At 53.4% G+C, this 57,671-nt stretch carries 46 protein-coding genes (1 of these 46 running past the window's edge); 35 read left to right on the forward strand and 11 right to left on the reverse strand.

Annotation, left to right across the window (positions count from 1 at the left end):
- The 17 genes from NXT00_RS07765 to NXT00_RS07845 form a co-directional block, all read left to right on the forward strand.
- A partial coding sequence (locus NXT00_RS07765; protein ID WP_396124962.1) for a hypothetical protein occupies positions 1-875 on the forward strand: 875 nt, incomplete at its 5' end.
- A gap of 148 nt (positions 876-1,023) precedes the next feature.
- Positions 1,024-3,249, forward strand: a complete 2,226-nt coding sequence (locus NXT00_RS07770) for an Ig-like domain-containing protein (protein WP_259158645.1) — start codon at positions 1,024-1,026, stop codon at positions 3,247-3,249.
- A gap of 209 nt (positions 3,250-3,458) precedes the next feature.
- A complete protein-coding gene (gene obgE, locus NXT00_RS07775; protein WP_259158646.1) occupies positions 3,459-4,979 on the forward strand; it encodes a GTPase ObgE in 1,521 nt (506 codons plus the stop codon).
- 9 nt (positions 4,980-4,988) lie between these two features.
- Positions 4,989-6,116, forward strand: a complete 1,128-nt coding sequence (proB, locus tag NXT00_RS07780; protein ID WP_259158647.1) for a glutamate 5-kinase — start codon at positions 4,989-4,991, stop codon at positions 6,114-6,116.
- 93 nt (positions 6,117-6,209) lie between these two features.
- A complete protein-coding gene (locus tag NXT00_RS07785) occupies positions 6,210-7,484 on the forward strand; it encodes a glutamate-5-semialdehyde dehydrogenase (protein WP_259158648.1) in 1,275 nt (424 codons plus the stop codon).
- 9 nt (positions 7,485-7,493) lie between these two features.
- Positions 7,494-8,120, forward strand: a complete 627-nt coding sequence (gene nadD, locus NXT00_RS07790; RefSeq protein WP_259158649.1) for a nicotinate-nucleotide adenylyltransferase — start codon at positions 7,494-7,496, stop codon at positions 8,118-8,120.
- A gap of 85 nt (positions 8,121-8,205) precedes the next feature.
- On the forward strand, positions 8,206-8,673 hold the full coding sequence (gene rsfS / locus NXT00_RS07795) for a ribosome silencing factor (RefSeq protein ID WP_259158650.1): 468 nt from the start codon (positions 8,206-8,208) through the stop codon (positions 8,671-8,673).
- Positions 8,674-8,728: 55 nt separating this feature from the next.
- The gene (locus NXT00_RS07800) at positions 8,729-9,484 is read left to right on the forward strand and encodes a histidine phosphatase family protein (RefSeq protein WP_259158651.1); all 756 of its coding nucleotides are present in this window, start codon (positions 8,729-8,731) and stop codon (positions 9,482-9,484) included.
- 93 nt (positions 9,485-9,577) lie between these two features.
- Positions 9,578-10,375 (forward strand): DegV family protein, encoded by a 798-nt coding sequence (locus NXT00_RS07805; RefSeq protein ID WP_259079712.1) that lies wholly within the window; start codon positions 9,578-9,580, stop codon positions 10,373-10,375.
- Between the two features lie 929 nt (positions 10,376-11,304).
- A complete protein-coding gene (locus NXT00_RS07810) occupies positions 11,305-13,125 on the forward strand; it encodes an ABC transporter ATP-binding protein (RefSeq protein ID WP_259158652.1) in 1,821 nt (606 codons plus the stop codon).
- 6 nt (positions 13,126-13,131) lie between these two features.
- Entirely contained in the window at positions 13,132-14,883 is a 1,752-nt protein-coding gene (locus tag NXT00_RS07815) for an ABC transporter ATP-binding protein (protein WP_259158653.1), read from the forward strand.
- Between the two features lie 419 nt (positions 14,884-15,302).
- Entirely contained in the window at positions 15,303-16,424 is a 1,122-nt protein-coding gene (locus NXT00_RS07820) for a hypothetical protein (protein WP_259158654.1), read from the forward strand.
- Positions 16,425-16,557: 133 nt separating this feature from the next.
- Positions 16,558-17,316, forward strand: a complete 759-nt coding sequence (locus NXT00_RS07825; protein WP_259158655.1) for a ComEA family DNA-binding protein — start codon at positions 16,558-16,560, stop codon at positions 17,314-17,316.
- A complete protein-coding gene (locus NXT00_RS07830) occupies positions 17,313-18,980 on the forward strand; it encodes a ComEC/Rec2 family competence protein (RefSeq protein WP_259158656.1) in 1,668 nt (555 codons plus the stop codon). Before NXT00_RS07825 ends, NXT00_RS07830 begins: the two co-directional genes overlap by 4 nt.
- Complete coding sequence (holA, locus tag NXT00_RS07835) at positions 18,977-19,918, forward strand: DNA polymerase III subunit delta (protein WP_259158657.1); 942 nt, start codon at positions 18,977-18,979, stop codon at positions 19,916-19,918. The genes NXT00_RS07830 and holA overlap by 4 nt, the downstream gene beginning before the upstream one ends.
- 18 nt (positions 19,919-19,936) lie before the next feature.
- Positions 19,937-20,359 carry an ankyrin repeat domain-containing protein gene (locus NXT00_RS07840; protein WP_259158658.1) on the forward strand — a complete coding sequence of 141 codons (423 nt, stop codon included), beginning with the start codon at positions 19,937-19,939 and terminating at the stop codon, positions 20,357-20,359.
- Positions 20,346-20,981, forward strand: coding sequence for a LysE family translocator (locus NXT00_RS07845; protein WP_259158659.1), 636 nt, complete (start codon positions 20,346-20,348; stop codon positions 20,979-20,981). The genes NXT00_RS07840 and NXT00_RS07845 overlap by 14 nt, the downstream gene beginning before the upstream one ends.
- Positions 20,982-21,019: 38 nt before the next feature.
- Here the strand turns inward: NXT00_RS07845 and rpsT are convergent, their stop codons facing one another.
- Both rpsT and NXT00_RS07855 read right to left on the reverse strand, forming a co-directional pair.
- Positions 21,020-21,283, reverse strand: a complete 264-nt coding sequence (gene rpsT, locus NXT00_RS07850) for a 30S ribosomal protein S20 (RefSeq protein WP_259079752.1) — start codon at positions 21,281-21,283, stop codon at positions 21,020-21,022.
- Between the two features lie 175 nt (positions 21,284-21,458).
- Complete coding sequence (locus NXT00_RS07855; RefSeq protein ID WP_259079754.1) at positions 21,459-22,007, reverse strand: growth inhibitor PemK; 549 nt, start codon at positions 22,005-22,007, stop codon at positions 21,459-21,461.
- Between the two features lie 108 nt (positions 22,008-22,115).
- Between NXT00_RS07855 and lepA the strand changes: the two genes are divergently transcribed.
- The 11 genes from lepA (at position 22,116) to NXT00_RS07910 (ending at position 38,384) form a co-directional block, all read left to right on the forward strand.
- Entirely contained in the window at positions 22,116-23,963 is a 1,848-nt protein-coding gene (gene lepA, locus NXT00_RS07860; RefSeq protein ID WP_259079768.1) for a translation elongation factor 4, read from the forward strand.
- 184 nt (positions 23,964-24,147) lie between these two features.
- Positions 24,148-24,693 carry a CAP domain-containing protein gene (locus tag NXT00_RS07865; protein WP_259158660.1) on the forward strand — a complete coding sequence of 182 codons (546 nt, stop codon included), beginning with the start codon at positions 24,148-24,150 and terminating at the stop codon, positions 24,691-24,693.
- A gap of 712 nt (positions 24,694-25,405) precedes the next feature.
- On the forward strand, positions 25,406-27,250 hold the full coding sequence (locus NXT00_RS07870; protein ID WP_396124772.1) for a BCCT family transporter: 1,845 nt from the start codon (positions 25,406-25,408) through the stop codon (positions 27,248-27,250).
- Positions 27,251-27,529: 279 nt separating this feature from the next.
- Complete coding sequence (locus tag NXT00_RS07875) at positions 27,530-29,110, forward strand: SpaH/EbpB family LPXTG-anchored major pilin (RefSeq protein ID WP_259079775.1); 1,581 nt, start codon at positions 27,530-27,532, stop codon at positions 29,108-29,110.
- Positions 29,111-29,237: 127 nt separating this feature from the next.
- Positions 29,238-30,065 carry a class C sortase gene (locus NXT00_RS07880; RefSeq protein WP_259158662.1) on the forward strand — a complete coding sequence of 276 codons (828 nt, stop codon included), beginning with the start codon at positions 29,238-29,240 and terminating at the stop codon, positions 30,063-30,065.
- Positions 30,066-31,349 (forward strand): isopeptide-forming domain-containing fimbrial protein, encoded by a 1,284-nt coding sequence (locus tag NXT00_RS07885; protein WP_259158663.1) that lies wholly within the window; start codon positions 30,066-30,068, stop codon positions 31,347-31,349.
- A 104-nt stretch (positions 31,350-31,453) separates the two neighbouring features.
- Positions 31,454-35,374: a DUF5979 domain-containing protein gene (locus NXT00_RS07890; protein ID WP_259158664.1), complete on the forward strand. Its 3,921-nt coding sequence runs from the start codon at positions 31,454-31,456 to the stop codon at positions 35,372-35,374.
- An 18-nt stretch (positions 35,375-35,392) separates the two neighbouring features.
- The gene (locus NXT00_RS07895; RefSeq protein WP_259158665.1) at positions 35,393-36,292 is read left to right on the forward strand and encodes a class C sortase; all 900 of its coding nucleotides are present in this window, start codon (positions 35,393-35,395) and stop codon (positions 36,290-36,292) included.
- Positions 36,293-36,332: 40 nt separating this feature from the next.
- Positions 36,333-36,875: a class Ib ribonucleoside-diphosphate reductase assembly flavoprotein NrdI gene (nrdI, locus tag NXT00_RS07900; protein WP_259079796.1), complete on the forward strand. Its 543-nt coding sequence runs from the start codon at positions 36,333-36,335 to the stop codon at positions 36,873-36,875.
- 36 nt (positions 36,876-36,911) lie between these two features.
- Positions 36,912-37,565, forward strand: a complete 654-nt coding sequence (locus tag NXT00_RS07905) for a hypothetical protein (protein ID WP_259079804.1) — start codon at positions 36,912-36,914, stop codon at positions 37,563-37,565.
- A 549-nt stretch (positions 37,566-38,114) separates the two neighbouring features.
- Positions 38,115-38,384 carry a hypothetical protein gene (locus NXT00_RS07910; RefSeq protein ID WP_259158666.1) on the forward strand — a complete coding sequence of 90 codons (270 nt, stop codon included), beginning with the start codon at positions 38,115-38,117 and terminating at the stop codon, positions 38,382-38,384.
- A gap of 394 nt (positions 38,385-38,778) precedes the next feature.
- On the opposite strand, the gene NXT00_RS07915 is transcribed toward NXT00_RS07910, so the two are convergent.
- Complete coding sequence (locus NXT00_RS07915; RefSeq protein ID WP_259079808.1) at positions 38,779-39,051, reverse strand: hypothetical protein; 273 nt, start codon at positions 39,049-39,051, stop codon at positions 38,779-38,781.
- Positions 39,052-39,251: 200 nt separating this feature from the next.
- On the opposite strand from NXT00_RS07915, the gene NXT00_RS07920 reads away from it, so the two are divergent.
- Together NXT00_RS07920 and NXT00_RS07925 are read left to right on the forward strand one after the other, a co-directional pair.
- Positions 39,252-40,886: a GTPase domain-containing protein gene (locus tag NXT00_RS07920; RefSeq protein WP_259158667.1), complete on the forward strand. Its 1,635-nt coding sequence runs from the start codon at positions 39,252-39,254 to the stop codon at positions 40,884-40,886.
- Positions 40,879-42,447, forward strand: a complete 1,569-nt coding sequence (locus NXT00_RS07925; protein ID WP_259158668.1) for a GTPase — start codon at positions 40,879-40,881, stop codon at positions 42,445-42,447. Before NXT00_RS07920 ends, NXT00_RS07925 begins: the two co-directional genes overlap by 8 nt.
- Positions 42,448-42,573: 126 nt before the next feature.
- Here the strand turns inward: NXT00_RS07925 and NXT00_RS07930 are convergent, their stop codons facing one another.
- Together NXT00_RS07930 and NXT00_RS07935 are read right to left on the reverse strand one after the other, a co-directional pair.
- Positions 42,574-43,350, reverse strand: a complete 777-nt coding sequence (locus NXT00_RS07930) for a fumarylacetoacetate hydrolase family protein (protein ID WP_259079817.1) — start codon at positions 43,348-43,350, stop codon at positions 42,574-42,576.
- 214 nt (positions 43,351-43,564) lie between these two features.
- Entirely contained in the window at positions 43,565-45,505 is a 1,941-nt protein-coding gene (locus NXT00_RS07935; RefSeq protein WP_259079819.1) for a solute carrier family 23 protein, read from the reverse strand.
- A gap of 154 nt (positions 45,506-45,659) precedes the next feature.
- Here NXT00_RS07935 and NXT00_RS07940 point away from each other — a divergent pair, with 154 nt between their 5' ends.
- Together NXT00_RS07940 and NXT00_RS07945 are read left to right on the forward strand one after the other, a co-directional pair.
- Entirely contained in the window at positions 45,660-46,286 is a 627-nt protein-coding gene (locus NXT00_RS07940; protein WP_259079821.1) for a hypothetical protein, read from the forward strand.
- A gap of 270 nt (positions 46,287-46,556) precedes the next feature.
- Positions 46,557-47,141: a bifunctional 2-polyprenyl-6-hydroxyphenol methylase/3-demethylubiquinol 3-O-methyltransferase UbiG gene (locus NXT00_RS07945; RefSeq protein WP_259079822.1), complete on the forward strand. Its 585-nt coding sequence runs from the start codon at positions 46,557-46,559 to the stop codon at positions 47,139-47,141.
- Between the two features lie 44 nt (positions 47,142-47,185).
- Here NXT00_RS07945 and pflA read toward each other — a convergent pair whose 3' ends face one another.
- The 3 genes from pflA to NXT00_RS07960 all read right to left on the reverse strand — a co-directional run bounded on the left by pflA (position 47,186) and on the right by NXT00_RS07960 (position 50,604).
- Entirely contained in the window at positions 47,186-48,052 is an 867-nt protein-coding gene (gene pflA, locus NXT00_RS07950; RefSeq protein ID WP_259079828.1) for a pyruvate formate-lyase-activating protein, read from the reverse strand.
- 91 nt (positions 48,053-48,143) lie between these two features.
- Positions 48,144-48,395, reverse strand: coding sequence for an autonomous glycyl radical cofactor GrcA2 (gene grcA2, locus NXT00_RS07955; protein WP_259079829.1), 252 nt, complete (start codon positions 48,393-48,395; stop codon positions 48,144-48,146).
- Between the two features lie 127 nt (positions 48,396-48,522).
- Positions 48,523-50,604 (reverse strand): pyruvate formate lyase family protein, encoded by a 2,082-nt coding sequence (locus NXT00_RS07960; RefSeq protein WP_259079833.1) that lies wholly within the window; start codon positions 50,602-50,604, stop codon positions 48,523-48,525.
- A gap of 565 nt (positions 50,605-51,169) precedes the next feature.
- Between NXT00_RS07960 and NXT00_RS07965 the strand changes: the two genes are divergently transcribed.
- Positions 51,170-52,231 (forward strand): sialidase family protein, encoded by a 1,062-nt coding sequence (locus NXT00_RS07965; protein ID WP_259158669.1) that lies wholly within the window; start codon positions 51,170-51,172, stop codon positions 52,229-52,231.
- Here NXT00_RS07965 and NXT00_RS07970 read toward each other — a convergent pair.
- Entirely contained in the window at positions 52,228-53,391 is a 1,164-nt protein-coding gene (locus tag NXT00_RS07970; protein WP_259158671.1) for an alpha/beta hydrolase family protein, read from the reverse strand. The two genes, NXT00_RS07965 and NXT00_RS07970, sit on opposite strands and share 4 nt — an antisense overlap.
- A gap of 135 nt (positions 53,392-53,526) precedes the next feature.
- On the reverse strand, positions 53,527-54,267 hold the full coding sequence (locus NXT00_RS07975; RefSeq protein WP_259079838.1) for a YggS family pyridoxal phosphate-dependent enzyme: 741 nt from the start codon (positions 54,265-54,267) through the stop codon (positions 53,527-53,529).
- Positions 54,268-54,339: 72 nt separating this feature from the next.
- Between NXT00_RS07975 and NXT00_RS07980 the strand changes: the two genes are divergently transcribed.
- Positions 54,340-55,626 (forward strand): alpha/beta hydrolase, encoded by a 1,287-nt coding sequence (locus tag NXT00_RS07980; protein ID WP_259158672.1) that lies wholly within the window; start codon positions 54,340-54,342, stop codon positions 55,624-55,626.
- Between the two features lie 158 nt (positions 55,627-55,784).
- The gene (locus NXT00_RS07985) at positions 55,785-56,723 is read left to right on the forward strand and encodes a bile acid:sodium symporter family protein (RefSeq protein WP_259158673.1); all 939 of its coding nucleotides are present in this window, start codon (positions 55,785-55,787) and stop codon (positions 56,721-56,723) included.
- Positions 56,724-56,774: 51 nt separating this feature from the next.
- Here NXT00_RS07985 and NXT00_RS07990 read toward each other — a convergent pair whose 3' ends face one another.
- Positions 56,775-57,671 carry the 3' portion of an ABC transporter ATP-binding protein gene (locus NXT00_RS07990; RefSeq protein WP_259158674.1) on the reverse strand. 555 nt of this gene lie beyond the right edge of the window, so 897 of the gene's 1,452 nt are visible here — the last part of the coding sequence; its start codon lies off the right edge, out of view; it ends in the stop codon at positions 56,775-56,777.

The following is a 57,671-nucleotide window of genomic DNA, read 5'->3' on the forward strand; positions in this document are numbered from 1 at the left end:
TTGTGACTGTTGGTTCTGTGGAGTCTGTGGAGACGACGAGTGCTGATGGCGTAGTGAGTGTTACTGTGCCGCGTGGTCACGATGATGTTGTGGTGGTAGCTCGGGTCGGTTCGATTGAGTCGGCTCCTGTTGTTGTGAGTGCTGTGCCTGTTGTTCCTGCGAGTGTTGTGGGGTCTCAGGTGGAGTCTGCGGATTCGTCGGTTGTGACTTTTGTGGTGGCGGATAAAGATGGTGCGCCGCTTGCGGATCAAGAGGTTGTTGTGACTGTTGGTTCTGTGGAGTCTGTGGAGACGACGAGTGCTGATGGCGTAGTGAGTGTTACTGTGCCGCGTGGTCACGATGATGTTGTGGTGGTAGCTCGGGTCGGTTCGATTGAGTCGGCTCCCATGGTTGTTGCCGCACTGCCTGCACGTATCCCCGCATCGGTAACAGGAAAACAGGACGCGGCCGCTGATCCGGCGATCGTGACCTTCACCGTCACCGACGCCCAAAATCAACCCCTCGCAAATCAGGCAGTTACCATTACTGTTGGTGGGCTCAGCTTCACGGGACACACCAATAATGATGGCATCGTTACCGTTGCAGTGACGAAGACCGAGCAACCTCAGGCAGTTCTTGCCACCATCGGTGATCTGCGTTCGGAGGTCATCACGGTTGCTCCACAGGATGCTGAAGCTCCGAGCAGTTCCGAGCTAGCGCCACCACAAGCATGGGAAATCATTGTGGGGATCATCTCAGGTCTCGCGATTGTGGGACTGATCGCAATGGCTATCAACCATGTGAAACTCATGTTACTTCCTCCAACAACCCCTCCATCGCCGCAAAAAGGCATCGCAAAACCAGCGACGATCTCGCCTCGGCTTGCTAACCACTAACTGCGTGTAGCCGCACAAAATCCCCCATGGTCGTGCGGCTACTTTCTCAGAGTAGTTTTTATCTCCCCTCTTTAAGAAGGGGAGAACAGAATCGATAACAACTTTATTCAATTAGGCCACTCGCGCGATGTGGCTGAGAGGATTTGCAGTGAAGAATTTAATAAAACTGGTGTCTGCAGTTGCAGCGCCAACCCTTGCCCTGAGTGCCTTGTCAGTGCCGCTGGCACCGGCGGCAGGGGCTAAAACCCAAACGGTGGCGGTTCCCTTTAAGTGTGATTTGAATACGGTTGGGTTGCCAGGAATTGCCCAAAGTTCCGCGCACGCGATTTCATCGGGATACTCGTTCTCACTCAGTGTTGAGGCCCCCGAGGCTGTGCTCAAGGGAGACACGTTCTCCTACACAGTCAAACCAGGATTTGTCGGCGCTAAAATGAAATCACAGCAAAGCGGCGCCACCATCTCCATCAGGGCCATGGAACAAGGCAGGCTGGAGATTCTCAAGCCTCAGAATGCCAACGTAGTCAATGTATCACTCAGTGGGGGTGATGCTGGGTTAGAAAAGCATGAAAGCAACCAGAGTATTCGGATCGACAAGGGTGTTCACTCTGACTCGCTGCAAGCTGGGGACCAGCAAGCTCTGAAGAAAGCCGTTCAGCGCGCAGGCTGGCTCGGTTCTGAAAACGGCAACCAAATTGGTTTTAACGTTCCAGAGGTCAGCTACGAAGTGACTGCCACTGAACTCGGGGATATCGACTTTAAATTCCCGCGTCCCGCACAGGATAAGCACCCATACCCTGGGGATGGACCATTTTTTACCTTCCTCATGGAGGCTAATCTCTCCCACCCCTTCCTGGGATCGAATGATTTTGTCGGCCTCATGCGCTGCAATATTGACACTAATAATGCGTTGCCCACAGTAAAGGTGCTCGATCCAGCGGAAGTTGGGAAAAATGTCGAGTCTTTAGAAATCACCCCAACACCGGCGCAGGGCTTTGCAAAAGAAACCTCCGAAGTGGTCTTTTCTGCAAAGGATGCGTCGGGTAATGGCGTGGCCAATGAACTCATAACAACAGTGATCGACGGAGTTGAAGACACAGGGCTGACCGATAATACGGGTCGGTATTCGCGCAGCTTCACCCCGGAAGCTCCCGGAACCGTCACAATCTCCGCCTCCATCGGCACCCGCCACGAGAAAACGATCGAGTACCAGGTAGGTGAGGCCTCTGGCTCGGTGCTTTCAGAGATCTCTGGCACCCTTGAGTGCTCAACGACCTACAGCAGTGGCGATGCTAGTGGCCAGAGATATGTCACCCGAGGGCTCGACGGTACTCATGGTAGCGGAGCAGGGGTCAAAATCGAGCGCAACTTTGCGTTTACTGCAAATATTCAGCACCCAGAAGCTGTACGCCTCGGATCCCAGTTTGACTACCAGCTGCTCAATCCGACCCTGAAAGCTCCCGCTGAAACTAGTGGATCCAAGGCTCGTGAGAAGCTCACATCAAGCGCCTGGAATCGCGGGCGGTTCGCCGTGCAACTCCCTCGCAATGCAGAGGTCGGGGACCCAGTGAAAAAGGGAGACCTTCCCGGTGAGATTACTGTGAATAACAACGCAGTGACCATGGCTCTCGAAACAACCGATGACGTAGATACCAGCGATCTCGCGGCCATTTCGAGCAATAGCACGGGTGGGATCACGTCAATGACTGAGGGAGACGATCTCGTGCTTCGATTCCCTTCAGTATCTCTTCCTGTTACCGCTAATCAAGAAGGAAAAATTGCCTTTGCATTCCCCCAGGGGCCTGGTTTTGCCCCTGAAGATACATTGATCAGCTTTGCGGATGTCGGAGCTTTTCTCGCACCTGGCTTCTTTTTCGATTCCACGTATCCGGTAGCTGGTGTTGTCCGGTGCCATCCGACCACGTCCATGGAGCTGCCATCAGTATCCGTGCTCCCAGCCCTCGAGAGCTTAGATATCTCTGGGCCAGCACGTATAGAGGTCGGTTCCACAGCGGAGTTCGCCGTCACCGTTCGCGACTCTCAAGGGCCAGCGGTGGGCGAGCGCGTAGAAATCAACTATGGCGACACGACCATTGCGGGTCGTACCGACGACCAAGGCATCTATCGTTTCACCGTGGACACCGCCGAAATCGGCACCCTAACTGTGACAGCGACAGCAACGATGTTAACAAAGGCCACCACTCTGGAAGTTATCAGTGACCAACCAAATGAGGATCCTGAAGATTCAGAGCCCTCGAGCAGTACACCTACAGTAACGAAAGATAGCTGGATTTGGGTGTTAATTTCGATGTTCTCTACAATCCTCGCGGGATCCCTCGGGCTGCTCATTTTTAGTCACCTCCTCCCATTTGCCTAACAGACAAGATGGCCAAGCGCCGCCCTCATGTGCTCACAGTTCTATGAGAGCTTGACTATAGGGAAATAGCGGTGGGTAAGGAAGAGAACCTCCCTCTTCCTTACCCACTTTTTTCTTAGGGCTAAAGCGGTGAGATTTGCTAGAATCGAGGAGATCGAGGGCGCCGTTGAATACGCCCTCTCGCTTTTTTAAGGAAGGGTACGGCACTGATGGCTCGTTTCGTCGATCGGGTGGTTCTCCATCTCGCGGCTGGTGATGGGGGCAATGGCTGCGCCTCCATTCATCGGGAAAAATTCAAGCCTCTCGGGGGACCCGATGGCGGAAATGGTGGCCACGGTGGCGATATCATTTTGGAAGTCACTGCTCAGGTACACACTCTCCTAGATCTCCACTATCGTCCCCATATTAAAGCCCAACGTGGCGCTAACGGAGCCGGTGATCACCGCAATGGTGCCCGTGGAGAGGATCTTATTCTGGGAGTACCGGCGGGTACCGTTGTGCTCAATGATAAAGGTGAGACCCTTGCTGATCTGACTGCGGTGGGAATGCAATTCATCGCAGCCAAAGGTGGGGTCGGTGGCTTAGGTAATGCCGCGCTTGCCTCCCATGCACGCAAGGCCCCAGGGTTTGCCCTCAAGGGAGAGCCGGGCGAACAGCACGACGTCATACTAGAGCTAAAATCCATGGCGGATGTTGGTTTAGTTGGCTTTCCGTCGGCAGGTAAATCCTCGCTCATTTCCGTGATTTCTGCCGCCAAACCGAAGATTGGCGATTATCCTTTTACAACACTAGCTCCCAACCTCGGTGTTGTTGAGGTAGGCGATGAAACCATTACCATCGCAGACGTTCCAGGGCTGATTCCCGGCGCGTCGGCTGGCAAGGGCCTCGGCCTGGACTTCCTCCGACATATTGAGCGCACAGCAGTCCTCGCTCACGTTGTTGATACGGCAACTCTTGAGGCCGGTCGCGATCCCGCATCCGATATCGAGGCACTTGAAGCTGAATTAGCCGCCTACCAGTCGGCGCTTGATGAGGATATATCGCTGGGTGATCTTCGCGATCGCCCGCGTATCATTATCTTGAATAAGGCTGATATCCCCGAGGCCGAAGAGCTCGCTGAATTTGTTCGCGAAGACCTCGAGAAGCAGTTCGGGTGGCCCGTTTTTATTATCTCAGCCGTTGCCCGCAAGGGACTCGAGCCTCTTAAGTTCAAACTTCTCGAGATCGTCCAGCAGGCGCGCCGAGAGCGTCCGCGAGACGTTGAGCAACGAGTAGTTGTTCGTCCCCAGCCGCTCGAATCAAAGGGTCGAGGCCGCGGTAAAGTGAAGGAATTCCACGTTCACGAGGACCCCGACATCGAGGGCGGTTTTATTGTGACCGGTGAAAAACCTGAGCGTTGGATTGTTCAGACTGACTTTGAAAACGATGAAGCTGTGGGCTACCTTGCGGATCGACTGAACCGTATGGGCGTGGAAGATGCTCTCTATGAGGCTGGGGCTAAAGCCGGAGCCACAGTGTCTATCGGTCCCGTCTCCTTCGAGTGGGAACCCATGACCGCAGCCGGTGTGGACCCAACTCTTACCGGGCGCGGAACGGATATTCGGCTCGATCGTAATGAGCGTAAATCGGCAGCTGAACGTAAACGCGCCTCCCAGGTGCGTCGTGGTTTGATTGATGAATTCGACTACGGCGACGGTCAAGAAGCTGATCGTGACCGGTGGCAGGGGTAGCGCGTGGAGATGGCTGATACATCCGAAGCGATTCGCAAGCGCATCGCCCGAGCTAAACGCATTGTGGTAAAGATCGGTTCCTCATCACTCACAGGGCCCCACCACCGAGTTGATCCCTTGCGCATTGATGCCCTGGTAAACGCCATGCAGCAGCGCTTTGCACGGGGTACCGAAATTATTGTTGTTTCCTCTGGTGCAGTTGCCGCGGGTATGGGACCGCTGGGATTAGATACCCGACCCACAGATTTAGCCACCAAACAGGCAGTCGCTGCAGTCGGCCAAGTCCACCTCATGCATACCTGGGGCGCGTCATTTGCTCGCTTTGGGCAGACAATCGGGCAGGTCTTACTCACCGCTTCTGATGCGGGAAGCCGTGATCGCGCTCGTAATGCCCAGCAGACCATAGAGAAGCTATTGCGACTTGGAGTCGTTCCCATTGTCAATGAGAACGATACGGTGGCCACCACAGAAATGCGCTTCGGCGATAACGACCGACTCGCCGCCCTCGTTGCGCACCTTAGTCTTGCCGACGCCCTCTTCCTCCTCTCGGATGTTGATGGCCTCTATGATAAGAATCCAAGCGAAAACGGAGCCCGCTTTATTGACGCGGTGCGTGATGAACGCGACCTGAATGGTGTGATCGCAGGTGCTGGCGGTGCCGTGGGTACTGGTGGCATGGCTTCTAAGGTACAGGCGAGTCGCATAGCCACCAGAGGTGGGGTCCCGGTGCTTCTCACTTCGGCAGCTTATATCGGTGATGCGCTCGATGACGCGGGTGTGGGAACCGTTTTCCATCCGCAGACGCATACTCTCTCGGCTTGGAAATCGTGGGCGCTCTACGCGGCTGATTCGGGTGGAACAATCCACATTGATGCGGGGGCAGTTGCAGCATTGTCAACGGGTAAAAGCTCCCTGCTGCCTGTAGGTATTACCCAGGTGGAAGGTATTTTTCACGCCGGTGAGATTGTTGATATCTTAGGCCCCCAGGGACAGCTCGTAGGGCGCGGCGAGGTGGCCTATGAATCGAGCGTCATTGAGTCGATTATGGGATTGCAAACCTGTCAGCTGGAAGAACGACGGCCGGTGGTCCACGCCAATCACCTCTCGCTCGACGGCGCTATGATGGCCCAAGAGTAGTCGGCTGGAATATATCATCCTCAGCGCCTATCGATTCGCTAGGGGCTTTGAGGATCAACCGTTCTCGGCGGAGATCTACTACCATCGGTATTTATGAATTCCGATCACCCCGAAACCGAGCAGGTTGTTGCTCGTGCACGAGTCGCCCGGTCTTTGGCCCCTACCGTTGCTCGCCTCTCGACGGCGCGCAAGAATCACCTCCTTAACCAAGCAGCTCAGGCACTCGAGGATCATGCCGAGGATATTCTGCAAGCTAATGCTCGCGATATCACCGCCGGTCGCGAGCGTGGGATGTCTGATAACTTAATTGATCGACTCGCTCTTGATCGAAACCGCATAAAAGGCATGGCCGAGGGGCTGCGCCAAGTGGCCCGACTAAGAGACCCCGTCGGGGATATCGTTGCGGGTCGCGTGATGGAGAATGGAATGAAAATGCGCCAAGTGCGAGTCCCACTTGGCGTTATGGGAATGGTATACGAGGCGCGTCCAAATGTGACCGTTGACGCCTTTGGATTGGCGCTCAAATCTGGCAATGTGGCGCTGTTGCGCGGTTCGCGCTCCGCGGCATTCTCCAATCAGGCACTCGTGAACATTCTGCAGGATGCCGCCCGCGAACAGGGCCTACCGGCAGAGATCGTGCAGTTACTACCTTGTGATACCCATGACAGTGTCACAGCGCTTGTTACCGCTCGAGGCCTCGTGGACGTTGTTATTCCCCGCGGGGGTGCAGGGCTGATTAACGCCGTTGTCCACCAAGCTACAGTTCCTACCATCGAGACAGGAACCGGCAACTGTCATTTGTATATAGATTCCGAGTGTGATCTCGATCAGGCAATCGCGATTTTGATCAATGGAAAGACCCGCCGCACGAGTGTGTGTAATGCCACCGAAACAGTCCTTATCGATAAAGCCCTTAACGCCACCTCCACTCACCGCATTCTTTCAGCCCTTATTGAGGCGGGGGTAACGGTACACGGTGATACTGAGGAATTTCTTCCTCTTGGACTGAGCGAGATCATTCCGGCGACCCAGCAGGATTGGGAAGAGGAATACCTGTCGATGGATATCGCAGTGAAAATGGTTGCTGGTGTCAATGGTGCCATTGCCCATATACGGCAGTATTCCACTGGACATACCGAGGCAATCGCTACCACCAATATCATCACAGCTCAGCGCTTTGTTGACGAGGTTGATTCGGCCGCGGTTATGGTTAATGCTTCGACCGCTTTTACCGACGGCGAACAATACGGGATGGGTGCAGAAATCGGCATTTCCACTCAAAAACTGCACGCCAGAGGTCCCATGGCCTTGCCGGAACTGACCAGCACCAAATGGATCCTTGAGGGCAACGGACATATTAGGCCGTAGTGGAAGATCATGAAGAGCTACCAACACCAGCCTGAGAAAATCGGCATTATGGGGGGAACTTTTGACCCCATCCACCACGGACATTTAGTGGCAGCGAGTGAAGTTGCGGCGCGCTTTCATCTCGATCGCGTCATCTTTGTTCCGACCGGATGCCCGTGGCAAAAAACAGATCGAGTGGTTTCACCAGGCGAAGATCGCTATCTGATGACGGTGATCGCTACAGCTTCGAATCCTCGATTCGAGGTGAGTCGGGTTGATATTGACCGATCCGGACCGACCTACACCATCGACACCCTCAAGGATTTGCGCTCTCTCTATCCTAACGCTGAATTCTATTTCATTACGGGAACCGATGCGCTGGCTAAGATCCTCAGTTGGCGGGAATGGGAAATGATCTTCCATCTCGCCACTTTCGTAGGCGTAACCCGACCTGGCTATCTGCTCGACGATGATATCCTCCCTCCGCGTTACCGCAAAAGAGTGGAGTTGGTGGAAATTCCTGCAATGGCTATCTCATCAACGGATTGTCGACAACGAACGCAAACCTCCAAACCCCTGTGGTACCTCGTACCCGATGGGGTGGTGCAATATATCCACAAGCATGGCCTCTACCGTGCTACCTCAGAACTCAAATGATCGAGGAATTTTTCTCTTCATCGGCTGATTCATGACAGAATACTTGTGAAGCTCTACACCACTGAAAAGGAACAAAAGGATTATAGTGACCGCGACCCACGATACTACCGCACTCGCAGCTACCGCTGCGGTGGCCGCTAACGAAAAACTTGCAACAAATATCGCCGTCATCGACGTCAGCGATGTCATGGCAATTACCGAGATTTTTCTTCTTGCTTCTGCAGATAACGAACGCCAAGTGCGCGCGATCGTCGAGGAGATCGAAGATGTCCTTTCCAACCAGGGCCACGAACCCAAGCGGCGTGAAGGAAATCGGGAGAATCGCTGGGTTTTGCTCGACTACGGTTCCTTTGTTATTCACGTCCAACGCAATACCGAACGTGATTTCTATGGACTCGATAGGCTCTATCGTGATTGCCCACTTATCGAGGTAGATGGGATTGATACGATGGAGCGTCCAACAGAATGGAATGATGACATCGACCTTCGGACCGTGCAGTCCCTCGATGAGATTCCTTTGGTTGAAAACGACCCCGACGAGGAAGAATTGTAAATTCGAGCTGTAGAACCTAACCCCTGGTTGACTCTCTATATCGCGAGAATTTTATATGACACGTCGATTAATTCTGCTCCGGCACGGTGAAACATCGTATAACGCTTCTGGTCGCATGCAAGGCCACTTGGATACTGAGCTCTCGACTCGGGGCCGAGCGCAAGCTGCTCAGGTCGCCGCATTCTTGGAAACTGTCAAAATTTCTCGAATTATTTCCTCTGACCTTACTCGGGCGAGTGAAACCGCTCGGGCAGTCGGGGAGCGCCTCGGTGTTGAGGTCACCATAGATGATCGTTTGCGTGAGACCAATCTGGGTCAGTGGCAGGCCCGTTCTCATGCCGAGGTGGATCGGCAGTTCCCCGGATTACGTGCCTATTGGCGTCACGATCCAACCTGGGCTCCTCCTGGTGGTGAGTCACGGCTTGAGGTTGCACGTAGAGCACGACCGGTTGTTGATGAATTAATGCGCGAATTTGCTCTTTGGGATCAAGGCACCGTTTTATTGGTGGCTCACGGAGGTACCATTTCTGCTCTCACCTCACATCTTTTAGAGCTTGAAAGTCATCAGTACCCACTATTTTCAGGTCTAGGTAATACCTGTTGGGCTCAATTAACGGCTCGTCCTCGTTATAGCTCAGAAATTTCGGAGGATGATGCCGAGGATATTCGGCCAGAAGATCTCATCTTCACCCCAGATAACTGCCAGAATGCTCGATGGTACCTCGACGGGTGGAATATGGGAGTCTCTCTCGGGTATGAATCGATGGGAGCCGCCGGAAACGGAGAAGCTGGCCTTCTGGGAGGAGTTTAACCACCTCGGTAGCGCCCTATTGCTAGGCTCATAGGGGTTCCCACATTATTGGGTGCAACCGCTGGGTATAAATTTTGTGGAGAAAGGGAATCTATGCCAGTTCGTATCGTGACCGATTCTTCTGCGGGACTCCCACATCATGTTGTTGATGAACTCGATATCACTGTCATTGACCTCCATATTGTCAATAGCGACCACGACCAATCCACGTCGGGCCTTAGTGCTTTGGAGCTAACAGCTCAGTATGCGCGCCAACTTGAGCGCGGAGGCGATGAGGGGGTTCTTGCCCTGCACCTATCGAAAGAACTCTCCTCAACATGGTCAGCTGCAGTAACCGCAGCTTCTATTTTTAACCAGAATGTTGCCGTGGTAGATACTCAAAGTATTGGCATGTCGGTCGGGGCGGCTGCGATGGCGGCGGCGCGGATCGCACAAGATGGCGCGCCCCTTCCCGAATGTATCGAATTGGCGGAAGATACTCTAGCACGTTCAGCTACCTGGTTATTTCTGCCGCGCATCGAGCAGATGTGGAAATCCGGGCGCATTAGTGCCGCTACCGCAATGCTATCAACCACCTTGGCAATCAAACCCATTCTGCAGGTACGTTCGGGTCGGATTGAGTTAGCAGCGAAGACTCGAACCCAAGCTAAAGCTTTGACAAAGCTTACCGAGCTGATAGTCCAACGCGCAGCGAATTTACCAGTCTTTATAGCTATACAGCAGCATGAGGCTAAGGATGCGGCGCGCTTGTTGGAAAAGCAACTAAGGGACAATCTCCCCAAGGGTTCGGCCATCATGATCACTGATATGGATCCAATACTAGCCGTCCATTGCGGGGTCGGTGCCGTGGGAGTATCCACGGTTTTCTCTCAAGCGCCAGACGATAACTAGTCAGTTTTGGAAGGTTTTTAAACTGCTGTGCTAGGTTCTACCAGGTTCTACTAGGTTCTACCAGGTTCTACCAGGTTCTACCAGGCTCTACCGGTCACTATCAGGCTCTATCAGGCGCAACCGTGGCAAGGGAAGGTCTCATTGCTATTACAACACAATCGATATGAAGGCAGACCTGCTGCGATCTAAGTATGGGTTCAATCGCTCGCCAGCGGTTCCTAGAGGAAAAAGTGCGAGCTCACCTCTAGCTTCGAAGACACGTGTGGGCACAATGAGAGTGGCCCTAGAGAAGTTGTAGGCAGCTCACCTATGCTGAACGAGGCTGAGCGCTGACTGCGGCGCGCTTTTGTCATCTGTATATGCGTGGTAGCGAGGTGGCGCTGCGCAGGTAGTAGCCATATTTCGCCGTCTTTTGGTCCCTCCCATCATGATTCGAACCTTCGGCGGGGGCGGATGTCGCCCGGTGCCATACCAGCTGCCCCGCCCAAGTGTTTCCTACCTGGAAGTCCGACGTTATAGTGCCAGAGGAATTCCTGAACGCCGCTAGACCCTTCCTCGGGCCTCGAGTGCGCTGACAGGGATCCCAGCCCACCAGCCTTGGGTGACTCGATACCCGAACTGCCTAGATAGGAAGATAACCATTCTCTCAGGTATAGAAGGAAATCTTCATCTTATGGGAGCTGGTTGAGATAACTCGCAACGTATGACCGAATTTAAGGTGCCCGCCTCAGTCTCTTCCACACTTGAGACGGGGGAGCGAAGAGAGTGGTGTACCACTAATCCTTGCTTTATGGGGGAGTAGCGAGTTTACTGAAACTTACTCACAAGCTCAATTAGGTAAGCCTAAGAAAGCCAGGTAGTGGACATTGTCGTCAACCTCTTTCTAGATATTGCTACCCCCTTAGACTCCTCGCCGGAAGGGAATAATTATGGCGTCGACATCCACCATCAGCGCACCAGAGCGTGAAAAACTAAAGCGAGAGCGAGAAGAAGGAAAATCAGCCCTGAAAGAATTACTTCGGCCCATAGCTCTACGTCTAGGAATCGGTCGATTCTTAGCAATTATTGCGGGCTTCCTGGCCATCGGCCCCTATATCGCATTGATCCAGGTGGGCGATACCCTCTACAGCGCCTATAGTCAGGATCTGCCGGTTGACGAGCAATCTGTATGGGCGAGTGTGTATCTCCTCGTGGGAATGTTCTGCGGACGATTATTTATTAACGCCATAGCCTTGGCCATTACCCACTTCGCCGATATTAGATTAGCCGCGATTATTCGTCAGCGTATTCTTGATCGAATCTCCAGCGCTCCTTTGGGATGGTTTTCAAAAACTAATGCCGGCAAAGTTCGCAAAGCATTGCAGGAAGATATCGGGCAGATCCACGCCTTGGTAGCACACCAACCGGTAGACGTCACCCAAGCCATTATTACTCCTGTCGCCCTTTTAATGCTGGCCTTTTTAATCGATTGGAGGCTAGGGCTGCTCACGGTTGCGAGCTTTCCTTTTTATATCGCAGCTAATATTTGGATGCTCAGCGGCATGGGCGAAAAAACCGTTGAGATGGACGCTCACCTAGGTCGCGTATCTGCCACTATGGTGGAATTCTTTACGGGAATCTCGGTGGTTAAGGCCTTTGGGGCGGTGGGACAATCCCATAAACGCTATCAAGATGCTGCCGATGATTTCTCTACGTTTTATCTAGCGTGGGTTACGCCTATGCTCAAAGGTTCTGCCATGGCGGCCGCCTCGATATCTATCCCCATTCTGATGGCAATCAATCTGGGTGGTGGCATCCTCATGATTCGAGCAGGCTGGGTGACTCCACCAGATGTACTGGCGACCACCCTCATCGCTCTGATGATTCCCAGTGCCATCACCGTATTGAGCAATATGATGTGGGCCTATCAATTAGCAGGCGCTGCTGCCCGTCGTCTGCTGATAACTCTCGACACTCCTATTCTTTCGGTCCCCAATACTAAGCTACAACCACGAGGAAACGAGATCCGCTTTGAAGACGTATCCTTCTCCTACGGTGAGCATATAGCGGCCAATCACGTGACCATGACTCTTCGCGAGGACACGGTAACGGCACTCATCGGTGCCAGTGGTTCTGGTAAGACTACTCTAGCCACCTTGGTTGCTCGATTTAATGATCCTGACTCAGGGAGGATCACCATCGGCGGTGTCGACGTGCGCGAACTATCCACACGGATGCTCTATGACACGGTCTCCTTCGTGCTACAAGATCCGCAACTCTTGAGAATCTCCGTGCGCGATAATATCGCCCTCGGCAGGCTCGAGGCCACAATGGAGGAAATCCGCGATGCAGCACACAAGGCGCATATTCTTGACACCATTGAGGCTCTCCCGAAGGGTTTTGACACTATCGTCGGAACGGACACTCATTTCTCCGGGGGCCAGGCTCAACGAATTGCCATCGCGCGAGCACTTTTAGTGGATGCCCCGATCCTCATCCTGGATGAGGCCACGGCATTTGCTGACCCCGAATCGGAAGCAGATATTCAGCAAGCGCTGACCACCTTAGTTAAGGGTAAAACGGTGCTCGTTATTGCGCATCGTCTGGAATCAATTGTGGGTGCTGATCAGATCATAGTCCTAGAACACGGCCATGTCGCAGCAGCGGGAAGTGCAAAGGACCTCCAAGGTCATCCGCTGTATCAGCAGTTACTGACCACATCTCAATCCGCCCACCTCAGGTCGCTGGAATCTCAGCGGAAAGGACATTAAGACGTTATGAAACCTCTCATTTTCTCTTTTTTTTCGCTGAGTAGCGTTTTTCTCACTGATCCTCGGTGTCTCTACCGCGCGATCATATCTAGCATTGCGATGGGAGTCCTCGAAGGGTTGTCGCTATTTCTTATTATTCCTGCTATTTACGCTTTATCAACAGATACTCCCGCCTGGGGGCTTAGTGCCTATGGCTGGCTAGTAGTATTCATACTCTCAGCGATCATAGCGGCTGTCTTGGGATATATCGATACCCGTCTTAGCTACGCAGCGGCCCTCGATATTGTTCAGAATATCCACCGGTCAATTGGTCATCAGGTAGCACGACTGCCGCTCGGATGGTTTCAGCAGCCAATAGCAGGTCGGCTGTCCCGCCTGGTCTCGGGCGAGCTCATGCTTACCTCTGAGATCTTCGCTCACCTCATGGGTCCTATTGCTGGGAAAATGGCAGCCATTGTTGTCATCTTGGTGTGCATGCTGGCATGGAATATCACCCTCGGAATCTTGCTAGCTGTCTCTATGTTGATATTTCTCGTCTTCGTCTATCTCTCCTCGGCAATTGGTCACTACGCTCACGCTCAGGCTGAACCTTTAGAAAAAGAGATCAGTGACCGCGTCGTAGAATTTACCCACTGCCAGCCGGCCCTACGCGCATGCGGTAGGAGTCAAGATTTTGCCCCCTTAACGGCGGCAACTACTCAGTGGCGGCAACGGAAGTCCCGCTTGCTGTGGTGGGAGTTTCTCGCTAATGCCTTAACTGGAAGTTTGACTCAAGTTGTGGTGGTGGCCCTTATGACGCTCATTGCACAACTCAGTTTGGACGGTTCCCTTAGCCCTATAGAAACCATTGCTTTTATGGGGGTAACACTGCGCTTTTCCCAGTTGTTGCTGATCCTTGCGGAAAGTTCTTTCGGTCTGGAATCCAGGCGTAGTAGCGCCGAAGCATTCCACGAGGTGCTCACCGCTGAAGCGCTGCCAGAACCTCGTGAGGATGCAGCGCAACCTACGCCGGGCAGTGTGGAATTTGAGCACGTGCCCTTCTCCTATCTAGAAAATACTCCCGTGATCAAGAATGTTAGTTTCCTAGTTCCACCTCGGTCGATGGTAGCCCTAGTGGGGCCTTCCGGAAGTGGCAAAACGACAGTGGCACGGCTGATATCGAGGTTCTATGAAGTAGATTCCGGAGCGGTCAAAGTTGGCGGTGCGAATGTCAAGGAGTTAAAGACACGCACCCTAATGTCGCAGCTATCGATGGTCTTTCAAGAAGTCTATCTTTTTGATGACACTCTGATCGCCAATATCAGGATCGGCCGGCCCACCGCTACCGATGATGAGGTCAAAGAGGCTGCCGCATTAGCCGGTGTGACCGAAATTGTGCGACGCCTTCCCAACGGATGGGAGAGCCCGGTCGGCGAGGGAGGTAAGTCTTTAAGTGGGGGCGAAAGGCAGCGCGTGGCCATAGCTCGCGCGCTGCTAAAAAATGCGCCCATCGTGCTTTTCGACGAAGCTACCAGCGCCCTCGATCCCGAAAATGAGGCAAATATCGTGGCGGCATTTGCCACATTGCGCGAAACCTCCACTGTCGTAGTTATCGCGCATAAATTAGACACCATTATGGGTGCGGATCAGATTGTGACGCTCAACGCTCAAGGCGAGATCGAGGATATCGGAACCCATGAGCAGTTATACGCTCGCACTGGGACCTACCGTGATTTCTGGGATAGCCGAGCGAAAGCCAAAGGGTGGCACCTAGCGTAGATACGCTTCTCCGTAAAAATATCGCTGTGCGCCCGCAAATTACTCACAGCTGACCGCGCACTTTTTCTAAACAGAGCGTTTTAGGCATAGCCCTCCAGACGCTCTGACAGACGTTCTTGCAACAGAGTTCCAGCACAGGTGGGTGAGGAGTCCCATCCAGAAACCAGCAGTGATCGGGAGAGCTCTTCGTTTAGGCACTGGGATGGTAGCTTCGATCCGGTTCGATACTGTGGGGGATCAGAGGTAGCAACGCGGCTAATTGGGTATAGGGACGGAAGTTATTCTTCAGCGGGGATCGACCCTCATCAATCTAATCCGATGGGGATTACCCCCATTACGGGCTTATCGAGGAGAAAAGTTCCAATTATGAATTAAATTAGGGATCGCGAATACATCCATTTTCTCTACCAAAGGTTGTTATGTCTCTTCCCTCCCGTCGATCCTTCTACCCAAGCCTCGTTGTGCTTGTCGGCCTCGTACTAAGCTCATGTTCTACACCATCTGATACCCCTCAAACCCAGGCGGTAGCTGACCTTGAAACTACCTCCAGCCCGCAACCAGCGTGCGAGAATCCACAGCTAGATCTTCTCGAAACTGAATTTGGGCTGTGGGGATCACCACAGAAAATAAATACCGAGACCGCAGGGAAAGACAATAACTATTGGTTGGAGACAGACGTTATTGATAACCACTTCGATCCATGCGCAGATTACTCTTATATCGTTATAGAAGGTCGACCACCTGAGTTTGTTGGTTCGCAACTTCCTCCCAAAAAGGCGGTGCTCTTCTTTGCTGGTGAGCACTTCATCCCCGGACAAGATATGCCTTTTATCAATGAGGTAAAAGATATCTCCCTTGATGGTGCTACCGCCACGGTTGATTACCAGAGCAAGATTATGTACAACGGTGAAACCTTTGATTATACAATAAACTACACGCTGAGCCCACAGGACGTGGTGGAAAAAGGCAGGCACGAGCCTACTGGCAATACCTCGAATATGATGCGCACTGATTTCCATCGCTCACCGCCACCCGGGGATAGCTTCAGCTATACCCGTCTCGGCAATATCTCCCACAAGCTCTATGATTACGAGGAAGATTGGGCTGGTTACTACGTCAATATACCTATCGGCGAGATCACCATGCGGTGCACACTTTTGAGCTCTTTCGATTATAACTTCACCGATCAGGTTGACTGCCTAGCCCCAGAACCCATCTTCCCACCAGTCGATACCCGCCGTGTGCCCGCCCCGCTAATATCTCCCGGCGAGAAAGGGTACTACTCGGTGAGTATGTCATTCTCGTACCCCACCGGTATCTATACCGACTACTTAAATCTCGGCAATGCTGACTCTTTTACTGATATGAAGGATGAAGCGATTACGAAGGTTGGCAATCTATTCTTCGATACTCGTGGAGATTCAGTGCGGATCACGGACTACCATATGGAATACGAAATAGGCCCTAATCTGGTCAGGGAAAATCCGGCAGACGAGGTCGATATGTCGCGGTGGCCTACTCGTTTAGATCACTGGCAATAAACGGCGCCCTAAATTTTATTGAATCCTATTCGCACGCAGCAGAGAGCAGAGAGCAGAGAATTTATCCACACAATCCTTCAAGCCCCAATGAGTTAAGTCGCGGTCCAGGCTGATCTACTCTTTGCTTGAAGGTATGGAGGACACTACTAGGTCTGAAGGCAGGTTCGCCGCCGCCGTTGTGGATACGATTCGGCGGCGCGATCGACCGACGGGCTCTATATCTTCACGCCGCATCAAAGAGCTCTACCGGTCTCACCCTGCGCAGGAAGAGCTGGCCTTTGATAATCCTCTCGACTGCACCCCACGACTGACAGTGAGCCCTCTAGTTGCGCTGGTGGTGGTGAGCGTGGGGCTAATTGGGGTCATTGCGGTGTGGCTGGGAGCTTTCGCCTACGAATCTCCAGCTCCGCAACCTGTACTCCGTGTGACTGGTGCGATCCCCACCCCTTTACCAGTGGCGCCACCGAGAACGGAGATTGTGGTGGCTGTCGTCGGCGCCGTGGAGCACCCTGGGTTGTATCGCTTTAGTGATCCTGATGCGCGTATAGCGGATGCCCTTAAGCGCGCAGGCTTTGAGAATGCCATTTCTCTGGCAGGTATTAATCTAGCCCAGCGACTCACCGATGGTATGCAGATTACCGTGGAGTCCGACACAGATGCCTCGATCGCTGATGCTCCCGCGGTATCAGGCGGCACTCCGAAGCGGGTAGCTCTCAACTCGGCGGGGCGAGAGGAATTAGAGTCTCTTCCCGGTATCGGGACAAAAACAGCAGAGGCCATCATTGCGTACCGCGAGCGCGTCGGAGCTTTCAGTACTATCGAACAACTTCAGGATGTCAAGGGCATTGGCCCGAGTAAATTTGCGGCTGTCAAAGATCAACTCGTTTTATGAAAAACCAGAGCCAGGTACGCCTTCTCCCCAGCGCCGCGACTATCTGGGCGGCTATGTTTGCAGTATTCGAGGCCCGCTACCACGATCACAGTTATCTTCTCATTATCGTTGTCGGTCTTTTTATCCTATTCATCTTAGGGATCGTTCTTAGCCGTATTGATCGTGGCCAAGCAATCCTTACCAGCGGCAGCGGAAGTATAGCGCTTTTTATAGCAACGCTACGTCTCAAACAAGCAGAGAGCTTTTCTTTTTCCTCTCCCACCCTCATGCGTGCCCTCGATTCAGCCCGCGTCGGTGGCAGTGGCGCCGTGCAGCATTTTTCCCCTCCCGGCTACCCCGGATCGATCTCGGTATTCTCCCCGCGGCCCTTGAATATTATTCCTGGTGAACTGGCAATGGTGAAGGGCTATCCTGACCATGGGAGGGGCCTGGGGTTAGATGCACTGATTTTCCACGCGCTGGAAGCAGTACGAGCGTCCCCGGTGCATCCCGTGCTGTCTTTTCGCCATGAGCTGCGACTAATCTTCCGTCATCACGCAGAGGAGATTATTGACGGTGACGCCGGTGCACTAGTTCCAGCCATGGTCTTCGGTGATATTTCGGGTCAGAGTCCCCAGTTGCGGCAGGATTTTATCCTCAGCGGTTTAGCCCATCTCAGTGCTGTCAGTGGAGCCAATATCACCATGATTCTCACAGCAGTAGTCGTGCTTTTTGCGCGCTGTTCACCGCGCATGCGCGCATTTGGGGCGCTGCTGGTGATGGCGGCATATATTTTCGTCGTAGGTATGGAGGCCTCGGTATTACGCGCTGGGTTCATGGGAGCCGTTGGCATGATTGCGCTAGTGACCGCCGCTGTGCGCGCCCCCATGAACGCCTTAGCTATCAGTAGTGGAATACTCTTGCTTTACCACCCAGGTTTTGCCACTCACTGGGGGTTTGCCCTCTCGGTGGGAGCCACGGCTGGAATTATAGTGATCAATCCGTGGATCTACTGGCATCTGCGTCATATGCCAGGGCCTGCGATAATATGGAAATCTCTCAGCGTAGCGCTGGCCGCGCAGCTGAGCACCATGCCACTTGTGGCAGGCATGGCGGGCCATATCTCGGTGGTGAGCATCTTCGCCAACCTTATCTGCGCTCCCGCTGTTCCGGTGGTCACGATTTTTGGCCTCATCGCCGCCGGTTGCGTGGGGCTCGGAGAGCTAGTAAGCCCGCTTGCACATATCGGAGATTTCATCCTGTGGGTGCTCGCCCCCGTAGCCCGCTGGATTATCTCTACCGCACATATAGCCGCTCATCTCAATGGAGCCGTGATCACCGTAGCCTCACCAGTGAAGTGGGCAATTGTCATTGCCTTGTGGGCACTCTATGCGATCTCGAAGAGCCGCACGTGGTGGGTGCTAGCCTTAGCTGCGCTGGTACTTGGAGTACTGTCACTGCCCCAGCATGAACTACCAGAGCCAGATCTGAGCTCTATACGAACCTACGAAGTGAATTCGCTGCAAGAACTAACAGACCAACATACTATCCCAGCAGGTACAGAAGCTATTATCGTGCGCTCTCATAAGGACGTGTCAGCAGATTATCCAACAGTGACCCAAACCGGGATCCCGGTGTACTTTCGCGCACCTGACGGTTACTCACAGCTAGAATCGAGCCCATGAAACCTGTCCACCTCATTCTTGGCGACGAAGACTTTCTCATCGAGCGCACCATCAAAGAGATCAGTGCCGCTATCAAGTCGCACGCTCCTACGGGCACGACTATTGATATCACCCATATCCGCGCCGGGGATATCACCAAGGCGGAGCTTTTAGACTTACTAAGTCCATCACTATTTGGCGAGGATCGCATCGTCGTGATCGACCGAATGGATGAGGCAGGTAAGGAACCCGCTCAACTCATCGTCGAGCTTGCGCGAGATCCCGGACCCGGTATTTATGTCATCATTAGCCATTCGGGTGGAGGTCGGCAAAAAGCACTGGTGACGCCCCTGAAAAAGCTTGCCGAGGTCCATGAGATAGAAGCGCCCAAGCAGCACCAGCGGACCCAATGGTTGAACCAGGAATTTCGACGCCTCGGGGTCCAGGTCACCCCCGATGTGCTCCAGGTTCTCCTTGAAGGCGTGGGTTCAGATCTACGTGCCCTCTCCAGTGCCGTAGATCAGCTAGTGGCAGATACTGATGGCGAGGTTACGGCTGGAAAGGTACGTCAGTACTATGAGGGTGTTGCTGAGGTTAGCGGTTTCGATGTTGCCGATCTCGCTTGCCAGGGAGATACCTTCAAGGCCCTGGCTAGTATGCGACGAGCCTTACAGCTGGGGGTGGAACCAGCTGCACTTGCCACCGCTTTGAGCATGAAAGTATCGGGAATTGCGCGCCTATACTCCTCCCAACCGCACCCTTCCTTAGCCGGTCAACTAGGGATGCACCCCTATGTCCTGGAAAAGACTGCGCAACTAGCGCGGCGATGGCGGGGAGACAATATCAGCCAAGCAGTGATCATTGCAGCCGAATTGGATGCGGAAGTTAAAGGTCAGGGGGGAGATCCAGCCTTCGCCCTCGAGCAGGCGGTGCGTCAAATTTCGCAGCTGGCTGGCTAGATTCCTAAGATGGGGATAATGACGACCCCTTCTCCAGACCCTGAATTGCAAGCCTTTATCAACGAGCTCTTTCACCTCGCTCGCACCGGAGGCGAGCCCGCCTGCGATAGGCTGAGGACGCTCGTTAGTCTGGGGCTTAACCCCAATATTAGTAATGAGGAGGGCAATACTCTCCTCATGATAGCCGCCTATAGCGGCCATGCTGATATTGTCCGGGAGTTAATCAATATGGGGGCGGACCTTAATCAATTAAACGACCGGGGACAGTCCCCGTTGGCAGGAGCGATATTTAAGAAGTATCCAGAGGTCATTGCTACTCTGATTAATCACGGCGCTGATCCTCATATCGGTCATCCCAGCGCTTATAACACCGCAAAAATGTTTGAACTCAGCGACCTTGTAGCCCACCTTGACGCTCACGATTCCGGTGACAAGCGCTGATATTATCGGGTTGATCACGCTCAACCTCATTGGCATGATCAGCCCTGGACCGGATATATTTCTCCTCATCCGACTAGCCACAAAATCTCGGCCGCATGCCCTCGCCGCCACTCTCGGTATCGCCAGCGGGCTCACGGTGTGGGTGATCGCAACGGTTGTGGGAGCCTCCACCCTGCTTCATGCTTATCCATCGATCATGGGGGCTATTCAACTTATCGGCGGCTTATGGTTGGGTTTTATGGCGAAGAATGTACTCACGTCCGCTCTCGCCCAGTACCGGAAGGGTACTCAGCTCGATATTGATCACGCGGCACGCTTAGGTAGCCTCAAATATTGCTATCGCCTGGGCCTAGCAACAAATCTGTCTAATCCCAAAGTGGTGCTCTATTTCGCAGCGATTATCGCACCATTCCTGCCACCCAACCCACATATCGGCCAAGCGCTTCTCGTGGTGGCAGTCATGATAATGACCACCGTTCTAGGCTTTTCTACACTTGTTATGGCCTTCTCAGCTCGTCCGGTGCGCCACGTATTCTATCGCTTTAGCTATATCGTGGATTTTATCGCCGGCGGATTTTTTGCAGTTGCCTCAATTGGTTTAATCATCGCAGGGTTATTTTAAAAAAATCCCGCTGATCGGTGAGGATCAGCGGGATTTTTTTAAGCCATCTTATTTAAAGCTGTGGCCATACGGGACTTCTTGTTTGCCGCATTATTGCGGTGGAAGACACCCTTGGTAACAGCCTTGTCCAGTTGACGCGAAGCAACACGCAATTGGTTTTCGGCGCCGGCCTTATCGCCTTCGGCAACTAGAGCGCGGAATTTACGGATCTCGGTGCGAACCTTCGAACGAATTGCCTGGTTGCGCTGACGAGCCTTCTCGTTGGTGAGAACGCGCTTCTTCTGTGACTTAATATTTGCCATGTGTATACCTCTTATTCGGATATCTTAGTGCACCACGGCTGCTACAAGTTGAAGTTCGCGGCGATCCCAAGGTCCTGACCGCTCGAAGATGAACTTAACCACCATGGTGGTGTTGTTTCGGACAACGAACGAAAACCTTACCACCTCCGCTAACTAAAAGCGAACACGTAAGCAGTTATTTCCACCCGAATTCACGGCGCAAGCGATTGGCTATCGACTCCCACCGGCGCGGCGGGATCACAGCCCCCTGGCGCCTAATCACGATCTCTGGAACCTGCACTAATTTATCAAGCCTGGCCCAGGCATTCCGCCCCGTCTCATCCCACGGCCCTGCCCCTATTTCAGCCCATGATGAACTGAGCGCATGTGCAGGATTAGGGGAGGTAATCAGGCCCAGAAGCTTATCCCCACTGCGGCCCACCACGATGAGGGCTCGTTCGAAATCCGGTTCGCTCGGGCGGGTAAAAAAAACCACTTCGCCAGGATCGACTTGGCCATCCATATTGGGGGCATAAATAAGCCCGCGCGGATATTCAGCGGTGTCGACGACTGCGATATCAGCGCGCGCCGGAGTGCGAAGGTGGTGGGCGTCGATTCGCTCAGTGAGCCCGAGTTGAGAGGCGAGAGCCTTCAGGCCCTTATCGAGGTTGGAGGTTTCGTCGCTTCGAAATAGCCTCACCATGATCGCCCGCAAGATACGTCGCACTAAGGAATCCGGCTTCATAATCTTTCAGTTTATCCTTCTGAAGCATCTAGAGGGGGCCTAAGTCGGGAGAGTATACAGAGGTGGGGTAAAATCGGGAGAAGAATTGCAGTTGGAGAAAGGGAATTAATGGCCAAGAATTTCGCGGAGCAGACTTTTTCGGATCTCTCCAAGATCCGTAACTTCTGTATTATCGCCCATATCGACCATGGAAAATCGACCTTAGCGGATCGTATTTTACAGTACTCCAATGTTGTCGATGCCCGCGATATGCGCGAACAATACTTAGACAATATGGATATCGAGCGTGAGCGCGGCATCACTATTAAGGCGCAAAACGTTCGGCTACCCTGGGTGCCGCGTTCCGGTGCGCACAAAGGTGAAGAAATCGTGATGCAGATGATCGACACCCCGGGCCACGTTGACTTCACCTATGAGGTTTCTCGAGCGCTCGAAGCCTGCGAAGGAGCTATCCTCCTAGTTGACGCCGCCCAAGGCATCGAAGCTCAAACTTTGGCGAATCTCTACCTAGCCATGGAGAATGACCTCGAGATTATTCCCGTACTTAATAAGATCGATCTGCCAGCCGCAGATCCAGAGAAATATGCCCAAGAAATTGCCCATATTATTGGATGCGAACCAGATGATGTTTTGCGGGTGTCAGGTAAAACCGGTGAAGGCGTTGAAGCTCTCCTCGATAAAGTAGCCGAATTGGTGCCGCCACCGACCACCGATCACGGCATTGATGCGCCGGCGCGCGCCATGATTTTCGACTCGGTCTATGACACCTACCGCGGCGTGGTTACCTATATTCGTATGATCGACGGGAAGCTGACCCCTCGACAGAAAATTAAGATGATGTCGAGCAGTGCCGTTCACGAGTTGCTGGAAATTGGCATTGTGTCGCCCACCCCCAAAAAGTGTGACGGCTTAGGCCCTGGTGAAGTGGGATATCTGATCACTGGCGTCAAAGATGTACGCCAGTCCAAGGTTGGAGATACCGTTACTTGGGCCCAAAACGGCGCCGAAGAGGCTCTGCAAGGCTATGCTGATCCCAAACCCATGGTGTACTCAGGGCTGTTCCCAATTTCGCAAGCCAACTTCCCAGATCTGCGTGAAGCACTGGAGAAATTACAGCTCAATGACGCTTCATTGTCCTGGGAGCCGGAAACCTCTGTGGCTCTGGGCTTCGGCTTCCGCTGCGGATTCCTTGGATTGCTCCATATGGAGATCACCAGGGACCGCCTCGAACGCGAATTCGGCCTTGATCTCATCTCCACTGCCCCCTCGGTGTCCTACCGTGTGGTAGCCGAAGATGGGAGCTCAACTCACGTACACAACCCTTCAGATTGGCCTGGTGGAAAATTACGCGAGGTGTGGGAGCCTATCGTGAAAACCACCATCATCGTGCCCTCCGAATTTGTAGGTAGCACCATGGAACTCTGCCAATCCAAGCGCGGACAAATGGGAGGCATGGACTATTTATCGGAGGACCGCGTAGAACTGCGTTATACCATGCCGCTGGGTGAGATTATCTTCGATTTCTTTGATTCTCTAAAGTCGCGCACCAGGGGATATGCCTCGCTGAATTACGAGGAAGCGGGGGAGCAGCAAGCCGATCTGGTCAAGGTTGATATTCTCCTGAACGGCGATCCAGTGGATGCCTTCTCGGCAATTGTTCACCGTGATTCCGCTTTATGGTACGGCAATAAGATGACGAAGAAACTGAAAGAGTTGATTCCACGCCAGCAATTTGAAATCCCCATTCAGGCCGCGATCGGCGCCAAGGTTATAGCCCGTGAAAATATCCGGGCAATGCGTAAGGACGTGACAGCGAAATGCTATGGCGGCGATATTTCTCGTAAGCGGAAGCTTCTTGAAAAACAGAAAGAGGGCAAGAAGCGCATGAAATCCCTTGGTTCCGTTTCGGTCCCACAGGAAGCCTTCGTGGCAGCACTGAGCACGGACGATAATTAGTCACGGCCTCAGCCCGCGAGATTTTCTCCTCGCGGGAAGCTTAAAGATGCCAGCAACTTAAAGGCACCGGATATTCATGGGTGCTAGCTCATGAGAGTAGACCACTGCCTCAAAAAGCAAGTGACGTGTATCATAAGAACCCATATTCCCTATTCCGCAACCAGTATGAGGAGAGAGCTGCACCATGACAAGGATTCCCCGAACCCTATTAGCTATAACTCTTGCTGGTTCGATGATCACGCCTGGCCCCGCCCACGCACAGATGCCTCCTCTACCCGCCCTATCCTCTCAAGGATCATCTACTGATCTTATAGGCGACTTTTTGGTGCATATTAAACGCAGCGTGGATGATTTTCTAGCACGCATGAGCCCAGCACGGCCGCTGCCACCTTATGATCAGCGCACGGATGAAGCGGTGACCATAGCGCTCATTAACCAAGAGCGCACACGCCGCGGCCTCTATCCGCTCGTCTTCGATGACGTCTTGTATCAACAAGCACGCGGGCATAGTCAATGGATGGCGCATAATCAGTTCCAGCCAAGCGTCGGTATTACCAGTGGTGAACTAATCGCTAGCGCCCCTGGCGTGCTCAGTGGTCAAGCTTTCCACCAGTGGAACAGTGTCCCTGGTGAACGCGCGCTGCTGCTCAATCCGAGACTCACCAGGATCGCGGTCGCGGCACACCGAGCCGTGGATGGGCGCATCCTTTATACCGCACTCGTTCGCTAACAAGGATGTGTAGCGGTGCCGCCTGAACAGTCTCCGTTATGGGAGATGTTCTGCAAAGGTGGTTAGAGCTCCTACCGTCAGCGTGGACGAGTAACTGCCCGCATTCTCTTTCGATCCTCATCATTCGGGGTAGAAATATTAGGGAGATGCTAAGTGTGAGGTGACCTGCGGGTCAGGGTTTACCCTGCAGGTAGCAGAATATTTGCCTCACCTTACCCGTTAGTCGTATTCCTGCCGTCCCCGATCATGGCTCCTCATTTCTGGCTGCCCAGGGTCAAAAAAATTTGCCTGGCCCACTATGACAGACTTCAGCTTGGCTTAGGGCATGCCCGTAGCATCGCTATCTCCAAACTCATCTAAAAGATCTTTGTGAGTGATCCTCAACCTACGATGCGGAGCGATATCTTTTACACTCTAGATTCAAGTATTGAGGGGGCGAGCGTCGAGGTGCTCATTTTAATAGCGAGCTTGTCAGGCTTGTTGGTGAGTCTTAATTCAATACACAGGCACTGCCCCAACTGCGCCGGGTAGAATACGAGCCTGCTTTTATAGAACTATGATCTTGGGAGTAATAGGCGGTCTAAAGGTTTTTTAGAGTAACCTCCGCAGTGCGTGGTGGAGTCGGCGCTGACGTGCGGGATATGAACGAGTGCGTCATCAACCTATAGTATTAGAACCTGTTTGATTCTAAGGTACTTATATCTGATTAAGGATGTGCACGATCGCTACTTCACATTCACCGAGCTCCGCGACGTCGGATCCCACTCCGACTTCTGCTCGTAAACGGTTTCATTTTCACACTGACCCGACAATCTTCGCCATGGCGGCTGGGACCATCGGTGCATTCGTCCTCGTCACTTTGATATTTGGGGAGCGGATACAACCAATATTTGCCAGTGCATCAGCGGCCCTGCTGAAAAATTTAGGCTGGATGTATATCGGAGGTATTTCCTTAGCGCTGATCTTCCTGATCGGCATCTTCGCCTCCAGCTACGGCCGGATGCGTTTAGGCGACGACGACGACGACCCCGAGCATTCTCTCCCCGTCTGGTTCGCCATGCTCTTCGCTGGCGGCGTGGGCGCTGTCTTGATGTTCTGGGGTGTTGCGGAACCCATTAACCATATTTACAACCCTCCAATGAATAATGTGGAACCCATGAGCGCAGCGGCCGCCGAGCAGGCATTCGCTTTCACGTTCTACCACTTTGGTATCCATATGTGGGTCATTATGGCGCTACCAGGCCTGGCCTTGGGCTACTTCATCTACAAGCGCAAACTGCCACCGCGTCTGTCTTCAATCTTTGCCCCCCTCTTAGGCCCGCGTATCTATTCACTACCAGGCAAATTCATCGATGCCTTAGCAATTATTGGTACGGTCTTCGGCATCGCGGTCTCGGTTGGCCTGGGAACGCTGCAGGTCAACGCCGGCCTCAATAAGATTTGGGGGGTACCCCTGGTGGGATGGGTGGAATTACTCATCATCATTCTTATCACCGTGGTGGCCAGCTTTTCGGTCGCGAGTGGGCTGGATAAAGGTATAAAGATTCTCTCCAACCTCAATATTGCCATGGCCGTGATCTTCATGGTCTTTGTTGTCCTGACCGGCCCCACACTTACTCTTTTGCGTTCCGTGGTCGAGGCCTTCGGAATCTACGGTGATTGGTTGCCGCGCCTGATGTTCTGGACAGATTCTTATAGTGATAATCCTGGCTGGCAGGGCAAGTGGACCGCTTTCTACTGGGCGTGGACGATCTGCTGGTCGCCGTTTACGGGGATGTTCGTCGCTCGAATTTCCCGCGGACGCACGGTCCGTGAATTCATCGGCGGTGTGCTCATTTTGCCCACAATCTTCGGAGTCATTTGGTTTGCCATCTTTGGCCGTGCGGGCCTGGAGATCGAGCGTGCTCAGCCAGGCTTCCTCACTGTGCCAGTGGTGGAGCAGGGTGACGTCTCTGCAGCACTCTTTAATTTCCTGCAAGCGTATCCGCTTAGCTCCGTGGTCTCGGTCTTCGCCCTGATGATCGTCATTATCTTCTTCATCACTTCTATCGATTCCTCGGCGATGGTCAACGATATGATGTGCACGGGAGAAGAGAACCAATCGCCGACGGCCTATCGTATCGCTTGGGCCGTGATGATCGGCGCGGTAGCGGCAGTGCTGCTCATCGTTTCTCCCGGCACTGGTATCGATGTTCTCCAGCAGGTTGTCATTATCGTGGCCTTGCCCTTCTTCCTCATGCAGTTCGTCATGATGTACTCGCTTTTGAAAGGGATGAATGATGATCGCGCTGCGATGGCTCCCTTGGTGACGAGACGGTGGGAAAAAACCGATACCGCCGAGAAGCTAGCGACGCACGAGCAGCAACCAGCTCCCGGATTCGATGAGGACGGTAACATTTTGCCGACCCCAGAGTTTGAACAAACGGCGGATGGAACTGTCATCATTTCCGGCAATGTGATGATCGACGGCGAGTTAGGGATTACCGGCAGTGTGAACGACGACGTCGAAAAGGACGATATCGACAAAGAACGCGACCAAGGAAAATCCTCTCAGTAAAACTCTCCCTCAGGGCCTCCTTTTAGCATTGTGCTTAAAGGAGGCTTTTCCCAATAAGAAATTCTAAAAGTTAAGAGGATTATCAGATCCATGAGCTGCTGTGATCACCCAAGAAGTGCTTTTTTGTCCATCTAGCTGCGCAGATAGATATTTGGATGCGCAGCAAAGGTGAGTTACCATGGTCGGTCGTATGCGGGACGGTTTAACTGACATAGGAAAACCTCATGAGTCCGCGCGCTACCAAATCTTGTACGCAAATATAAATTTTTAAGGATATTGATGCTTTCATTAAAACCCCGAGCCATAGCCCTGTGTGCCGCCGTCACCGTGGCGTGCACCAGCATGGGTGTAGGCCTTCCAGCAGCTATCGCTGAAGATAAAAACCTGAGTATCGAGCAAACTCTTGGTGATGCCAACCTGCAGGCTGCGGCGCAGATCGATACTACCCAGACGGTGAAGCTCAATATCTACAAATATGACGGCGAGTACGAGGATGTAGAAGGCGCACCGCAAAACGCCCAACCGCTAGCAGGGGTCACCTTCAAAGTGGAGAAGGTCAAAGATGACGCAGGTAACGCCTTTGACCTTACGAAGGCTGCGAGCTGGAAGAAGCTCAACGACATCGTATCGGCCGAGAATGCCAATGCGACGATCGCAGCCCTTCAAGCTGACGACAGCGTAGCTGAGCAAAGCAAGGAAACCGATGGTCAAGGTCTCGCCGCTTTCGAATTTGCGAACGGCGCTGGCGTTTACCGCGTGACCGAAACTCAGACCCCCGAAGGTTATTCGGTGACCTCACCCTTCCTCATCACCCTACCAACCCCCAATGGCGATGGTGATCAGTGGGTATATGAGCGCACGGTTTATCCAAAGAACCAAAAGATTGAGCCGATTAAGGAAGTCAACGATGACACAGCCGCCTTGGGTGGCACCCTTAGCTACCGACTCAGCTCTCGTGTCCCATCAACCAATCTCACCCAATTCAAAATCACGGATGATCTGGTGGAAAACCTCCAGTACGTCGATGGTTCCTTGAAGGTGACCGTAGCCGCGCGGACCGCCCAGGCGGGAGATATCCCAACGCTGGTAGATACTGAGGACTTTACTACCACCACAGGCTCTAATCCCGGTGATGAAATAGTTGTTGACTTCACGGAAAAAGGTCTAGCCAAGCTCGAGGCTTTCTATAAGACGCACACCGATGCTCAGGTCTTTGTGGAATTTGACGCCACAATCGTCTCGCTTCCGGATAACGGGCGAATTGATAACAAAGCAACCTTTGATATCAACTCCAAGTCGTATTCCACCACCCGTGATGAGGACAACCCCACGCGGACGACCTTCGGCAACCTAACGATCACGAAAACTGCTGGTGAAGAGAATGTACCAGCTAATGAGCTGGAAGGTGCGGAGTTCGAGCTCTATCACTGCACCAACGATTCCGGCGCCTGGACGCTCAAGGGTAATGCTCTCAAGACCGCTACCCAGAGCACCGGTGTAGAGCAACAAGAAAAGCTGACGACCAAGGTCGTCTCGGATGAGGCCAAAGCCCAAGGATTCGGTATCCCTATCAAGTCCTACTCAACTGGTTCGGGAGAATCAGCAAATAAGTTCTGTGTCATCGAGACCAAAGCTCCCGCAGGCTTTGTGCGCAACCCAGAAGTTATTCCAGTGGTTGTGACCGAGAACGAGAACGGTCCGGCTGAGTTGACGGCAGAAGTGGAGAACCAAAGGACAACCTTCCTCAACCAGCTACCATCTACTGGTGCATGGGGAATAGTTCTCGTCTTCCTTGTCGGTCTGGCTTTGCTTGCCCGTGGTCTTTATACCACCCGCCGTGATTCCAAGGCCACAGCCTAAAAGCTGAGCTAAAAGAGCGGGGTGGATCCCGTCTGTCCAGCACCGACGGGATCCAGCTGCCAAAGAAGTAGGGAAGGGCTTGAAATTCATGCGTCACCGTCAGCGAAGAGCACGAGACCGGGTGCGCATGCGAGGCCCTCTCTATATCATCCTGGCTGTTGTGGTATTTCTCGCCCCTGTTGTTCTTACGCATCTGAAAAATAGCGAACAAAATCGCCTGGCCGAGTATTACTCGGAGAAGGTAATGCAGATGGAAGCTCAGGACCGATCCACCCTGCTTGACCAAGCGCGAGAGTATAACCAGAATCTGCCCGAGTTCGGTTCACCAGATCCGTGGGTGCACGGTGTTGATACCTCAACCCCTGGCTACCGCACGTACCTTGACCATCTGAATGTAGATTCCATGATGGCAAGGCTGCATATACCGTCAGTCGGTATTGACCTTCCCGTCTATCACGGCACCTCAACATCAACATTAGCTCACGGGGTAGGGCATCTCTATGGCACCGCCCTTCCTGTCGGGGGAGAGGGGACCCACGCAGTACTGACAGGTCACACCGGATTGGCTACGTTAACGATGTTTGACAACCTCACCCACGTAAAAATCGGTGATATTTTTACCCTTGATGTAGTGGGCGACACCCTCGCTTATGAGGTCGATGATATTCGAATAGTACTGCCTGAGGATATCTCCAGCATCAGGCCGATTGCAGGTCACGATCTTCTTACTCTCGTTACCTGTACTCCTTATGGTATTAATACGCACCGTCTGCTCGTCCGTGGCCGCCGCATAGATGTGCCACATCACCAGGATGAGCGCCGGTATCGCAGCCCTTGGCAGCTGTGGATGACGATAGCTGTAGGAATTTCGCTAGCCGCTTTGCTGTATTTAGTCATCTTTATGTTAAGGCGGCGAAATAAGGCGGATACGCAGCAGATGAACGGGGAGTTATAAGTGCTATTACACTCACACCCAAGAGTATTGGGCCTGGGGAGATCACTCATCGCAGCGCTGCTGGCAGTATCTACAATCGCCCTTGTCATAGTCCCCGCCCATGCTCAGGCTCCGCGACATTTACAGATTGTGAAGACCTTTGCTAATCCCACCCAGCGCACCGATGGCGTGGTGGGACCAGAGCAGCTTATTGGTGCTACCTTCACAATTCGCCAGCTGTTCGGCCTGGGGGAACTTGACCCCAGCCAGTTGAATGATCTCATTCTGCAACGCCCTGAGTTGCTGACATCTGATCCGCAGGTCAATACCGGCCCTGTGATGCACGCGCGAACAGATGATAACGGAGTTGCTCTATTCTCAGGTCTCGAACCCGGTATTTACCAGGTGCGAGAAGACGCCCGCAGGATGGGAGATACTCCTGAACTCGTGTCGACGCCCTTCCTAGTGATCGTCGATCAGCCCTCGACCGCTGTGCGAACGAAAATTCAACCACCATCTGTGACCAAGCGTGCAGACCGCGAGACCGCCGATTGGGGTGAGACTATCGCCTATAGCATCACCGCCCAAGTGCCCCCGGTAGATAGCAACGGCCAACTTCACCGAGTGGAATTCTTCGACTCGCTCGATACCAACCTAGACTTCGAGGGCATCGACACTATCGTGGTGGAAAATCTCGACGGCTCAGTCCGCCTGGAGGCCAATGACTATCGCACCAGCGTGGAGGCAAACGAGGTTTCGATATCCTTGAGCGACGCTGGCCTTACAACGATATCGCGGCTTCGCGCAGGCCACCCCGAAACCACCGTGAATATTAGCTTTCGAGCACGGGTGAAAGCGCCACTCTTCCCAGGCACAAAGATTTCGAATACGATCTATGCCTCCGCGGATGGATACTGCCCAGCCGACACCCAAATGGCGGGATGTTTAGGCGCCTACCCAGCGCTGAAATCTGATACCGCAATAACCCACGCACCCCAGATTAGCTCTGGAAGCAGCATAGTGACTGGTGTTGTTGTGCCACTTCTAGCCCTCTTTCTAACGCTCGGATTTGGGTGGCTGCCACTTAGTCAGTTACTGCTTCATCCGCCTAGTAGGCCCGACATCACGCAGGATAAAAATTCGTGGATGATGCAGTCGCCGATAGGTGCATTGGCATCGACGGGGGCTAGTGTTTTAGGACTCGTTGGACTAGCCCTTCTTCTCGTAACGGTGGGCTTGTGGCTGGTGGTCCGGCGGCGACCATCGGGAGACGAAGATGGTGTTTATCCTAAGAGCGAGTCCTAACAGCGGGAGCACAGATTCATATTAAAACCAGAGATTATCGAGGAAACATATTGACAAGCATAGTGCACCGGGGGTACGCCCTGATTGCTATAGTCATCGTGTTCATGGGGCTTCTTATAGTTGTTGGCGGGCCCAATACTCTAGCGCGCGCTGAGGATGCATCGGATTTCTCCGCAACTCCGGTAGCGTCTCGGGTGATCCCCACACCAACTCAGGAATATGAGGGTTGCGAATTTCGCGTGTCCAGCCCGGGGTCGGAAACCGAGCTCTTCGCTCCGCAATTATGCTGGTTAGATCTTAGCCAAATTGATAATCCATGGGACGGGCCGCAACTGGTGAGACAAAAGATTGGTGATCTCACCCTTGAGTTCAATGCTGAAATAGTAGCGGGCAGTTCCTATCTTATGGATGTGACTTCGGAAGTTATTTCTGGAGATGACAAGTCGATATTTGGGTATGATCGTGACGGAATGGTTAACTTCGGCCTCTCCACGGAAGCAGGGCGAAATGAGCAGTTAACTAGTGACCGACTCGAACTGAGCAAGGCGGGGGCTAAAGTTAAGCGACCCGTGCTGCGAGCATATCTGAAGCATACGTTTGGGGGAGAGGGAAAAAAGTACGCCGTGGTGCGTTTGAGCGATATCCGGGTGATTGGCCGAGATAATCGCGAGTTGAAGAAATACGACCTCGTGGTCATGGACGCCGAAAGAACCACAACACGCAGTAACAGCTACCATGAGGCGATTACTTTACAGGCCGACTCGCGCGGGAAAATCCTTCAGCCTCTCTTGCTCTACAACGACGACGGTAGAACTTGCAAATGGGCGAGTACCCTAAATTTCACGTTTGAAGGTAGGAATGCCTGGGGTTCTAGAGCTGCAGCTAACTGGGAAGTCGACGGAAAGACCTTCGACTACGCGTGCTTAGTTGATTATACTGTGACCCAACCCGGAGCCTTCTTAACCTCCATTCAAAATCCCACTTCTCTAGAGATTGGACTCTATACGTCGAGCACAAGCGGCGGTAAACAAGGCGTCGCCATTGCGCTCAATGTGGGGCGTATAGGCGGCCATGTCGATGCTGATACCTCAGCCGAGACCAAAATTCTCGGGAATCAGACTGTTTTCGACTTTGAGGCGGGTTCTACCAAGGATGAATTCGAAGCAGTTGTGAATTCGAGTACCGATCAACCAGCGCGCCAGGATGCTGCACCCTTCGCCACGCTACTGCGCTCGGTGCGCTACGAAGGAGGGATCCCTCGAGCCTCGGATCCTTATACTTTCCGTTCTCAGGCCCGCACCCCAGATGGTACTAATGTCTTCGACAGATACGATCCCGAATGGACCTGTCAATTAGGGAACAGAAAGCTGCAAAAGGGAAATTTCCCAGCTGGTTTCGTGGTAACTAACGGCGATAATACTTCCACAGTGACCTACGCAAACGCAGAAAATGAGCCCGTCTACTGCGCAGTAAAGTGGAAGCCTAAGTTCAATAGGGCCTCTCTCACTGTGGAAAAAAGGATCGACGGCCTCGATCCACACACAGACCGCGCCTACAATTTCCGCTACCAATGCACACCCCCTCCAGGCTTCGACAAAGCCTTCGGCAATCAGCAACTCGACGGAGACTTCGTGCTGGGGCAGGGCGGCGATCGCACGCTGACCCATCAAATCGACGGGCTCGTCGAGGGCGCGACGTGCCACGTCAGTGAGGATCTTTCCACCGACGACGTGCCCGATGGTTACAAACACACACTCACCTGGAATCCCGAGCAACAGGCAGGGACTTCTCCTTCTCTCACGCTTCGTGCTGGGGACGATTCAGCGAACCGGATCGTGGCAATAAACACATATGAGCGGAAATTGACCGCCCTTAATGTGACGAAAAAGCTCGGAGGGAGTGCGGCTGCAACGCTGGTAGCCCCCGGGCAACAACGCCAGGTCAACTTCGGCTTGACGTGCGAAGGCGTGGACGAACGCATAGTGGCCGTGGAGCTGCGTAATGAAAACGGAACGGTGACCACGACCAAGGCGACAAGAGTACCAGGGCTTCCCGCGGGCTCTATGTGTACGCTTTCTCCAAAGTTCAAGGTAGACAACCCTGATATTGTGCTGCGCCATCGATATATTGTCCTCGATGGCAAAAATATTGAGCAGAATCAGTCGGGGGACTATATATTCCGGTTAAAAGATGAAGATGGTTCTGTGAGTAACCTTGCTATTGATACCGCGTACGATAAAACTACGACGGTAACGGTGACTGCAGCAGCCGCCGGCCCAGCCCGGGAGGTAGGGGAAGTTCCCAACCGCGATCTGAGCATTGGTTACCGTTGTGTAGCTGGGCAGGAGACGGTTCTCGAGGGGCGAGTTGCGGCTGCACCCGGCCAGTCTGTTGAGGTAAAAGGAGTCCCTGTCGGTTCCCTGTGTGCACTCGATCTCGATACCTCCTATAACTATCCTCAGGCTAGGTTGCTACAAGACCAGTCCACCGTGACCATCCGCGACGGTCGAGAGCGGACAATTCCGCTGCTAACCGCCGAGCAACCTGTTATCGAAATCAGGGATACTCAAGGGCAGCGCTCTCCAAACATCACTGTATCGGCATGGTTCGCACTGCGCAGTGTCCCAGTACGCATCGTGAATATCCAACACGGGGCTCCTCAAGGACTCGAACAGGCTGAGTTCATCAATAGGATTACCTGTAACGGAGAAGATTTCTCATCAGCTACAACCCTCGCTAAGGCTACGAGCGCTGCTGGCTACTCCGCTGCTATGGCGCAACCGCCACAGGGTGGAATAATCGTAGAGCTGCCCGCTGGTGCTCGTTGCGAATACCAGCTCGATGGCAGTGCTCTGCAGGCGCGCCCAGACCTCGCGGTAACCGCCGATGACAGGAAACCTTATAGTCAGATGGGACTCTGGGACTACGCGGGAGTCGCAGACTCCCGGAACCCGCGAGATCCCTTAAGCGCGGACACCCGAGTTGATTCGACCATGAAGCAACCAGTTGTGAAGTTTTCAACCCCGAATACGGTTCCATCGCCTTCGAATCAGGACGTGGCTCTCACCCTCGCCTCGGAGACTTTTTTCCGAACAGCCACTGTGACAGTCAGCTTTCATAAGGAAGCGGTGGGTGCAGTCTCATCTAGCCAGGAATTCCAGTTCAGCTCCAATTGTGAGCCTTCTGATTTCACCTTACGGTCTGGTGAGACTCATCTCTTCAAAGACGTGCCCGTCAATACCACATGCCAGGTCACCGAATTGATCGACGATCATCACACGATTCCTCAGGCGCAGTGGGAACCGCATGATATTTCTTCGCGGTATCGCATCGATCAAGGCGAGATCAACCAGGCTGCAATGAGTCAGGGTGCGGTAACTGAAGGGCCCGCGTGGACCTTCACGGTTCTCCCCGTTGCCGAAGCGGAGGATACCGATAGGCACGGGGATAAATGGACAGTGACTGCCCGCAATATCATTCCTGGAATCGCACTGGACAAGCGCATCAAGGGGGCAGGGCTTTCAGCCCTCACCGAAGCGGTTGCAGGCACCGTTGTGCTTCCAGCGCAAGCGGAAGCCATGGATATAACCTACATAGTTCGTAATCGCTCGACTATTCCTCTGGAAGCAGTGACACTTCGTGATCCTTCTCTTGCAGGTGCGGAGATCCTCGCAGACGGTCAAACGCTCCTGATATCCGATGATGGCCTCATCCCCGCTGCAGCGTGCGAGATAGAAACCCTTGACGCCGAGGCGGAGGTCGAATGCTCGATAAAGGTCAAGATCCCCGGGGACCCTCGTCGTTTTTATCACTATCGTGGTTCTGCAGCTGAGGTCACGGCAGTGACAACTGGGCAGGAAAATCTCCAACAGGTTAGTGATATCGCTGGTGCTAATGCGCTGCGACTATCTGCAGCTGTGGCTCAAATGTTGCCACAAACTGGATTGCAGTCGCTGGTACTCTTCCTGCTTCTGGGTGTGATCATTCTTGGATTTGGCCTGTGGCGTTATATGCGGGAATCGTAGAGAGGAACGGGATCTGTAGTGGCAGCAGTGGCACGTATTAAGCCCACGCACCATGCCCCTAAGCGTGGTAGAGGCAAAAGCCAACGGCGCCGCGGGATGCTGAATATCATCCTTGGGATTGCGGTATTGCTTTTCCCCATTGTCTCGACTTTGTATACAGATTATCAATTGGATACGAGGGCTCGCAGCTACGCTGAAAAGGTGCGAGAGATTGAGCCGAGCGAGTTGATACGCGAATATCTCCACAAAGCCCACGTATATAACCAAAACTTGGCGGAAAGCGGACATCATGCTTTTATTCCCACGCCCGAATCGCCTGGCTACGACGAGTATCTGGATATCCTCAATCCCCCTGAAACTTCTGGCATGATCGCCAGATTGGCGATCCCATCACTCGATATCGATTTACCCGTCTACCACACCACGCGCCCCGAGGTGCTCTACCACGGTGCTGGACATATGTTCGGCTCTGATGTGCCAGTTGGGGGGCCAGGGACAAATTCGGTCATCTCCGCACACACGGGGATGGTTAACGCCAGTATGTTTGATAATCTCCCGCGCATTAAAGATGGCGCGGAGATCTACCTTGATGTTCTAGGAGAAGTTCTCGTTTACCGGGTGACCGGAAGGCAGGTTGTTGCCCCAGATGACTATCAGGCTGTGACCTACGAAGCTGGCGTCGATAAGTTAACTCTTATCACGTGCACTCCTTATGGCATCAACACCGATCGTCTCCTAGTGTCTGCTGAACGCGTGCCTCGGGAAATGCCGGAAATTTCTCAATCATGGCGGCCGGTGTTGAGTTGGTGGATGATGATCGACCTCATCATCATTGCGCTGGTGATCGCGTTTGTTTTGTGGCGTGAGTGGCAACGGCGGAAAGAGAACACGAGGGACGCGGATAGTTCCAAGGACTAGCCTAAAGATTAGGGTACCCTAAGTTTTTAATCCTGATAGGATGGAACAAGCGACGCTAGCGGATAAGCGAATCGCTTGCGTTAAGCCCTGCCTGACAGATATCACAGGGCATCTACAACCCACCAAGGAAGTGAGAACCATCGAGAGCGCAACCGCGTCGACCCCCTTCGTCGTTTACTTTTCGTCGGTGAGTGAAAATACTCATCGCTTCGTTCAAAAACTAGGCTTCGACTCCGCGAGAATTCCCCTGAAACCCAAGCAAGAGGGGATGATTCGAGTAGACCGCCCCTTCGTTCTCATAGTGCCTACCTATGGGGGAGGCAGCATGAAAGGCGCGGTTCCGCCACAGGTTAAGGCATTTTTGAATATCCCCGAAAACCGCGCACTTATTCGCGGAGTTATTAGTGCGGGCAATACCAATTTTGGGGAGGCCTATTGCGCCGCGGGGCAGGTCATTTCGCAAAAGTGTCACGTTCCCCAGCTCTACCGCTTTGAGCTCCTTGGAACCAGCCACGACGTTGACATTGTCCGCGATGGACTCCGCAAGTACTTTGCCCCCGAGCAGGCCGCATCCCCAGTTTGATCCCACGGTACAACGCCACAGAAAGTCAGTGAGAACATGAATACGGATATCCCACTAACAGGGCGATTCCCGGTTCTCATCCGTAACTTCGGATCGGGTCGGTCCACAGAACTCACCAGAATGGGGTTGCGGGTTCTTTTGGAGCACGAGAAAATCGGCAGTCCACCCTATGAGTGGGGGATATACAGCCTGTATGGGCCAATCCAAAAATTTGGATCTACTTTCGATCGAACTGCACAATCAATGCGGGCAGCACTAGCGAAGCAGTACCACGGACTGAGCGCTAAAGATATCGAATTTGAGTATTTTGCTGATTGCTGTGTGCAGTCGGCGGGCGCGGATCCTTCCAAGGTGAGTCTTTGGCTTCGCTTCTTATGGGACCCACATATCATGTCTGAACAACGTGAGATTTTAAAGAACGCAAAACGGAAACTGATCACCCACCTACGACATAACCCAGAAACCTTCGCGCAGACCAACCTCAGTGGTTTCGATCGCTGCGTGCTTGTGCTCCCTCGAAGACTGCCCTTTAATCGACTGTCTGACTATTTCGCCCTCATGGGCGGCAGCTATATCTACCTTCTTGAAGACTTCGCTTCGGGTCAGACTCCCGACCTCTTCAACCCCACGTACGTGCCTGCTGCGGAGGAACTAAGCGGTGAGGTAGGGGAGTATCTTGATGGCCAGTAATGGCCAGTGATGGCCAAACCAAAGGAGGTAGTTGAAAATACCTACTCCGGCTCTCGAAGGGTGGGACTGCGAACCACAACAGTGTCCCTCTGAGAAAAAAGAGACTCTACGCGCACGATACACTCATAGAGTGTGTGGGAGCTATGGGCTCCGCGTAGTAGCTCAGCTGCGTGAGATATGCACGGATACTGGCGGTACGTACTTGGATAGCGGTTTTATAAGCTGCAACAATCCGCCCCTCCAAGGAGCGTTGTACAGTAAATCAATATCTTTCTCAACCACCTGTTGGCGTTCACATTTCGAGGGGAACCAAGAACAGATCACTCGCGGTGCTGGTCGGCCAGACGGGCAGTCTTTACTGTCTCGCTTTCAAATAACACCGAAGCATCAGTAATTAGCAGCTCGAGAGCCAACGGCTATAGTCCCCAAATCGCCACCTTATGTCCAGCCAACGAGGGCAAGCGTCTAAAAGACTCCCTGATTATTGACGTGAACGAACACGCCTCAAAAGTCGCTTACAAACACGGAGCAGCCGGGCGACCGGGAGACATGTCACCCGCAGCAAATCGCCTAACCATGGCCAGTCACATACGCGGATACGTCACCACGTGCACAAGCTCGGTCTACAAAGCCCACAGCGCTAGCGAGAAAGCCACCAGCAGCGAACGCAAAGCACTCGCCACCATAGGGCGCAGGGGCGGGAAAAAGACCGCAGAACGTCTAAAGTTCGACCTCAACGGCGACTATGCCCAAGCCCAACGCCAGACACTCGCAACAACCAACACACGCCGAACTAAGAGCGCTAAGGCGGATATATGAACCATTGCGGGGTGGTTCCTTAAAGGAAACGCCGAGATAGAACAGTGGCCGACTATTGCGGACGCGATGGAAGAATTTGGGGTGCCGCAGCCTAGTGTTCGCACGAGGGAGTAGGAGTCCTCCAGTCTTTTATCGGAGTTGGGATGGTGACTACCTTAACTAACCTCGCATTTAGCGCAAAAGCTCTAGAAAAAGAAGTCTTTTGAGGCGTAAAACCTGCTGTTGAGGTTTCTACATGTCTCCATTTTCCTGTCGGTGTGCAGCAGTAGATGACAGTGTGCGACCAATCCCTACCATGAGCGCCCTGGCACGGTGATTGTGCCGGGGCGCTTTGGTGGTGCTGTTGTGGTCTTGGTGTCATTCATTTTAGTTCACGGTTGGTTAGTTGTTGTGTCTATGGTTGCTGGTTTCGCGGCTCGATTCGCCGTGGTGTTTCTTGAGGGCTGATTTTTCTTGGCACGATTTCATCGCTGCAGTATCTCACCATAATCTCGCTTGCCCGGACCCATTGAATCACTTCACCGAGGGCATAAACACCAGAGAATGCCCAGGAAGATGCGTCGAGGTGAACTACGATCGCAGCCACCTCGCGCGACAGAGCGAGAACCGTTGACCGGGCTGCCGTTATGTCTGAGGCAGTACGGGTACTTTCTGCAACGCAGCGCACAGACTGATCCGTATGACTGGCTGGAGGCTTGAGATTCCTTGTGCGCAGGCATTGTTGTGCAGAGTGGAGATATTTCGAAGCTCTCCTCGCCAACCGTGTGGTACTTATGTGGGCGCCTTTTTACTGTGTGTGGTCTAGCTGCTGCGCGTGATACTGAGTCGGGCTGTGAAAACTTCAATTTTCCTGCAAGAATGAAAAACATGGACGGGACCCTTGAGCTCTTACGCCACACCCTTGATGGCGTTGTATACCCTGCAGATGCCGCTAAAGCGCAGACACTGAAGAATCAGCTGGATGACTATATTATCCCGAGGATCACTGATCTTGATGCCCCACTCCTCGTAGTCGTGGGGGGTTCAACGGGGGCCGGCAAGTCTACTCTTGTCAACGCGATTGTCGGGGAAAACGTGACAGCCGCTGGGGTTATTAGGCCAACTACCCGCCAACCCACCCTTATTACGAATACTGCCGATGCGCCATATTTTCGATCGCAGCGCGTGCTTCCCGGTCTTCCTCGTGAACACGGGGAACCTGATACCCAAGCGCTGAGCCTGCGCATTGTCGAATCGAATCTCATCCCAGCTGGCCTAGCGTTGATCGATGCTCCCGACTTTGATTCCATCGATGATACCAATCGCGCCTTGGCCTCCCAGTTATTGGCCGCCGCAGATTCATGGGTCTTTGTGACCACACCGGCACGTTACGCAGATCAAGTGGTGTGGAATTTCTTATCCGATGCTGCTGCCCGACATATTGAGGTCGTTGTGATTCTCAACCGTGTGGATCAACAAGCAGCGGACACGGTTCCCGATGATCTGCGCCGAATGCTCGAAGAGCGCAAATTCGACGCCGAGGTATTTGTGGTGCCATTTGTCCAGCACGAACTACTACCGGTGGAATCTATTGCCACTTACCTCCACGACCTTGCACTAGATACCGCCGCGCGTCGAGAGATCTCCCTGCGAACAGTAGCCGGTGCCCTAGATCAACTCGTTCAAGCCACCGAGGAATTGGCCGTTTCCTATGATCGTCGCCATGAGCAGGCAACCCAGCTAGCTGTAGCTTTCGATGATGCCTATTCGAGGGCCTGTCAGCATATTATCGACGCCACCTCAGATGGACACTTGCTGCGCACCGAAGTCATGGCGCGGTGGCAAGATTTTGTGGGAACCTCGGACGCGTTCCGAGTGATTGATCGCTGGTTTTCTCTCGCCCGGGATCGAGTGGGCTCCTTTTTTACCGGCAAACCCACCCCACTGCGCGAGGTGGAAACGCAGATTGAAACCGGCCTTCATGCGGTAATTATCGACGCCGCCGATACGGCTGCGGGGCGATGCTGGTCCTACCTCGGCTCCCAAGCGCCCAAGCTACGCGATCAGGCTTCACATGATCTAGCCCGCGCCGGTGAAGAGATATCCGAACGGGCCGCAACGCTCGTGCGGGATTGGCAGGCAGACTTGGTGCGCTATATTGAGGAAAACGCTGCCTCTAAACGCATGACCGCTCGCCTCGCCTCACTCGGACTCAATGCGGTGACCGTCGCACTTATGATTGTGGTTTTCGCTTCCACGGCAGGGCTAACTGGTGGTGAGATCGCTATCGCAGGTGGCTCAGCGGTATTGGGCCAGAAATTGCTGGAAACGATCTTCGGTGAGGAAGCCGTCAGGCGCATGGCGAAACGCGCGCGCCAGGATCTCGATGAACGCGTCGCAATCCTTATGGCTGATGAGCGGGCTCGCTACCAACCGGTGACTGAGCAGCTCATTGTAGGTACCCCAGCTGAAGCGCTGAGAAGCTCAGCTCGTCAAGCCCTCGCAGAGGTTAAATATGTCTAAGCTTCAGCACCGTCTTCATGCCCTCGAAGCAGCGCTCACATCTCAGTATCTCTCCCCAGAGGATCGCGACGCTATGAATAAAGTGCTTGTTCATGCGGCTGCGAGGAGAAAACTGTCATCTGAGCACACGGTGGTGGGATTCTTCGGTGCCACAGGCTCAGGGAAAACATCACTTTTTAATGCCATAGTCGGAGAAGATTTGGGTGCCTCCTCACCGAGACGCCCCACAACCTCGGCACCGTTAGCTGCGATCTGGCAACCAGAGGGGGCCAGCGAACTCCTCGACTGGTTAGGTATTGAAGACCGGCGCACCCGTACGGGTAGTTTCACCGCAAAGTCAGGGCCGCTTATTCTGCTTGATCTCCCAGATTTTGATTCAGTTGATCAGAGTAATAGAGAAATTGCGAGCCGGTTGGCAGCCCAGGTTGATGTGCTCGTGTGGGTGACCGATCCGGAGAAATATGCCGACCGGATTATCCATCAGGATTTTATTCGGCCCCATGCGAGTCATTCCGCTGTCACCCTTGCCGTGCTCAATAAAGCTGACAGATTAGCCCCCGCCGATATACCGGAGGTGACAGCATCGCTAACAGGGCTTTTAAACGATGACGGGTTAGACAATGTTTCGGTACTTGCAACCTCCACTCTTACGGGAAGTGGTATCACCGAATTGCGCGAGGCTATCGCCACTATAGCGGCGAGCAAAAACGCTCAGAGTGCTCGGATAGTAGCAGATATTCACGCTCTGAGTAACCGCTTGGTGCCTGCCCGTCATGGGCAAGTAGGGGCGCACGCTAAAAAGGAGCTTGATCGCTCCCTAGCCCAGGCAGCAGGGGTCGATCGCCTCGCTGAGATTACTGCCGCAGCGTATCGACGGCGATTAGGTCTACGCACAGGTTCACCCCTTCTGACTTGGGTACTAAAACTGCGCCCCGATCCTTTGCGACGCTTGGGATTGCGGGAGGAGCAGGATCACAGCGATGTGCACCGCAGTTCATTGCCTGCCCTTGATGCCGCAAGTAAAGCGATATCCAATAAGGCGGTGCGCACCTATACGCATGCAGTGGCAGATCAATTACCGCACCCGTGGGATTTAGCGGTCATTGAGCAAGGAAACGACAGCGCCCACGCACTTCCAGAAGAGTTGGACCGAGCAGCAGCGCGCACGAAACTGCCCGCCCAACCTTCGGCAGCGTGGGGGCTTTTGACCTTCATCCAATGGATAGCGCTCTTTATGGCGCTTATGGGGGTGCTGTGGTACCTCGCTGTCGCCTTCATCCCTGGGGTGCTCACGCCGCTGCTTGGCGATAGCCTCATACCCGCCATTGAGGGATGGCCTTATCCTACCCTTTTGATACTTGGAGGAATACTTATAGGCATACTTCTCAGCCTGATGGGAGCCGCCTTTGGTGGGGTGATTGGAGCGGTTGTTAAAGCGCGGACGCGGCGGGCACTAAAGAAGGAGATCGCACAAATATCTACCGCGACGGTCGTGCGTCCTGTTGCAGTTATTCGTCAGGATTACGAAGATTTAGCGCGCGCGCTTCGATCACTTGCCTAGGCGTATCAGCCGCCGCCTAAAAAGGGCGCTTCGGCTATGAGACAAGAAAAAGCTCACACCAATAGGCTTATTGGTGTGAGCGGATAGGTATGAGCTCTGCCGGGTCAGAAATCTGGCAAGGATACTTTAGATGAAGTGTACTGGGTTCTCGAGGGTACCGATTCCATCAATGGTGATGCTAACCGTATCGCCTTCTTCCACAGGGATAGGACCTGGAGGGCACCCCAGGCTAATCACATCTCCCGCCTTCAACGTTATATATTCCGAACAATAAGAAATGGCCTGCGCAGCGGACCATATTTGATACCGCGTAGATGAATCGACGAGGTCAAGGCGCTGACCGTTGCGCGTAAGGTGGGCGGTGATATGAGCATCATCAGGGTTATCGAGTTCGGTTTCGATCCACGGGCCGATTGGGCAGAAGGTATCGAGGCCTTTGCCCCTCGACCATTGGCCATCCTGCCCCATCAATGCTGGTGCCGACATATCATTGCAGATGGTATAGCCCAGCACATATTCTAGGGCCTCATCCTCGGTCACTTTCTTACAATCCTTGGCCATCACCACTGCAAGTTCAGACTCGAAGATGGATCCGCGTGCTACTTCTGGGACCTCGATATTATCCCTAGTGCCCACAACCGCAGAGCTCGGCTTGAAGAAAATAAACGGAGCGCGATCCTTCTCGGGATCAAAGGGCCGATCATCGGCTAGATACGCACATGCGAGGGCGACCACTTTCGATGGCGTGACGGGGCTGAGGAGGCGTGCCGATGTAGGGATTTTTTCGCCAGTTTCTTCAGCTGTTAGAGCAGCAGTGAGGTTGTCGGCGTCGAGCACGTGGTATTCCTGATCAACGCGGGCATATAGCTCGCGACCGTGCCACTCGATTCGAGCGATCTTCATGGTTCTTCTTTCTCTTCATGAGTTCCGAGGGTGCTCGGTACCTTTCTTAGATTCTTAACCAATTATTAGCTATTCGCAAGGGTTTTCATACTGTTAGATTGCTCCCATTCACAGCCAACGAGAGTATGCCAAAGCACAAAAATCCATCGCCAGGCCATAAGCATTGAGCCAGAAAAAAGCCCCACCAGATACGGTGGGGCTGCTACGGGGTATTTTAAGAATCGACTTCAGTAAACTTTCGATCCCACGCCGACCGAACAGGGTTGGCGTCGGCAAGCAGGAGATCGAAACGATCATTGGCGATTTCCACAATTTCGGCGAGAAGAACGCGCCGCTCTTGCTCATCGGAGTTGCCCAATCGGCGAATACCCGATTCAATGATCGATTCCACAGTGTCAGTAGTATCAAGGTAGGCCACATAGGGAAGGCCGAAGCGTTCCTTATAAGCACGAGAGATATCTTGGATCCGTTGGGTTTCTACGTCATCGAGATCATCGATACCGATAGAACCACGGTCGGAGGAAATTTCTCGCGAGCTGACGGTATCGGCCATCAAGAGAGCCGCCATATCGGGGTAATCGTTAATCAGGTTGAGTTTGTCCGTTTCGCCGGCGGTGAGCACAGATACCTGGATAGCGCTGCGTAGCTCGTTAATATCAGCGAAGGGGCGAGATTGCCAAGCGCGCTCCAGCGGCCAGGTTTGCTGATTGAAAAGCGGCCGCAGTGCCGCAACGAACTCTGCCTTGTTCATAGCGTTGAGATCGGCTAAAGATACTCCCTTATCGCCCGTTCGGGCGATATCCGAGCCCGCCGGTTTCCCGATATGGAAGAAGAGGAGATTGAGCACGATCGCTGCGATAGCTCCGATAGACATGCCCGAGGAAACGAAGATACGTGACCACTCGGGAAGAGCCAGCGCAATTGACGGTTTGAAGGTCACCAACATGGCCAAACCGAGAGCGGTGCTCACGATGACGGCATTGCGATTGTCGTTGAGATCAGCCTTCGCGATGGTTTGCATTCCCACCCAGGCAACTGCAGCAAACATTGCGAGTGAGGCGCCCCCGAGCACGGGGGAAGGAATCGATGCGACAATGGCGCCCGCCTTGGGAAGGAGGCCGAGAATGATCATAAATCCAGCAGCAGCCGCAGCAACCCAGCGCGATTTCACATTCGTAATCCGCACCAGCCCGACATTTTGGGCGAAGCAAGTATAAGGGAAGGAATTCATAATGCCGCCAAGGAAGGTGGAAAGACCATCTGCCCTCAGCGCGCGCTTAATATCATCTCGGCGGATTCGTTTTTTCACGATCTCACCAGTGGCAAAAACATCGCCCGTCGTCTCCACCATGGTGATAATCATGACAATAATCATCGAGATAATGGCCGCGATATTAAATTGCGGGATACCGAAGTAAAAAGGCGTAGTAATCCCAATAGGAGCGGCTTCGGCAACTTTATCGAGGTTGGCATCGCCTAGAATTAATGCCACCGTGGTGCCCGAAACCAAACCGATCAGGATGGCAAGAGTACCGAGAAATCCTTTGAAGAAGCGCTGAGCGAGAATAATAACCAGCAGCGTGCCAGCTGCGTACGCGAGATCTTTGGTGGCCGGGGTGCCGTCAGCATAATTGGTGAAATCATTAGCTGAGACAAAAAGGAGCGAAGTACCCATGACGAGGAGGACAGAACCTGTCACAACAGGGGGGAAGAATTTTAGGAAGCGAGCGAATATGGGGGTGGCAAAAAATGTAAAAAGCCCTGCTACGATCACGGCTCCGTAAATCGTTGGCAGGGCTTCAAGGCCACCTTCACCATTGGTGACTCCCATCCCGATGGCGATGATGGGGGCGACCGCAGTAGTGGTCACGCCTTGAATAATAGGAAGGCGCACACCGACGTGCTTTCCAATGCCTACCGCTTGAATCAGGGTAGCAATGCCGCAGGTCAGTAGGTCGGCATTAATGAGGTGGATGGTAGTTTCAGCGTCGAGATTGAGCGATCCTGCTATCAAAAGGGGCACGATAACCGCACCGGCGTAGAATGCCAGAACGTGCTGAAGGCCGAGAGCGGCGAGCCGCGAGGCACCGGGGACTTGATCCACTGGGTGAATAGGTGGCTGTATAGGCGGCGTAATGCCTGCAGCGGAAGTCACAAAAATCTCCTTGGGAGTGTGCAAATCGAAGTAGTGTAGGGAGAATTTTAGCCGTGTGCGCAGCGAAAAGTCCTAGGAATAGCGACCCCTTGTGGTTAAACGAACAGTGCCATATAAACTGTGGTTTAGATCATGGGGCGGGTGAAGGAGAATGATGAGTAGATTCAATCAAGCACAGGAAAGAGCGACCGCAGCCCTCATGGACGCACTGCGCCAGTGGGTGGGGGTCAAAGACTGCGAACTCGGTGAAATATTAGTAGCCGGCACCCCATGCCCAGAATTTCACTGGGCCTTTAACCTCAACGAGATTAGCGTAACGATAAGCCGTACTGGCAGCTATGTATTCCAGGCGATATTTGTCAACGAAATAGATAGCCAAGAAGAGTATGAAGAGATTGACCAGATTCGGACCGCTCTTACTCAGCACGGAGCCATTGATCCTACGCTCGCCCTCAGCGACCACCAGCGCAGTCAAGCCCTGCATGCCCGCCGATATATGGCAGTACAAGGCGCCCCCGAGCCCTTAAGGACGTGGGTCCACGAGCTGTTCGACGCGCTTATAACCTTCCACATGCCCATAGAACCAGCGATTAGAATCTCTGATTTCATTGAATTACACATGCGGAGAGGAACTGATTACTATCTGCTCGGTATCGTAAAAAACGATAAATATATCCTGGAATACGAAAACGCTCATGGTGAAATCACTGGCTGGCAGGAATCAGATCCTAAGAAAATGCTCGAAAGACTATTAGCTTTGGATCTAATCGTCCCCCTATAAATTTGCGGCGGGGAAGGATGGCTCAGCTTAATCAAAAGGATCTGTGTGTGGGCTACGCCGCGATGCATGGGGTGACGGATCCCCGCTACCTAGCTAGGGAGCGAAACGCCTCGAGATTACAAGAATCAGTACGACCATACTGAGGGCGCTGTTACGCAGCGGTGTCGCTACGTAAGACTTTCCGCTGCTAGTGAGAGCGTCGTGTTCGGTGCTTAGGACATGAGCCTTCGACAGCTCGTAATTGCCAACAGGCCTCGATACACTGTGGCTATGCCTACATGGAAAGAAATTCTCGACCATAACCCCAACCACTCCGAGCAGTACGCCCAGCGCTGGTATCGATTCCAAGCGGAGGGCCGCGATATCGTTGGTGAAGCACGTTTAATTGATGCGCTCGCGCCCAGGGGGGCGAAAATCCTCGACGCCGGCTGCGGAACAGGCCGGATAGGTGGATACCTCTCCCAGCAGGGTCACCATGTTGTAGGCACAGATCTCGATCCCGTGCTCATTGATTATGCTCGCAAGGATTACCCCGAGGCGCGGTGGGAGGTCGGGGACTTATGCGTTGATCCACTCCCGGGTGACAATTACGATCTAATTGTCTCAGCCGGCAATGTGATGGGCTTCCTGCCACCTGAGGGAAGGTTGCCTGCTTTGAAGAATATCGCGCGAGTGTTGAGCGCGAACGGTCGCGCTGTTATTGGGTTTGGAATCGGCCGTGGCTGGCTCTTTCCCCACTTTCTCGAGATGGCACGCGAAGCTGGTTTTAAAGAGTCACTGCTGCTAGAGAGTTGGGATGGACGACCTTTCGAAGCCGATTCTGAATTTTTAGTTGCCGTTCTAGAAAAGCCCTAAAATATTTACCCGCATGCCAGAAGTTTGGCACGCGGGTAAATTTTTTAGTAAACGGTGAAGCCGAGTTGTCTAAAGACGTCTCGAGTCTTCTCCACTGACTCTGGTGTGGGAGGTTTGACCCCCTCGAGGGTGTACTTCATCCCCATGCTCTTCCACTTATCTTCACCCATATTGTGGAAGGGCAAGACCTCAATGCGCTCGATATTGTCCTTCCATTTGCTCACAATATCGGCGACTGCCTGGATATTCTCCTCGGAATCAGTGAGTCCTGGAACGAGGACGAATCGTATCCACACTTTCTTACCGAGGGCGTTGAGGCGATCGCCAAATTCCAAGGTGGGTTGCAGAATGCGCCCTGTAACCTCATGGTAGACCTCCGGGATACCGCTTTTAACGTCAAGGAGCACGAGATCGATATTTTCAAGATCGTCGTCGCTCAGACGTGAGCCAAGGAAGCCTGAGGTATCGATGCAGGTGTGAATGCCGGCATCATGAACCTCTTTGAGCACTCGCCTGGTAAAGGCGATTTGGAAGAGGGGCTCGCCGCCGGAAATGGTCAGCCCGCCGCCGCTGGCCCGGAAGACGGTGGAATAGCGCTTGATTTTGCGCACAATATCCTCGACCTTCTCGAGGGTCCCTTCCTTCATCTCCATGGTGTCGGGGTTGTGACAGTATTGGCAGCGTAGTGGACAACCCGAGAGGAAGAGTGTCATGCGGGTGCCAGGGCCGTCGACGGCGGTGACAAGCTCCCAGGAGTGAACGAGGCCGATATCGCCAGTGCGACGGGCGGCAATGAGTTCGGGGCGTTCGATGGTGAGGTCGATGCCTGCACCGATACCCTGGGCAACACCGCGAATACGCGGGCCCGAGCCAGGGGCGAGAGTTACAGTGGTGTTAATTCCATCAGCCATAGTAAAAGTTCACGTCCTCGAAAGAAGTATAAGAAAACGCGCGAAAGCTGCAAATTATCAGTTTTCGCGCGTCCGAAGATCTACGCTCTATTTAAGCGTTGTGGTGGAAGGTACGCGAGAGAACGTCGCGCTGCTGCTCCTTGGTGAGCTTCACGAAGTTCACAGCATAACCGGACACACGAACGGTTAGGTTCGGGTACTTCTCTGGGTGCTCCATAGCATCTTCTAGGGTAGCGCGGTCGAGCACGTTGATATTGGCGTGGTAGAGGCCAGAGCCCATATTGTTGCGGGAACGGGCAGCTTTCATATCAGCCATGCGCTCTTCGAAGGATTTTGCAGACATTGGGTAGAACCTTTCTGAAACTAAGTAGTTGTATATGCACCTCAAATATTTGAGGATTTTTCCTGCTTGGGGCCCATCTTAGTCGAAGATGAGCCCCAATTTCTAGACTTTTAGTCTGGAATATGGCCTACCCGTTTGGGCAGGAAGTATCCATGATAAAGCCAGCGTCGAGGATGCCAACCAAGTTCGCAACCTGCTCTTCCTTGGTACGGCCCAAGCCGGAAGGAGTGATCGTATTGGTCAGCGAAATGCCGTCAAGGGCGTCCTCATAATCCAGCTTGCCCACCGAGAGCATGGAAGCAACCATACCGTGGGAGTCGAGGCTGTTCTCTGGGTTAGCGCCCGGTGCAAATGGGGTACCAGCCTTGTGGCCGGATGGGAATGCACCAGTAGCCTTGCCGTAGACCACATTCGAGGTGATGGTCAGCACCGACTGGGTAGGAATGGCGTCGCGGTAGAGTGGGATCTCTTTGATCTTGCTCATCACGGTGTGCACGATGGTGGCCGCAATATCGTCGGCGCGATCGTCGTCATTGCCGTAGATCGGGAAGTCGCCCTCGGTGACGTAGTCGACGATGAGACCTGTTTCGTCGCGAACGGGAGTGACCTTGGCGTACTTAATGGCGGCTAGGGAGTCTGCCACGATGGACAGGCCAGCAATGCCGCAGCCCATGGTACGAATGATCTCAGAGTCGTGCAGTGCCATCTCGATGGACTCGTAAGCGTAGCGGTCATGGCAGTAGTGGATGATATTGAGGGCTTCCACATAGGTGCCAACAACCCAGTCCAGCATGGCCTCGTACTTATTCCACACATCGTCGAAATCGAGTGGGCCATCGCCCTGAACAGGCTCATATCCTTCAACGATCTGCTTGCCAGTCACCTCGTCACGGCCGCCATTGATGGCGTAGAGGAGGGACTTGGCAGCGTTGACGCGAGCGCCGAAGAACTGCATTTGCTTACCAACCGCCATCGGGGATACACAGCAGGCAATGGCTGCGTCATCGCCCCAGCGATCACGAATCTGCTTATCGGACTCGTACTGTACTGAGGAGGTCTCGATGGAGATTGCCGAGCAGAATTCCTTATAACCGTTAGGCAGGTTCGGATCCCAGAAGATGGTGATATTAGGCTCTGGTGCTGGCCCGAGGTTGCGCAAGGTTTGGAGCAGACGGAAGGAGGTCTTGGTGACCATGGGGCGACCATCTTCGGCGAAACCAGCATCGGACCAGGTTGCCCAATAAGGGTCGCCCGAGAAGATCTGATCATAATCGATGGTGCGCAGGAAGCGGACGATGCGAAGTTTAATAACCAGAGCATCGATAATTTCCTGAGCGTCAGCCTCGGTAATCAATCCACTCTTGAGATCGCGCTCGAAGTAGACATCGAGGAAGGCAGACAGGCGTCCGATGGACATAGCGGCGCCATCCTGGCTCTTCACAGAGGCGAGGTAGGCGAAGTAGGTCCACTGCACGGCTTCTTTAGCGGTGGTCGCGGGGCCTGAAATATCAAAACCATAAGACTGTGCCATGGTCTTGAGCTTTTCGAGGGCGCGAATTTGCTCCTGGTGCTCCTCGCGGTAGCGTGCCCAGTGCTCAGAGAAATCTGCACCATTGACAGAATCCTTTGCGGCCTTCTTCTCATTAATGAGGAAGTCCACACCGTAGAGGGCTACACGGCGGTAATCGCCAATAATGCGGCCGCGACCGTAGGCATCGGGTAAGCCGGTAATGATATGGGAAGATCGAGCCGCGCGAATGCGAGGAGTGTAGATATCGAAGACCGCCTGGTTGTGGGTCTTGCGGTATTTCGTGAAGATTTCCTTGACGCGCTCATCTGGCTCAAGCCCAGCCTCGCGAATGGCCGTCTCAACCATGCGCCATCCGCCGTTAGGCATCATGGCGCGCTTGAGTGGGGTGTCGGTCTGCAGACCGACGATAACGTCATCGTCTTCGCTGATATAGCCAGCTTTGAAGGCGTCGATATCCGCGGGGGTTTCGGTATCAACGTCGTAGACGCGCTTCGCGCGCTCCACTTTGAGGTAGTTATTTTCTAGTTGATCCCAGACGCGGAGAGTTTTTTCGGTGGGGCCTGCAAGGAATGAGGCGTCACCTTCGTAGGGGGTGTAGTTTTCGAGGATGAAATTGCGAACGTCAATATTTGTTTGCCAATTTCCGGGTGCAAAATCCTGCCAAGCAGTGGTGCTCACGAGTAGTCTTTGACCTTTCTGCATATATTAATTTTCTAAGTCGACTGTAGTGCTGAGGAATAATCCCTAAAGTTCTCGGCGCCCCTGGATGGTCGAAGTATGACCTCGACGTGCACCGCTTTCGGCATGCCGCTTTTCAGCAGGCACGCTGTTCCTCAACGTCCTTACCTTCAACCAATCTACCCGTTCTAATAAGAATTTCCATAGATTCAATGTGTGGGCTTATTGACAAATAAGCCCGCTCGGACTTTTAGCAGTTCAGGGGCAGTTAGGGTTATAACCCGAAAATGTGCAGTTTTCGCCGCTATTGAAACTGGTTTTATAGAACTTAGGGGGTGGTAAATCGGGAAAAAGGGGGTGAAAGTAGCAGGTTGTACCGAACTTATCTAATCGGGTAGGGGGTGTGGAGCCCCCGATTGTGGGGCGTGTATACGGCGAGCCTATTGGGGGTGATAGGGGGTATTTTCTCTGTGATATAAATGCGGTAGATGGGGGATAATCGGGGGTGCTTAGTGGGTAAAATCACAAGGTGATCCCCGGTCCATCATCTGTACCATCGACATTTATGATCCCCCACCAACCACCCCACCTTCTCGTGAATGCCGCACAGCTAAGTGCCGCCGGCACCGTTGATCCCCGTACCGTAGAACTTCGGATCCCAGCCATTGCATTCCTCGATGGGGGTGATGTGCTGCTCTTATGTGATAGCAGATTGCCGGCTGACGACGACACCGGACTTGGCGGCGCGATGCCTAGCGATTTACCAAATCCCAATTCGCTCATTATCGGTCGCGGTACTATCGATGGACCTATTGAATACGAGATCTTCCGTTCCGGATCCACTCATCCACGTCAGGGATTCTCTGATCCCGCCATCATTGTGGATGGTGTTAACCTCGCAGTAGTGTATGCGCGCAGTCATACGGTGGGATTCTTCGGCTCTCAAGGCCGTGACAGCGACCAGGTTTTGCACAGTGAAATTGCGATCTCCCACGATTGTGGACGCACCTTTAGAACCCACTGTCTCACAGATATGGTTGTCGGCGATTATGCAGGGGCTTTTGTGACCTCTGGGCATGCGGTAGTCAACCAGGGGCACTGGATTCTTCCCGTCGTTATGCGCGACCACCAGGGCAGAACGTGGCATCGCGCACTGATTAGCCACGATAAAGGTGACACGTGGAGTGTGGGAGAGGTTATCGGCGACGATATGGATGAAACCTGCTACGGCGTTCACTTAGGCCAGTTATATCTCTCCGCGCGCCGTACCTCAGCCTATGAAACAGGGGAGCTTGGCCGCTATAGGGCAATCAGTTCCGATTATGGGCGCAGCTGGAATACTATTGGTTTTTCCTCCACGCCCCCGGCTGCAGCCTGCAATGCCAGCTTCGTCGATACGCCTCACGGCCTCGTCTTCGCCTACAGCGGAGCAGGGCGACAGGACGGTTTCTTAGAGATCGTCGACCCCCACACCTACTCAGACCCCACCCAGCCTATCTCGCAGAAACCGCCTCTGCGATTCCACACAGGGCCGTGCGGGTATATCGATCTTGCCTACCATGACGGTTATCTGGTGGTGGTCTATGAGGTCCTCGGCGAGATCTGGATGTGCAGCTTTCGGTGCTAGGAACTAGCCGGCTCTTTGTCGGACACGCGGCTATAGACCGAGTTCCACCCTTTGCACAGCTGGGGGCCGTAATAAGCCCACGCGTGCACCCCGCTGTGTTCAATATCAGTTTCAGGCTGTGGGAGGCCCAGTTCGCGCATGCGCTTGATAAGGATGCGGGTCGAGCGATAGGCTGCTTTTTCCAAAACCACCGCACCTGGTAGTTCATAGCGAGGATGGCCGCGGTGCAGCCTGATATCCTCATCCGTGATACGACCATTAGCGGTAAAAAGATAAACCGGAAGTGCTCCGAGCCCGTGAGGATGATCCGCAATATCTGCGGCCAAGCGTCGCTTTGTCATCCCATGACCCCAAATATTATCGGGTTCCGCCCCCACGCAGCGCACAATGGCTAGAACCATTCCACGTCCGAGAACCCCAGACGTGGAATAGCAGCCTGAGAGACCAATAACACCGTGGAAAATATCGGGATGACGGGCCGCAATTCGTACGGCTCCAGCGGCTCCCATAGACAATCCGCCGATAATATGGTGTCCGTTAGCTTTAATACCATTGAGAGGATCTTCTATAATGGGGAGCAGTTCTTTGCTGATAAAAGACTCCCATTGGTGGCGGCCCACAACTGGATCGTCGTGCACCCAGTCCTCGTAGAGGGAACCAGGTGCCTGGGTAGGCATGACCACCGTGGCATTAGTGGTGGCGAGGAACTGCGAGAGCTGACCTTCGCGAAGCCAACCAGACTCCTTGGGGGCCGATACCCCATCAAGTAGCACGAGGGTGGGAGCGGGGCTATCGCTATCACGCGGGCGTACCACCTGAACCTCGACGACGCGCCGCATACTCGGACTGCCGATTGACCACCGTTCGACCCCCTCGTGCTGAGGATCTGGGCTGATGCCTACGAGGGTGGCTGCGGCAAAATCCTGGCGAGGTGGAGTTTCGTCGAGCATATAGGAATAAATGGCAGGAATTCTGCGCCAGATTAGGGGCGTGGATTGAACCACTGCAAGGGCCAGCGGAATCAGCGCATCAGCGATGGGGCTGTTGAAAATTCGTTGCATCCGCCGTCCGAATACGTCATCGGCTCCAGCGCTATCCGGCATCGTGACCTCATCTATCCGTAGCTTTAACATAGCTTTTATATAAAGGGAAAGCGGCACCAGGGCTATCACTCCTAGCCCTAATGTCGCGAGTGCGCTAACAGTATAGCGCCAATAAGGGCCATGTGCGTTACCGGAAACCGGCCTGTTTCTTATGCACATGATCCCAAAGATCGTATGCCTAGGAGTACAGCTTTAGGAATAAACTGAGGTCGGCCGATGGCCAAATATGGCTGTTCCTAGCCGCACAATAGTGGATCCTTCGGCAATGGCCCAGCGAAAATCACTGCTCATCCCCATCGATAATTCCTTCAGTTCAACCCCATCGGGTATAACGCACAGGAGTCGATCACGCAGCAGCCGCAGGCGCTCGAAAGCCCCTCGGACAACCTGCTCCGACGGAGAATAAGGAGCAATTGTCATCAGTCCGCGAATATGCAGGCGTTCGAGCGGAGCAATGTCGGCCATTATCGCTTCAGCGTCGCTCGGGTGAATTCCACTTTTAGATTCCTCGCCCGAAGTATTGACCTGAATGAGTACATCGAGATGCCGATCGAAGTGCAGAAGGCGTTTATTTAAAGCCTGGGCTAAGCGCACAGAATCGAGTGAATGCAGCCTGGTGGCATACTGGGCAACCTCGCGCGCTTTATTGCGCTGGACAGGGCCGATAATATTCCACTGCAAACCCGGGAGTGCTTGGGCTTTGGATGCCATCTCTAAGGGACGATTCTCCCCAAATTCCTTGATGCCCGCTGCAACGGCGAGTTTAATTATCTCAATATCGAAGGTTTTTGAGACGGCCAAAAGTTGGATATCGGGGCCATCGCTGCGACCGTAATCAGACGCGGCGGCGCTGATCTCCTTTTTCAGAGCCATATAGCGGGTGTGAATATCGTCTGGACTCATAGGGTGCTCGGGAATTGAAATAGACATCATGAATAAAGTGTAATCGCTAGAGGGTGGTCTGCTCGCTGTACGCTGCCTAAAACCCTGCCTACAATTGACGGCATGAACGCAACAAGCACCCAACCCATGCGGTATTTTGGTCATACCATCATTGACCACCGACTCGAGGTACCGTGGGATCCTAGCGACAAAGATTCTGATACTTTCACTCTTTTTGCTCGTGAGATCTACGCCGATGAAAATCTTCCCGCTATGGTGTATTTCCAAGGTGGACCAGGTTTTCCTGCGCCGCGGCCGGTATCAGCGTCGGGTTGGCTGAGCTTTATGTTGAAACACTATCGCCTAATCCTGCTGGATCAACGCGGCACCGGGTATTCGCATCGGATCGACGCTGCTAGTGATCCCCGCGATCGAACCTTCGAGCGTCTCGTATTGTTGCGGCAAGAAAATATTATCGCTGATGCTGAGGCGCTCCGAGAATATCTTGGCATTGATCAGTGGAGTGTCATGGGGCAGAGCTACGGTGGTTTTTGTATACATAGCTATTATTCCCTGCACCCCGAGGTCATTGACAAGGCCTACCTCACTGGTGGAATTCCAGCAATCCACCACTGCGCTGATGAAGTTTATACCCATACCTACCGCAAGCTAGCGCAGCGGCATAAGGAATTCTACCGGCATATCCCTTGGGCTGAGAGCCGGATTCGAGAGATCGCTTATCACCTTGATAACTCCGAGGAGATCTTGCCCACCGGGGAACGCTTGAGTTCGCGTCGCTTTCGAACTATTGGGATAAACCTAGGCCGCGGGAGCGGTTTTATGGATCTGGCGTGGCTGCTGGAAGAACCCTTCTACATAGTTAGAGGAGAGAAGCGGCTCCGCCGCGATGTCCTCGATCGGATCTCTGCACAGGTAAGTTTCGAACAGGGTCCGCTCTATGGAGCTATTCACGAGTCCATTTATGCCGGAGTCGGCGGATTAGGAGCCACGAAATGGTCAGCGGAGCGAATGCGGAATCTTATAGACGGTTTCGCCGAGGATCTCGACCCCATTACAGCAGAGAATTACTATCTGACGGGCGAGCATATCTATCCGTGGCAATTTGATGAGGATCCAGCTTTACAGCCCTTTAAGGAGGCCGCGGAGAAACTGGCCCACCACGAATTTACGCATTCTCCCTATAACCCCGAGATCCTTGCCGGTGCATCGCGCATGGCCGCAGCTGTGTACGTGGATGACATCTTCGTCCCTTTTGAATTATCCCTAGCTACAGCACATACCTTAGGAGATATGAGGATGCATATGACGAATTATTACCAGCACGATGGTCTGCGTGAAGACGGAGCAAAAATTCTCGAAATTCTGCACCGCAAATTGCTCGATCATTAGAAATATAAGGTCTCGTTTGAAAAGAAGTCCAATTTCTCATACTATCGACCTCACCGCGCCCATCCGCGCCGCGGTGAGCATTATATATTGAGCGCTGCAGCCCACCCATAGCCAAAAAGTGCCGATTCCCATCAGTTAATTAGAGAAGGATTATGGTTTTGGCTGCACCCGAAGCCCGCCGCGCACAGGCGATCGTTCTGATATTTCCGGCCTTTATTGTTCTCGGCTCCATCGTGGCTCTCATTTTTCCAGCCCCTTTCGTCCCGATTACCGGATATATAAACTATTTTCTCATGGTGATTATGTTCGCCATGGGTCTCACCCTGAGCATTCCCGATTTCAAACAGGTCATGCTCAGACCACTACCGATTATCATCGGGGTTATCGCGCAATTTGTCATAATGCCTCTTTTGGCTTTAGCGGTTGGACGCGCCCTTAACCTTGACCCCGCCCTGGCCGTCGGGCTGCTCATGCTTGGCTCCGTACCTGGCGGAACCTCTTCCAATGTCATTGCCTTCCTTGCTCGCGGCGATGTCGCGCTATCAGTGGCAATGACCTCGGTGTCCACTCTTATTTCGCCGATCATGACCCCGCTGATTATGCTCTTGCTTGCCAATGCTCATACTGGGGTCAATGCCACCGGGATGGCGTGGGCCTTGGTGCAAACGGTGCTTATTCCAGTGGTATTGGGTTTGGTTATTAATCGAATTGCTCCCCATTTAGTGGCGCGTATCGTGGGATTTTTACCGTGGATCTCTATCTTCCTCATCGGGACGGTGGTCTTCGGGGTGGTGGGAAAAAACGCTGATAATTTAGCTACGGTTGGTTTGATTGTTTTCCTCAGCGTTCTCATTCATAACGCTTTGGGTTATCTACTGGGATACCTCACCGGCCGAATCACGGGACTATCGAGAGCACAGCGCCGCACTGTCGCTACCGAGGTTGCCACCCAATCTGCCGGTCTCAGCTCTGGTATGTCCGCGCAATTCTTCAGCCCCGAAGCTGCCCTACCCGGCGCGGTGGCGGCAGTATGGCACAATATTTCCGGCGCCTTCTTTGTGGCATTATGCCGCCGTCGAGATATAACCCACCTATAAAATGAAAGCATAAGATAAAGGCCACGATGGAAAATCGTGGCCTTTAGTGATTTAAGCGTGGCGGATGAGGTCGGGGACCGCGTCAATGAGCGCCTGCGTATAGGCGCTCTGGGGAGTACTCAGTACGTCTGACACGGGACCCGACTCCACAATATGGCCTTTATTCATCACCAGGACATCGGTGCACACGCTTCGCACCACGTGGATATCATGGGATACAAAAATCAGGGTGAGTCCTAATTGATCAACCAAAGAATCGAGCAGCTCGAGGACTTTCTTGCGAACGCTAACATCGAGCGCGGAGACGGGTTCGTCGGCAAGCAGGATATCAGGACGAGGAGCCAGGGCGCGGGCTAATGACAAACGTTGCCGCTGGCCGCCCGAGAATTCGTGCGGATAGCGATCCATCATCTCGGGATCAAGACCCACCTCGTGAAGAACTTCTCGTATTCGGGCATCATCTCGACGAGGAAGAGTCTCGGAAATGATATCGCGTATCTTCATTCGCGGATTAAGGGAGCCCATGGGATCCTGAAAGACCATCTGTATGCAACCCGTGGTGGACAGAGCCCCGGACGTTGGCTTTTCTAATCCAGCCAACAGTTTGAGTGTGGTTGTCTTCCCAGAACCAGAACCACCAACAATACCTAAACGCTGCCCACGGTAAACCGTGAAATCAATATCGTCGACCGCAAGGCTACGGCGTCCAAAGCGCTTTGACACACCGCGCATATCAGCCACGATCTCATCGGATACTTTAGGTTTGCGAGCCTGCGGGAGGATAGACGCTGAGACCAGCATCTGAGTATAGGGATGCTGTGGCTGGCGTAGCACCTGATCGGTGGTGCCTGTCTCCACAATTGTCCCCTTGTGCATGACGAGGATGCGCTCGCAGGTCGAGGCCACCAACCCGAGGTCGTGGGTGATAAAGAGCAGTGAGGTGCCACG

This window comes from Corynebacterium sp. ES2715-CONJ3 (genome assembly GCF_024814365.1).
Classification (GTDB): domain Bacteria; phylum Actinomycetota; class Actinomycetes; order Mycobacteriales; family Mycobacteriaceae; genus Corynebacterium.

Coding starts and splice junctions, on each gene's coding strand:
- obgE (WP_259158646.1), top strand. CDS start 3,459: ATGGCTCGTTTCGTCGATCGGGTGGTTCTCCATCTCGCGGCTGGTGAT.
- proB (WP_259158647.1), top strand. CDS start 4,989: ATGGCTGATACATCCGAAGCGATTCGCAAGCGCATCGCCCGAGCTAAA.
- NXT00_RS07785 (WP_259158648.1), top strand. CDS start 6,210: ATGAATTCCGATCACCCCGAAACCGAGCAGGTTGTTGCTCGTGCACGA.
- nadD (WP_259158649.1), top strand. CDS start 7,494: ATGAAGAGCTACCAACACCAGCCTGAGAAAATCGGCATTATGGGGGGA.
- NXT00_RS07800 (WP_259158651.1), top strand. CDS start 8,729: ATGACACGTCGATTAATTCTGCTCCGGCACGGTGAAACATCGTATAAC.
- NXT00_RS07805 (WP_259079712.1), top strand. CDS start 9,578: ATGCCAGTTCGTATCGTGACCGATTCTTCTGCGGGACTCCCACATCAT.
- NXT00_RS07810 (WP_259158652.1), top strand. CDS start 11,305: ATGGCGTCGACATCCACCATCAGCGCACCAGAGCGTGAAAAACTAAAG.
- NXT00_RS07815 (WP_259158653.1), top strand. CDS start 13,132: ATGAAACCTCTCATTTTCTCTTTTTTTTCGCTGAGTAGCGTTTTTCTC.
- NXT00_RS07820 (WP_259158654.1), top strand. CDS start 15,303: ATGTCTCTTCCCTCCCGTCGATCCTTCTACCCAAGCCTCGTTGTGCTT.
- NXT00_RS07825 (WP_259158655.1), top strand. CDS start 16,558: ATGGAGGACACTACTAGGTCTGAAGGCAGGTTCGCCGCCGCCGTTGTG.
- NXT00_RS07830 (WP_259158656.1), top strand. CDS start 17,313: ATGAAAAACCAGAGCCAGGTACGCCTTCTCCCCAGCGCCGCGACTATC.
- holA (WP_259158657.1), top strand. CDS start 18,977: ATGAAACCTGTCCACCTCATTCTTGGCGACGAAGACTTTCTCATCGAG.
- NXT00_RS07840 (WP_259158658.1), top strand. CDS start 19,937: ATGACGACCCCTTCTCCAGACCCTGAATTGCAAGCCTTTATCAACGAG.
- rpsT (WP_259079752.1), bottom strand. CDS start 21,283: ATGGCAAATATTAAGTCACAGAAGAAGCGCGTTCTCACCAACGAGAAG.
- NXT00_RS07855 (WP_259079754.1), bottom strand. CDS start 22,007: ATGAAGCCGGATTCCTTAGTGCGACGTATCTTGCGGGCGATCATGGTG.
- lepA (WP_259079768.1), top strand. CDS start 22,116: ATGGCCAAGAATTTCGCGGAGCAGACTTTTTCGGATCTCTCCAAGATC.
- NXT00_RS07865 (WP_259158660.1), top strand. CDS start 24,148: ATGACAAGGATTCCCCGAACCCTATTAGCTATAACTCTTGCTGGTTCG.
- NXT00_RS07870 (WP_396124772.1), top strand. CDS start 25,406: ATGTGCACGATCGCTACTTCACATTCACCGAGCTCCGCGACGTCGGAT.
- NXT00_RS07875 (WP_259079775.1), top strand. CDS start 27,530: ATGCTTTCATTAAAACCCCGAGCCATAGCCCTGTGTGCCGCCGTCACC.
- NXT00_RS07880 (WP_259158662.1), top strand. CDS start 29,238: ATGCGAGGCCCTCTCTATATCATCCTGGCTGTTGTGGTATTTCTCGCC.
- NXT00_RS07890 (WP_259158664.1), top strand. CDS start 31,454: ATGGGGCTTCTTATAGTTGTTGGCGGGCCCAATACTCTAGCGCGCGCT.
- nrdI (WP_259079796.1), top strand. CDS start 36,333: ATGGAACAAGCGACGCTAGCGGATAAGCGAATCGCTTGCGTTAAGCCC.
- NXT00_RS07905 (WP_259079804.1), top strand. CDS start 36,912: ATGAATACGGATATCCCACTAACAGGGCGATTCCCGGTTCTCATCCGT.
- NXT00_RS07910 (WP_259158666.1), top strand. CDS start 38,115: ATGTCACCCGCAGCAAATCGCCTAACCATGGCCAGTCACATACGCGGA.
- NXT00_RS07920 (WP_259158667.1), top strand. CDS start 39,252: ATGGACGGGACCCTTGAGCTCTTACGCCACACCCTTGATGGCGTTGTA.
- NXT00_RS07925 (WP_259158668.1), top strand. CDS start 40,879: ATGTCTAAGCTTCAGCACCGTCTTCATGCCCTCGAAGCAGCGCTCACA.
- NXT00_RS07930 (WP_259079817.1), bottom strand. CDS start 43,350: ATGAAGATCGCTCGAATCGAGTGGCACGGTCGCGAGCTATATGCCCGC.
- NXT00_RS07940 (WP_259079821.1), top strand. CDS start 45,660: ATGAGTAGATTCAATCAAGCACAGGAAAGAGCGACCGCAGCCCTCATG.
- NXT00_RS07945 (WP_259079822.1), top strand. CDS start 46,557: ATGCCTACATGGAAAGAAATTCTCGACCATAACCCCAACCACTCCGAG.
- pflA (WP_259079828.1), bottom strand. CDS start 48,052: ATGGCTGATGGAATTAACACCACTGTAACTCTCGCCCCTGGCTCGGGC.
- grcA2 (WP_259079829.1), bottom strand. CDS start 48,395: ATGTCTGCAAAATCCTTCGAAGAGCGCATGGCTGATATGAAAGCTGCC.
- NXT00_RS07965 (WP_259158669.1), top strand. CDS start 51,170: ATGATCCCCCACCAACCACCCCACCTTCTCGTGAATGCCGCACAGCTA.
- NXT00_RS07975 (WP_259079838.1), bottom strand. CDS start 54,267: ATGATGTCTATTTCAATTCCCGAGCACCCTATGAGTCCAGACGATATT.
- NXT00_RS07980 (WP_259158672.1), top strand. CDS start 54,340: ATGAACGCAACAAGCACCCAACCCATGCGGTATTTTGGTCATACCATC.